General features: G+C 71.9%; 41 protein-coding genes (2 of these 41 running past the window's edge). 23 read left to right on the forward strand and 18 right to left on the reverse strand.

What is annotated here, in order from left to right; genetic code table 11:
• The 3 genes from Ate02nite_RS31415 to Ate02nite_RS31425 all read right to left on the reverse strand — a co-directional run.
• Positions 1-541, reverse strand: the 5' end (the start) of a protein-coding gene (locus Ate02nite_RS31415) for a DUF4062 domain-containing protein (RefSeq protein ID WP_239147864.1). The gene continues 3,914 nt to the left of window position 1, outside the view; the window shows 541 of its 4,455 coding nt (coding positions 1-541); its start codon is at positions 539-541; the stop codon falls past the left edge of the window.
• An 84-nt stretch (positions 542-625) separates the two neighbouring features.
• Positions 626-2,386, reverse strand: coding sequence for a M28 family peptidase (locus tag Ate02nite_RS31420; protein WP_203811471.1), 1,761 nt, complete (start codon positions 2,384-2,386; stop codon positions 626-628).
• A 118-nt stretch (positions 2,387-2,504) separates the two neighbouring features.
• On the reverse strand, positions 2,505-3,431 hold the full coding sequence (locus tag Ate02nite_RS31425) for a quinone oxidoreductase family protein (RefSeq protein ID WP_203811472.1): 927 nt from the start codon (positions 3,429-3,431) through the stop codon (positions 2,505-2,507).
• An 83-nt stretch (positions 3,432-3,514) separates the two neighbouring features.
• Between Ate02nite_RS31425 and Ate02nite_RS31430 the strand changes: the two genes are divergently transcribed.
• Entirely contained in the window at positions 3,515-3,955 is a 441-nt protein-coding gene (locus tag Ate02nite_RS31430; protein WP_203811473.1) for a MarR family winged helix-turn-helix transcriptional regulator, read from the forward strand.
• Positions 3,956-3,957: 2 nt separating this feature from the next.
• Here Ate02nite_RS31430 and Ate02nite_RS31435 read toward each other — a convergent pair whose 3' ends face one another.
• The gene (locus tag Ate02nite_RS31435; protein ID WP_203811474.1) at positions 3,958-4,509 is read right to left on the reverse strand and encodes a hypothetical protein; all 552 of its coding nucleotides are present in this window, start codon (positions 4,507-4,509) and stop codon (positions 3,958-3,960) included.
• A 128-nt stretch (positions 4,510-4,637) separates the two neighbouring features.
• On the opposite strand from Ate02nite_RS31435, the gene Ate02nite_RS31440 reads away from it, so the two are divergent.
• The 4 genes from Ate02nite_RS31440 to Ate02nite_RS31455 all read left to right on the forward strand — a co-directional run bounded on the left by Ate02nite_RS31440 (position 4,638) and on the right by Ate02nite_RS31455 (position 7,450).
• Entirely contained in the window at positions 4,638-5,021 is a 384-nt protein-coding gene (locus tag Ate02nite_RS31440) for a hypothetical protein (RefSeq protein WP_203811475.1), read from the forward strand.
• A gap of 111 nt (positions 5,022-5,132) precedes the next feature.
• A complete protein-coding gene (locus Ate02nite_RS31445) occupies positions 5,133-5,660 on the forward strand; it encodes a SigE family RNA polymerase sigma factor (protein ID WP_239147830.1) in 528 nt (175 codons plus the stop codon).
• Positions 5,657-6,130 carry a hypothetical protein gene (locus tag Ate02nite_RS31450; protein WP_203811477.1) on the forward strand — a complete coding sequence of 158 codons (474 nt, stop codon included), beginning with the start codon at positions 5,657-5,659 and terminating at the stop codon, positions 6,128-6,130. The genes Ate02nite_RS31445 and Ate02nite_RS31450 overlap by 4 nt, the downstream gene beginning before the upstream one ends.
• Positions 6,131-6,190: 60 nt before the next feature.
• Entirely contained in the window at positions 6,191-7,450 is a 1,260-nt protein-coding gene (locus Ate02nite_RS31455; protein WP_203811478.1) for a putative bifunctional diguanylate cyclase/phosphodiesterase, read from the forward strand.
• Here the strand turns inward: Ate02nite_RS31455 and Ate02nite_RS31460 are convergent.
• The 3 genes from Ate02nite_RS31460 to Ate02nite_RS31470 are packed head-to-tail and all read right to left on the reverse strand — an operon-like array spanning position 7,434 to position 10,401.
• The gene (locus tag Ate02nite_RS31460) at positions 7,434-8,621 is read right to left on the reverse strand and encodes an MFS transporter (protein WP_203811479.1); all 1,188 of its coding nucleotides are present in this window, start codon (positions 8,619-8,621) and stop codon (positions 7,434-7,436) included. The genes Ate02nite_RS31455 and Ate02nite_RS31460 overlap by 17 nt on opposite strands.
• 4 nt (positions 8,622-8,625) lie before the next feature.
• Positions 8,626-9,894, reverse strand: a complete 1,269-nt coding sequence (locus Ate02nite_RS31465; RefSeq protein ID WP_203811480.1) for an FAD-dependent oxidoreductase — start codon at positions 9,892-9,894, stop codon at positions 8,626-8,628.
• A gap of 9 nt (positions 9,895-9,903) precedes the next feature.
• A complete protein-coding gene (locus Ate02nite_RS31470) occupies positions 9,904-10,401 on the reverse strand; it encodes a GNAT family N-acetyltransferase (RefSeq protein ID WP_203811481.1) in 498 nt (165 codons plus the stop codon).
• Between the two features lie 98 nt (positions 10,402-10,499).
• Here Ate02nite_RS31470 and Ate02nite_RS31475 point away from each other — a divergent pair, with 98 nt between their 5' ends.
• The 4 genes from Ate02nite_RS31475 to Ate02nite_RS31490 are packed head-to-tail and all read left to right on the forward strand — an operon-like array spanning position 10,500 to position 12,713.
• Positions 10,500-10,865: an ArsR/SmtB family transcription factor gene (locus Ate02nite_RS31475; RefSeq protein ID WP_203811482.1), complete on the forward strand. Its 366-nt coding sequence runs from the start codon at positions 10,500-10,502 to the stop codon at positions 10,863-10,865.
• A gap of 32 nt (positions 10,866-10,897) precedes the next feature.
• Complete coding sequence (locus tag Ate02nite_RS31480; protein WP_203811483.1) at positions 10,898-11,566, forward strand: arsenate reductase/protein-tyrosine-phosphatase family protein; 669 nt, start codon at positions 10,898-10,900, stop codon at positions 11,564-11,566.
• A gap of 20 nt (positions 11,567-11,586) precedes the next feature.
• Positions 11,587-12,303: an aquaporin gene (locus tag Ate02nite_RS31485; RefSeq protein WP_203811484.1), complete on the forward strand. Its 717-nt coding sequence runs from the start codon at positions 11,587-11,589 to the stop codon at positions 12,301-12,303.
• The gene (locus Ate02nite_RS31490) at positions 12,300-12,713 is read left to right on the forward strand and encodes an arsenate reductase ArsC (protein WP_203811485.1); all 414 of its coding nucleotides are present in this window, start codon (positions 12,300-12,302) and stop codon (positions 12,711-12,713) included. The genes Ate02nite_RS31485 and Ate02nite_RS31490 overlap by 4 nt, the downstream gene beginning before the upstream one ends.
• A 30-nt stretch (positions 12,714-12,743) precedes the next feature.
• Here the strand turns inward: Ate02nite_RS31490 and Ate02nite_RS31495 are convergent, their stop codons facing one another.
• From Ate02nite_RS31495 to icmF, 3 genes are read right to left on the reverse strand one after another with little or no spacing between them, the layout of a single operon-like run.
• Entirely contained in the window at positions 12,744-13,202 is a 459-nt protein-coding gene (locus Ate02nite_RS31495) for a MerR family transcriptional regulator (RefSeq protein WP_203811486.1), read from the reverse strand.
• Positions 13,199-13,534: a hypothetical protein gene (locus tag Ate02nite_RS31500; RefSeq protein WP_203811487.1), complete on the reverse strand. Its 336-nt coding sequence runs from the start codon at positions 13,532-13,534 to the stop codon at positions 13,199-13,201. Before Ate02nite_RS31500 ends, Ate02nite_RS31495 begins: the two co-directional genes overlap by 4 nt.
• A gap of 49 nt (positions 13,535-13,583) precedes the next feature.
• Positions 13,584-16,778, reverse strand: coding sequence for a fused isobutyryl-CoA mutase/GTPase IcmF (gene icmF, locus Ate02nite_RS31505; protein WP_203811488.1), 3,195 nt, complete (start codon positions 16,776-16,778; stop codon positions 13,584-13,586).
• A 67-nt stretch (positions 16,779-16,845) separates the two neighbouring features.
• Between icmF and Ate02nite_RS31510 the strand changes: the two genes are divergently transcribed.
• Positions 16,846-17,349, forward strand: coding sequence for a MarR family winged helix-turn-helix transcriptional regulator (locus Ate02nite_RS31510; RefSeq protein ID WP_239147831.1), 504 nt, complete (start codon positions 16,846-16,848; stop codon positions 17,347-17,349).
• Here Ate02nite_RS31510 and Ate02nite_RS31515 read toward each other — a convergent pair whose 3' ends face one another.
• The gene (locus Ate02nite_RS31515) at positions 17,350-18,393 is read right to left on the reverse strand and encodes a sugar ABC transporter substrate-binding protein (RefSeq protein ID WP_203811490.1); all 1,044 of its coding nucleotides are present in this window, start codon (positions 18,391-18,393) and stop codon (positions 17,350-17,352) included. It lies immediately after the preceding gene.
• A gap of 71 nt (positions 18,394-18,464) precedes the next feature.
• On the opposite strand from Ate02nite_RS31515, the gene Ate02nite_RS31520 reads away from it, so the two are divergent.
• Genes Ate02nite_RS31520 through Ate02nite_RS31530 form a run of 3 tightly spaced genes read left to right on the forward strand, consistent with a single transcriptional unit; the run spans position 18,465 to position 22,084 of the window.
• Entirely contained in the window at positions 18,465-20,420 is a 1,956-nt protein-coding gene (locus Ate02nite_RS31520) for a putative bifunctional diguanylate cyclase/phosphodiesterase (RefSeq protein ID WP_203811491.1), read from the forward strand.
• A 21-nt stretch (positions 20,421-20,441) separates the two neighbouring features.
• Positions 20,442-21,143 carry an HAD family hydrolase gene (locus tag Ate02nite_RS31525; RefSeq protein WP_203811492.1) on the forward strand — a complete coding sequence of 234 codons (702 nt, stop codon included), beginning with the start codon at positions 20,442-20,444 and terminating at the stop codon, positions 21,141-21,143.
• Between the two features lie 59 nt (positions 21,144-21,202).
• The gene (locus Ate02nite_RS31530) at positions 21,203-22,084 is read left to right on the forward strand and encodes a hypothetical protein (RefSeq protein ID WP_203811493.1); all 882 of its coding nucleotides are present in this window, start codon (positions 21,203-21,205) and stop codon (positions 22,082-22,084) included.
• 30 nt (positions 22,085-22,114) lie between these two features.
• Here the strand turns inward: Ate02nite_RS31530 and Ate02nite_RS31535 are convergent, their stop codons facing one another.
• Positions 22,115-22,933: an aldo/keto reductase gene (locus Ate02nite_RS31535; RefSeq protein WP_203811494.1), complete on the reverse strand. Its 819-nt coding sequence runs from the start codon at positions 22,931-22,933 to the stop codon at positions 22,115-22,117.
• A gap of 102 nt (positions 22,934-23,035) precedes the next feature.
• On the opposite strand from Ate02nite_RS31535, the gene Ate02nite_RS31540 reads away from it, so the two are divergent.
• The gene (locus tag Ate02nite_RS31540; RefSeq protein ID WP_203811495.1) at positions 23,036-23,932 is read left to right on the forward strand and encodes a helix-turn-helix domain-containing protein; all 897 of its coding nucleotides are present in this window, start codon (positions 23,036-23,038) and stop codon (positions 23,930-23,932) included.
• A gap of 27 nt (positions 23,933-23,959) precedes the next feature.
• Positions 23,960-25,345 carry a thrombospondin type 3 repeat-containing protein gene (locus Ate02nite_RS31545; protein WP_203811496.1) on the forward strand — a complete coding sequence of 462 codons (1,386 nt, stop codon included), beginning with the start codon at positions 23,960-23,962 and terminating at the stop codon, positions 25,343-25,345.
• Here Ate02nite_RS31545 and Ate02nite_RS31550 read toward each other — a convergent pair.
• Positions 25,335-27,878, reverse strand: coding sequence for a helix-turn-helix transcriptional regulator (locus Ate02nite_RS31550; protein WP_239147832.1), 2,544 nt, complete (start codon positions 27,876-27,878; stop codon positions 25,335-25,337). The genes Ate02nite_RS31545 and Ate02nite_RS31550 overlap by 11 nt on opposite strands.
• Positions 27,879-27,936: 58 nt before the next feature.
• On the opposite strand from Ate02nite_RS31550, the gene Ate02nite_RS31555 reads away from it, so the two are divergent.
• On the forward strand, positions 27,937-29,964 hold the full coding sequence (locus tag Ate02nite_RS31555; protein ID WP_203811498.1) for an endo-beta-N-acetylglucosaminidase: 2,028 nt from the start codon (positions 27,937-27,939) through the stop codon (positions 29,962-29,964).
• Here Ate02nite_RS31555 and Ate02nite_RS31560 read toward each other — a convergent pair.
• Complete coding sequence (locus Ate02nite_RS31560) at positions 29,937-32,660, reverse strand: AfsR/SARP family transcriptional regulator (protein ID WP_203811499.1); 2,724 nt, start codon at positions 32,658-32,660, stop codon at positions 29,937-29,939. The two genes, Ate02nite_RS31555 and Ate02nite_RS31560, sit on opposite strands and share 28 nt — an antisense overlap.
• A gap of 97 nt (positions 32,661-32,757) precedes the next feature.
• Positions 32,758-36,369, reverse strand: coding sequence for an FG-GAP-like repeat-containing protein (locus Ate02nite_RS31565; protein ID WP_203811500.1), 3,612 nt, complete (start codon positions 36,367-36,369; stop codon positions 32,758-32,760).
• Positions 36,370-36,539: 170 nt separating this feature from the next.
• On the opposite strand from Ate02nite_RS31565, the gene Ate02nite_RS31570 reads away from it, so the two are divergent.
• From Ate02nite_RS31570 to Ate02nite_RS31590, 5 genes are all read left to right on the forward strand, one after another.
• Positions 36,540-37,958 carry an NB-ARC domain-containing protein gene (locus tag Ate02nite_RS31570; protein ID WP_203811501.1) on the forward strand — a complete coding sequence of 473 codons (1,419 nt, stop codon included), beginning with the start codon at positions 36,540-36,542 and terminating at the stop codon, positions 37,956-37,958.
• Positions 37,959-38,061: 103 nt separating this feature from the next.
• Entirely contained in the window at positions 38,062-41,703 is a 3,642-nt protein-coding gene (locus Ate02nite_RS31575) for an FG-GAP-like repeat-containing protein (RefSeq protein WP_203811502.1), read from the forward strand.
• 13 nt (positions 41,704-41,716) lie between these two features.
• On the forward strand, positions 41,717-48,070 hold the full coding sequence (locus tag Ate02nite_RS31580) for an RHS repeat-associated core domain-containing protein (RefSeq protein ID WP_203811503.1): 6,354 nt from the start codon (positions 41,717-41,719) through the stop codon (positions 48,068-48,070).
• Between the two features lie 13 nt (positions 48,071-48,083).
• Entirely contained in the window at positions 48,084-48,638 is a 555-nt protein-coding gene (locus Ate02nite_RS31585; RefSeq protein WP_203811504.1) for a hypothetical protein, read from the forward strand.
• A gap of 22 nt (positions 48,639-48,660) precedes the next feature.
• Positions 48,661-49,320, forward strand: a complete 660-nt coding sequence (locus Ate02nite_RS31590) for an MSMEG_1061 family FMN-dependent PPOX-type flavoprotein (protein ID WP_203811505.1) — start codon at positions 48,661-48,663, stop codon at positions 49,318-49,320.
• A 7-nt stretch (positions 49,321-49,327) separates the two neighbouring features.
• Here Ate02nite_RS31590 and Ate02nite_RS31595 read toward each other — a convergent pair whose 3' ends face one another.
• Positions 49,328-50,293 (reverse strand): helix-turn-helix domain-containing protein, encoded by a 966-nt coding sequence (locus tag Ate02nite_RS31595; RefSeq protein WP_203811506.1) that lies wholly within the window; start codon positions 50,291-50,293, stop codon positions 49,328-49,330.
• A 71-nt stretch (positions 50,294-50,364) separates the two neighbouring features.
• On the opposite strand from Ate02nite_RS31595, the gene Ate02nite_RS31600 reads away from it, so the two are divergent.
• A complete protein-coding gene (locus Ate02nite_RS31600; protein ID WP_239147833.1) occupies positions 50,365-51,672 on the forward strand; it encodes an APC family permease in 1,308 nt (435 codons plus the stop codon).
• On the opposite strand, the gene Ate02nite_RS31605 is transcribed toward Ate02nite_RS31600, so the two are convergent.
• Together Ate02nite_RS31605 and Ate02nite_RS31610 are read right to left on the reverse strand one after the other, a co-directional pair.
• Entirely contained in the window at positions 51,608-52,963 is a 1,356-nt protein-coding gene (locus tag Ate02nite_RS31605; protein WP_203811676.1) for a DHA2 family efflux MFS transporter permease subunit, read from the reverse strand. The genes Ate02nite_RS31600 and Ate02nite_RS31605 overlap by 65 nt on opposite strands.
• Positions 52,960-56,283 (reverse strand): AMP-binding protein, encoded by a 3,324-nt coding sequence (locus Ate02nite_RS31610; RefSeq protein WP_203811508.1) that lies wholly within the window; start codon positions 56,281-56,283, stop codon positions 52,960-52,962. The genes Ate02nite_RS31605 and Ate02nite_RS31610 overlap by 4 nt, the downstream gene beginning before the upstream one ends.
• 62 nt (positions 56,284-56,345) lie before the next feature.
• Between Ate02nite_RS31610 and Ate02nite_RS31615 the strand changes: the two genes are divergently transcribed.
• Positions 56,346-57,671: the 5' portion of a PfaD family polyunsaturated fatty acid/polyketide biosynthesis protein gene (locus Ate02nite_RS31615; RefSeq protein WP_239147834.1), read on the forward strand. Its footprint extends 192 nt past the window's final position; only the first 1,326 of its 1,518 coding nucleotides appear in the window; the start codon lies at positions 56,346-56,348; its stop codon lies off the right edge, out of view.

Here is a 57,671-nt window from a genome sequence, read left to right on the forward strand (position 1 = left end):
TCAGCGCACCGTCTTCGATCTCGCGCTCGGTGGCCGAGGTGAGGTAGCGCGCGGACCGGCCCGGCGGCCACCGCAGGCGGGCGACCGCATCCCGCAGCAGGCGAGCGAGCAGGGGTTCGGCGGCCCCACGTTGCAGCAGGTAATGCGGCGGAACCGCGTTGTCGTCGCGCCGATAGCAGGTGCGCAGGAACTCGCGGTCGGCCGGGTCAGCGATCGCGGCCTCGAGAACGGGGAAGTCCTCGATCGGGATGTCCGGCGGCAGCGGCCGCCAGCCGTAACGCTCGCCCGCCAGGATCAGGAAGTTCGGCCGGGGCGTCAGCTGCTGGCAGCGCCGCACCTCACGCAGGCAGATCGCCAGGGTCTGCTGATCGTCGCCGGCCTCCTGGCTGATGCCCCACCGCAGATCGACGGCCTGAAACCGGGCGCCTGCGGCCGCGCAGAGCTCACGCAGCCGCGGAAAGACGAACGTCTGCAGTGCATGCCGCTCGGCCTGCAGGTCAGCGAAGGTGGAGCTGACGAACAGCCGGAACACCCGCGACATGGGCACCAATGCAGTCTGGCACTCGACCGGAGAGCCGGCGAGATGCCGCAGGGCAGACCGCCCTGCGGCATCGTCCGGTGGCGATCAGCTGACGGTCAGGGCGGTGTCGTCGATGACGAAGGACGTCTTCAGCGACGAGTCCTCCACGCCGGTGAACTTCAGGGTGATGGTCTGGCCGGCGTACGCGGCCAGGTCGTACGAGCGCAGGGTGTACGCGCTGGCGTTGAGGTTGGAGAACACCTGCAACGTGGTGGTGCCGACCTGCACCGTCAGCTTGTCGTACTGGCTGGTGGTGGTCGTCTCGGAGGTGCTGATCTTCAGGTAGAAGGACAGCGCGTAGGAGGTGCAGCCGGTCGGCAGGGTCACTGCCTGGGACAGGGTGTCGGTGTGGGTCGAGCCGTAGCCGTCGAGCCACGCGTCGCGGGTGCCGGTTCGCGGCGCCCCGTCGCCGGTGTTCGCGCCGATGACGCCGCTCGAACCGGTCCACGAGGTGGTGGCGTTCTCGAAGCCGGGGTCGCCGAGCTTCTGGCCGGCGCTGGTGCACCCGCCGCCGGTGCCGTTGACGGTAAGCGTGTACGAGGCGGTGTGGGTCGCCGTGCCGGTTCCGGTCACCGTGATGGTGTACGAACCGGCCGCGGCGGCCGTGGTGGTCGCGATGGTCAGGGTCGACGATCCGCCGGAGGTGACCGACGTCGGGCTGAAGCTCACCGTCACCCCGGACGGGGCGCCGGAGCTGGTCAGCGCGACAGTCTGCGCGCTGCCGGAGGTGGTCGCGGTGCTCACCGTGGCGGTGGCCGACGAGCCGGGGGTCACCGCGCCGGTGCTCGGGCTCAGCGACACCGAGAAGTCGTTGGCCGTCGTCGTACCCGTGGTGAGGGTCCAGACGGAGTACAGCTCGGCGTTGGCCCAGCGGCCCAGCGAGGTGGCGTTGATGTTGGACGGATAGGAGTCGCAGGCCTTGTGGTAGCAGGGGTCGTAGGCCGCGCCGGCCGTGCCGCCCCACTTGGTCACCTGGGCGCTGGTCTTGGTGTAACTGGCCCCGGTGGAGTTGATCGACGACGGGATGCCGGCGGCGCGGAACGAGTCGTCGTCACTGCAGCACTCGGTCGACGTCTCGGTGGCCACGCTGATCGAGGTGAAGTACTCCCGCAGCTTCACGGCGACGGCGTCGGTGCCGGTCACGAAGTAGCCGCCGTTGGTGGAAGCGATCATGTCGAACGTACCGTAGGCCTTGATCGCGGTTTTTTGAGCGCTGGTAAGCGAGTTGACGTAGAACTTGGAGCCGATCAGACCCTGCTCCTCGCCGCCCCACCAGCCGAACCGGACGTGGTTGGTCATGGTCGGGTTGTTCGCGGCCAGAGTGAGCGCGGCCTCCAGGAGCGAGGCCGTGCCGGAGCCGTCGTCGTTGATGCCCGGCCCGGCCGACACGCTGTCGGAGTGGGCGCCGAACATGTAGGTGTTGCTGGTGTTGCCGCCCGGCCAGTCGGCGATGATGTTCTTCGCCGAGCCGCCGGTGCAGGTGGTGCAGGTCTGCACGGTGACGGTGAAGCCGGCCGCCTGCAGCTTCTGCTGCAGATAGGTCGTCGTCGCGGTGTGGCCGGCCGTGCCGGTCGCCCGGTTGCCATTGTTGGCGGTGGCGATGGTCTGCAGCTGCTGCAGGTGGGTTTGGACGTTGGCGAGGCTGACGGCCGGCGGAGCGGCCAGCAGGGCAGCGCTGAGAGCCGGCAGGGATGAGCCGGACGGCCGGACACCGGGCGAGGCCGCCGCCGGCAGGGCGCTGAGCGCCACCGTCACCGCGGCGAAAACAGCTACGGCAGGTCCTGCCGTCACCGTTCTGAGTCTCATGGGGGCTCCTAGGGTCGAGGCCGTTTCACGGGTGGCCGTTTCACGGCTGGCCGTAGGAGAACAGGAAGGTGCCTGCAGGCACAAGATATCGAAACATCTATATTAATTAGCCATCTAATCAAGGAACGAAGACCAGCCGGTCGCCGGTCTCGGTGCTCCACTCCTGGCCGATCCGGGCGAGGGGTACGGCGCGGGCCGGCACCTCGATCGTCCCGGAGGCCAGCGCCGCGGCCAGTTCCGGCAGCTCGGCCAGGAAATCGCGTGGCGTGACCGAGCCGATCCCGCTGCCGATGAGCTGCAGCCGGGCGGCGCGCAGGGCGATCGACGGGACGGCCGCGAGCTCCCCGGCGATCGATCCAATCTGGATCCAGGTCAGCGGGACGGCCCGGTCGGCGCGGGCGGTGAGCAGCGGGAGCATGGCCCGGGCGGACGGGTCGCCCCAGACGTAGTCGAGCACGACATCGACGTCGGCGGCCCGGTCGATCCGGTCGAAGGTGATCGTCTCGTCCGCGCCGAGAGCAGTCAGCGCGGCCAGCCGGGTGGCATCGCGCCCGGCGGCGATCACCCGGGCGGCGCCGAACAGCTTGGCGATCCGGATCGCCATCCGGCCCGCACTGCCGGTGGCGCCCAGGATCAGTACGCGCTGCCCGGCCCGGAAATCGATGCGCCGGCGCAGGGCGACCCAGGAGGACATCGCGGGGTTCATCCCGGCGGCGATCGTCACCGGGTCGGCCCCGTCGGGCAGCGGGATGCTGCGCCGCACGTCGATCACCGTGCGGTCGGCGAACGTGCCGAGGTTCGTGTCGTCGAGCGCGGCGTAGCGCAGATTGCCCGCCGGGTCACGGACCACGGCGTCGACGCCCGGGACGAGCGGGAAGGCGCCGGTGCTGCTGTAGTGCGTGCCGTTCGCCTTGGCCCGGGTGAGGTGGTGCAGGCCGGCGGCCAGCACGTCGACCACCACCTCATGGTCGGCGGTGGCGGCCGGCTCGGGGTGTTCGCGGTAGACCGGCGCGGTGTCGAACGAGGTGAGGACGGCGGCGTGCATGGGATACCTCCGAGGGATAGGTGGGATTACCAACTAAAACTAGAATGGTTGGGAATCCCACCTATGTCAACTAGGATGGCGGCATGACTTCCGACGCCGTGGTGGATGCGCTGGTCCGCAGCACTTTCCAGGTGATGGGCGTGCTGACCCGGATCGGCGCCGCCAACGACCTGTCGCTGACCCAGCTGCGGGTGCTCGGCATCCTGCGCGACCGCCGGGCCCGGGTGACCGACCTGGCGCTGTTCCTGGGCGTGGACAAGTCCTCGATGTCCGGCCTGATCGACCGCGCGGAGCGGCGCGGCCTGCTCGCCCGCGACAAGAACCCCGACGACCGCCGCGCGCTGGACGTCTTCCTGACCCCGGCCGGCCTCGAGCTGACCGAACGCCTTTACGCCGAGGCCCGCGAGGCGCTTGAGCCCGCGACCCGGCAGTTGGACTCGGAGCAGCAGCAGAACCTGGTCACCCTGCTCGAACCGATCCTGATCGGCTCCGCCGGCCCCGGCCCCCTGAAGCCGAGCCGGTGACGTCAGACGTGGGGGACGGCGCCGACGGCGAACGGGTTGAAGCCCCAGACCGGTGGGCCGGAGCGCGGGACGATGAAGGCGTACCAGTCGTCGCCCAGCGAATCGAAGACGGCGTCGCGGGCGGTGTCGCCCAGGCGGGGTGACGGCTTCACGCTCGGGGTGCAGTGCAGCAGGCCGGAGAACGAGGACATGCCGCTGTCGTCGGTCACGTAGGCGACGCAGCCGTCGTGGGTCCAGACGGCCGAGAAGTGATACAGGCCTACGCTTCCCGGCTGCCGCTCCAAAGCCGGACGGTACAGCGGAAACAGGAGCTTGCCGGGGACGCCCGAGCAGGCCAGCACCATCGTCACGACCGACACCGCCGGCAGGATCGACCGGACCAGCCAGGAGCGGCCGGTCAGGGACACCGCCCAAACCACGGCGGCCACCGTCCACAGCAGCATGGCCAGCCGCAACCAGGTCAGGTAGCCGCCCGGCAGCACCACCGCGTACAGCAGGGTGACCGCCGCCACCAGGGACAGGGCGATCGGCCACCAGGTGCGGGCTGGGCTCACGCCGACACGCTACAAAGACCGGGCAATGCCGCCGGGGTATGGCCTGGATCACAGCTGGGGAGCCAACCGGAACGGGTCTCGTGCGTCCCTCCATGCGACAGTGCTTCACCGACCGTCCTGGAGTTTTGATGCGTAAACCCATCCGTACCCTCGCGATCGTCGCCGGCGCCGTGGCCGTCGTTGCCATCGGTGGGGTGACCGCGGCGGCGGCCTTCGCCGACGACGCCACCCCCGCGCCGGTGCCGACCGCGACCGCGTCCCCGGCGCCGGCACCGAGCGGGTCGACGGCGCCGACCGCTACCGCCTCCGCCGCGCCCACTCCGAGCCGGTCGATGGAGCCGACCGCTACCGCCGCGCCGGTGCCGGCGCCGTCCTCGACGTCGTCCCCGAAACCCCGGCCCTCCGGCTCGAAGCCGGCACAAACCGCCGCGCCCGTGCCGACGCTCTCCGGCTCGAAGCCCGCGCCGACCGCTGCGCCGGTGCCGAGCCCCTCGGCCACTGCTGTTTCCTGAGTCCTCGGGTGCCGGCCGGGAACCCGCGGCCGGCACCCCGGCACTCCCACCCCTACTTCGAGGCGTTCCTTGAGCTTTGTGCTTCCCCTACCGATCACGCTGCCGCGCTGGATGCGGAGAGCAATCTCCGGGCCGGCCGCGGCGGTGCCGGCGGCCGCGCCCGCGATCAGTGAGCTGTACCGGCAACGCCGGCTGCCGCTGGTTCGGATGGCCGTGCTCATGGTTGACGACCCGCAGACGGCGGAGGACATCGTGCAGGACGTCTTCACCCGCTTCTACCGGCGGTATCGCGCCGACCTGAGCGCGGTGGCCGACCCGGACGCGTACCTGATCTCGGGGGTGATGAACGCGGCCCGGTCGGTGCTGCGCCGCCGGCAGATCGCCCGCGCCTACCTGCCGCCGCGGCGGGATCCGGTGCCGGCCGCCGAGGAACTGGCCCTGCTCGGGGCGGACAACCTCGAGGTGATCGGCGCGCTGGGGCGGCTGACCGCCCGGCAGCGGCAGATCGTCGTGCTGCGCTACTGGTCGGAGATGTCCGAGCGGGAGATCGCCGCCACCCTGCGCATCTCGGCCGGAACCGTCAAGTCGACCGCGCACCGCGCCCTGCGGGTGCTGCGCGCCCAGTTGGGGGAGAAATGAGCGACACCGACCTGGAACGGCGGCTGCGCCGGGCCCTCGCCGCCCGGTCGGCCGCGGTCACCGCCCAGGACCTGCGGCCCGCGGCCGATCCGGTCCGCGCCGAGCGCCGTGGGGTGGTCAGCCGCTGGTGGTTGCCGCTGGCGGCCGGTCTCGCCGCGGCGGCCGTGTCGATCGCCGCTTTCGTCCTGCTGCGCCCCACCGACTCGGTTCCGCCGCCGCTGCCGCCGGCCGCCTCGCCGAGCCCGGAACCGGAACCGACGGCGACGGCGACGGCGAGCCCGTCCCCCACCGCCACCTCGAGCCAGGCCGCTCCCATCCCCAGCAGTTCGACGAGGCCACCCTCCGGGAGTCCCACGACGACGGGACCGGCCTCCGGGAGCCCCACGACGACGGGACCGGTCTCCAGAGGTCCCACGACGGCCGGACCGGCCTCGGGAAGCCCCACGGCGGCCGGACCGGCCAGCCGCTAAGCGACCCGCGACGGGCGCCGATGGGTGAACGTAGGCGCGCGCGTAGGAGAGGGGACGCCGGTGGCTGACACCGACCCGCTGACCGGGGTGGCGGACCGGGCATCGTTCATCCGCCGGCTCGGCGAGGCCGCGAAAGGCTTCGAGCGTGGCCATCCACCCGCCGTGGTCGTCGTCGACCTGGACGACTTCGCGGGCATCAACGACGTGCTCGGCTACGAGGTCGGCGACCACATCCTGAACGCCGTGGCGGTCGCGCTGCGGGACGCTGTCCGCCCGCAGGACACCGTGGGCCGGCTCGGTGGCGACCAGTTCGCCGTGCTGGCGACCGACATCAGCCCCGACGACCTGGACGCCGTGGTGGAGCGGATCCGGGTCACGCTGGCCAGTCCGGTCCCGGCCAACGGCACCCCTGTCTCGGCGCGGGCCGGCATCGGGGTGGCGCACGGCTCCCCCGGGGATTCTGGCACGGGCCTGCTGAGCAAGGCCGATATCGCGCTGCGTACGGCCAAAGCGGCCGGACGCGCTCGCCCGGCGTACTTCCAATCGGGTATGCGGGTCCGGGCTCTGGACCAGGCCGCGCTGGTCGCCGGGCTGCACGAGGCGGTCGCCGGTGGCCAGATGGAGCTGGTCTACCAGCCGATCGTCCGGCTCGAGGACAACGGGCTGACCGGCCTGGAGGCGCTCGCCCGGTGGCGGCACCCGGAACGCGGCCCGATCATGCCGGGCGACTTCATCCCGGTCGCCGAGCGCAGCGGGCTCATCGTGCCGCTCGGCCGGTGGATGCTGGAGCAGGTCTGCCGCGAGCGGGATCCGGAATGGCCGGAGACGTACGTGAACATCTCCGCCCACCAGCTGCGCGAACCCGGCTTCGCGGCCACCGTGCGGTCGCTGGTCACCGAGCCCGAGCGGCTGATCGTCGAGGTCACCGAGGACGCCCTGACCGAGGAGAGCATCGTGCGCACCCTGCGGGAGGTGCGCGATCTCGGCGTACGCATCTCGCTTGACGACTTCGGCGCCGGACCGGCGTCCCTGCCCGCGCTGGCCACCGCGCCGTTCGACATCATCAAGCTGCACGGCTCGATGACCGAGCGCATCATCACGTCACCCCGGCAGGCCGCGGTGGCCCGGTCGGTGGCTCAGCTCGCCGACGAGCTCGGCGTGGTGGCGATCGCGAAAGCGGTGGAGAGCGAGGCCCAGGCCCGGATGCTGTACGAACTCGGCTACCAGCAGGGCATGGGGTTCCACTACGCGGTCCCCCAGCCCGCCACCGCCATCCCGCTCTTCCTCTCCGACGCGGCCCTGCTCACCCCACTGACCTGACCTCGGCGCGGGAGGTCCTCGGCACGGCGGCCAGGGCGGCGGCCGCGACCAGGCAGACGGCGGCGGTGGCCGCGAAGACGCTGCCGTATCCATGGGTCGCGGTGTGGATCGCGGCGGCGGCGAGGGGTGCGGTGGCTTTGGCGACGGTCATCGGGACGACGAGAACGGCCGCGATGGTGGCGTACCGGCGGGTGTCGTAGCGGTCGGCCAGCAGCACGGGTTTGGCGATGCTGCCGACACCGAAACCGATGCCGAAACCGATCACTCCGGCGATGGCGGGGACGGTGCCGCGGCCGGTCAGCGGCAGGGCGGCCGCGGCAACGCCCTGCACGGCGAAGATCGCCGCGACGACGGTCGTGGTGCGGAATCGGCGTTGCAGGCCGGTGGTGACCAGCCGGCCGGTGACCGACAGGACGCCGAATAGCCCCGCCGTGGTGGCGGCGAAGGCCGGCGAGTGGCCCCAGGTGATCAGCGCGGCGACCGTGTGGACGGCGACGACGGCGATGGCTGCGGTGTTGGCGGTGAAGGCGAGTGCGAGAAGCCAGAAACCGCGGTCGGCGAGCACTGCCCGTACCCGTACGGGGGCAGGGTTTTGCGGTTTGGGAAGGCGCGGCGCGCCGCGCAGGACCACCGCGTGCAGGGGAACGGTGACCAGCATCTGAAGGCCGGCCAGGACGAGCAGCGCGATGCGCCAGCCGTGCTGGTCGACGAGCCAGCCGGTGAGCGGCAGGAAGATGGTGCTGGCGAAGCCGGCGACGACGGTGAGAGCGAGCAGGGCGGACGGCCGGCGGGCCGGGGTGTGCCAGGCGATGATGACGGCGAAGGCGGCCTCGTAGAGGCAGGCCGCCGAGGCGATGCCGATGCCGATCTGTACGGCGTAGAGCTGCCACAGGCTGTCGATGCGCGACCAGGCGACGAGCAGGAGTGCGCCGGCGGCGGATCCGGCGGTCATCAGGGCCCGGCCGCCGTGCCGGTCAAGCCACCTTCCGACGGGTACGGCGAGGGCGGCGGAAGCGAGCACCGAGGCGGTGAAGCTGCCGGTGACCGCGGTGGTGGAGGCGTTCAGGTCCCGGGCAACCGGGATGAGGAAGACGGCGAAGGCGTAGTAGAGGGTCCCGTAGCCGACGGTTTGGGTGACGGCGAGCGCGGCCACGATCGCCGTGGCGCGCACCCCGTCAGCTGCCGCAGCAGCCGCCGGTGTTCTCGGCGGTGATGCTGTCCGCGTCGAGGGGCACGTTGCTGGAGCAGACGCCGGTTTCGGGCAGGTCGAGCTGGACGTCGCGAGCCGCCTCCCAGTCGCCGGCGAGGGCGGCGACGACCGAGCGGGCCTGTTCCGAGCCGGTGGCCATCAGGAAGGTCGGGGCGCGGCCGTAGGACTTGGCGCCGATGGCGTAGTAGCCGGGCTCGGGGTGGGTGAGCTCGTCGACGCCGTGCGGTGGGACAGTGCCGCAGGAGTGCTCGTTCGGGTCGATCAGCGGGGCCAGGGCGCGGGTCGAGCCCATGATCGGGTCGAGGTCCAGGCGCAGCTCGGACACGATGCCGTGGTCGGGCCGGAAGCCGGTGGCCGACACGATCCGGTCCACCGTGACGCTGCGGGTGCCGTCGGAGACCTCGACGCCGTCCGGGCCGGCCGTGACCGCCTGCACGCTGAAGCCGGTGAGCAGGGTGATCGCGCCGGATTCGACGTGTTCGCGCAGCCGGGTGCCGAGCAGGCCGCGGGCGGGCAGGGCATCAGCGCTCTCGCCGCCGTAGGTGCGTGCGGGTGCGGCGGCCCGGATGGCCCAGGTGACCGTGGTTCCGGGCAGGTCGGTGAGGTAGAGCAGGGTGTTGGCGGCCGAGTGACCGGCGCCGACCACCAGGACGCGCTGACCCTCGAACCGGTCGCGGTCTCGGCCGAGGACGTCGGGCAGGGCGCTCTCGACGTACGCCTGGGCCTCGGTTTCGCCATGGGCGGGGATGCCGGCGGCGCCGAGCACGTTGGGGTTGTCCCAGGTGCCGGAGGCGTCGATGACCGCGCAGGCCAGCAGGTCCTCGCCGGTGGTCAGGCGGAGGAGGAACGGGGCGTCGGCGCGGCCGGCGCTGCGCAGGCGGTCGAGGCCCTGTCTGGTCACGGCGGCGACCCGGGCGCCGTAGCGGATGTGCGGTTTGAGGGCGGGCAGGTCGGCGAGCGGCTGCAGGTAGTCGGCGGCGAGCTGGGTGCCGGTGGGCAGCTTGTCGTCATCGGGGCGCACCCAACCGGCGTCGGTGAGCAGCCGTGCGGCGGCCGGGTCGATGTTGTAGCGCCAGGGCGAGAAGAGCCGCACGTGTCCCCATCGCCGCACGGCGGAGGCCGGCTCGTCGCCGGCTTCCAGGACGATGAAGGCGATGCCGCGTTCGGCGAGGTGGGCGGCGGCGGCCAGGCCTACGGGGCCGGCTCCGATGACGGCGATGGGCAGCTGGGGCATGTGGGGCTCCTAGGTGATTTTCGGGCTGCGGCGTTCGATGAAGACGACGTCGCGCCAGCGGTTGCCTTGGGTGACGTGCCGGCCGACCCGCTCGCGGACGCCGATGGTGCGGAAGCCGGCGGCGTGGTGCAGGGCGAGGCTGGCGGTGTTCTCCGGGAAGATCCCGGATTGGATGGTCCAGACGCCGGCCGCCTCGGTGGCGGCGATCAGCACGTCGAGCAGGGCCCGGCCGACGCCCCGGCCCTGGGTGGCGGGATCGACGTAGACGGAGTGCTCGACCACCCCGGCGTAGACGGCGCGGGCGGACACCGCGGAGGCGGCCACCCAGCCGACCACGGCATCCGCGTCGTCGACGGCGACGAATCGGTGGCCCGGCAGCTTCCCGGCATCGAACGCCGGCCAGCTGGGCGCGGTGTGCTCGAAGCTCGCGTGCCCGCTGTCCAGCCCGGCCTGATAGATCGCCAGAACAGCGTCGGCGTCGGCGGCCTCCATCGGGCGGATGTTCATGGCACCTCCTCGGCGCGGCCGATTTCGACATGTGTCGAACTCGATCGGTGTCGAAGCCGACACTTGCACGCGGTTTCGACATCTGTCAACCTCGACGCATGTCGAAATCAGCCGCGCCGGGCGCCGTCGCCGACCCGAACACGGCGGCCTGCTGTGCGCCACTGGCGCAGAGCCGGATGCCCAAGGAGGCGGCGGGCAGCCTGTCGCAGGCCTTCAAGGCGCTCGGTGACCCGATCCGCCTGCAGCTGATGTCGATGATCGCCTCCGCCGAGGGCGGGGAGATCTGCGTCTGCGATCTGACGCCGGCGTTCGAGATCTCCGGGACGACGATCTCCCACCACCTGAAGGTGCTCAAGGAGTCCGGCCTGGTCACCGCCGAACGGCGGGCCAGCTGGGTCTACTACCGCGCCCGGCCGGACCTGATGCGCCGGCTGTCCGCACTGCTCGACCCCGACGCGGCTTGACGTCACGATAAAGCTCAGCGAGTATTGCCTCAATGAACGCTGAGGCTTCTTCCCTACAGGCTCGGGCGCGGGTCCATGCCGCGCTCGGTGACCCGGCGCGGCTCGCGATCGTCGACGCGCTCACCCTGGGCGACGCTTCGCCCGGCGAGATCGGCCAGGCGCTCGCGATGCCGACCAACCTGGTCGCGCACCACCTCAAGGTCCTGCAGGACGCCGGGCTCATCGTCCGCACCCGCTCCGAAGGCGACCGGCGCCGCACCTACCTGCGTCTGCAGCCGGAGGTGCTGGCCTCGCTGACCCCGCCACCGCTGCGCGACGCGGAACGCGTCGTGTTCGTCTGCACGCACAACTCCGCCCGCTCGCAGCTGGCAGCCGCCCTGTGGCGCGATCGGGTCGGCGGGACGGTCGCCTCGGCCGGCACCCATCCGGCCGATCGCGTCCACCCCCGCGCCATCAAGGTCGCCCACCGGCACGGCCTGGAACTCGACCCCACCGGCACCGCGAACGTCACCGACGTCGTGCACGCCGGAGATCTGGTGATCGCCGTCTGCGACAACGCGCACGAAGACCTCACCGGCCCGGTCCGGCCTCGCCTGCACTGGTCCGTGCCCGACCCGGCCCGGGTCGACACCGACGCCGCGTTCGAACGCGCCTACACCGACATAGCCGGCCGCATCGACCGCATTGCCTCATCCGTCTGAGCGACCGGAGTCACCGACCCATGCACCCCATCGCACTCTGGCGCCGCCTGCTGGCCGAGTTCGCCGGCACCGCGCTGCTCGTCACCGCCGTCGTCGGCTCCGGCATCATGGCGGCCACCCTCTCGCCGGACGACGTCGGCCTGCAGCTCCTGGAAAACTCGGTCGCCACCGCGTTCGCGCTCGGCGCACTCATCCTGACCTTCGGCCCGGTCTCCGGGGCACACTTCAACCCGGTCGTCTCGGCCGCCGACTGGTTCCTCGGCCGGCGCACCCGCACCGGGCTGACCGGCACCGACCTGGCCGGGTACGCCGCCGCGCAGACCGCCGGAGCGATCGCCGGTTCGATCCTGGCCAACCTGATGTTCGACCTGGCCCCGGTGACCTTCTCCACCAAGGAGCGCACCGCCGGGCACCTGTGGCTGGGCGAGGTCGTCGCCACCGCCGGGCTGCTTCTGCTGATCTTCGCGCTGGCCCGCTCCGGCCGGGCCGCGGTCGCGCCAGCCGCGGTCGGCGGCTACATCGGCGCCGCCTACTGGTTCACCTCGTCGACCAGCTTCGCGAACCCGGCCGTGACCGTCGGCCGCGCGTTCACCGACACCTTCGCCGGCATCGCGCCCGCCTCGGTCGCCGGCTTCGTCGTCGCGCAGGTCGTGGGCCTGTTCCTCGGGATCGGCCTGCTGCTCGCCCTCTATCCGACCGCCGTCCAGAGTGTGCCCACCGAAAGGCTCAGCTCATGAGTGACAAGCCCAGCGTCCTGTTCGTCTGCGTGCACAACGCCGGCCGCTCCCAGATGGCCGCCGGCTGGCTGCGCCACCTCGCCGGCGACCGGGTCGAGGTCCGCTCGGCCGGCTCCGCCCCCGGCAAGACCATCAACCCGGCCGCGGTCGAGGCGATGGCCGAGGTCGGCATCGACATCACCGACCAGACCCCGAAACTGCTCGAGTACGAGACGGCGCAGGACTCCGACGTCATCATCACCATGGGCTGCGGCGACGCCTGCCCGGTCTTCCCCGGCAAGCGCTACGAGGACTGGAAGCTCGACGACCCGGCCGGTAAAGGAGTCGAGGCCGTCCGCCCGATCCGCGACGAGATCAAAATCCGAATCGAAGCTCTGCTGTACGACCTGATCCCGGCCGGCAAGTCGTGAATCCCGGCCGGCGTCAGACGACGGGCGTGCTCAGCGAGGGCCGGCAGCGGGTGCTCCTTCGGCGATGAGCGGGTCGGTGGCGATGGTGGCGAACGGGATCGGGCAGCACGGTTCGCCGGCGCAGGTGACCAGGTCGTCGCAGCCGGCGGCGACCGCGGCGCGCAGGGTCGAGGCGATCACCTCGAGGTCGGCGATCTTCGTCTGCACCTCGGCGAGTTTGAGCCGGGCTCGTTCCCGCAGGCCGGAGTCATGGCCGTCGTGCCGGTGGCCGCCGGCCGCGAGCAGGTCCGCGACCTCGTCGAGGGTGAAGCCGAGCCGCTGCGCCGCCTTGATCACCCTCAGGATGGTGACCGCCTCGGCCGGGTAGAGCCGGTGACCGCCGAGACTGCGTTCCGGCTCCGCCAGCAGGCCGCGCCGCTCGTAGTAGCGCAGCGTCTGCAGGTTGACCCCGGCCGCGCCGGCCACCTGACTGCTGCGCAACCCGCTCACGAGCCGATCCCGGCCGCGGCCCGCCGGGCGAGAGCGTCGAGGACTTCGACGTGCGCGGCCGGCACCTCGACGTCCAGCCGCAGCGACTGGTCGCCCAGGTGGAAGCCGAAGGAGAAGAACGAGCAGCACTCACTTTCCCGGCTGGTCAGATCCCGGGCAACGGCCTCGGCCGCCGGGTCGAGATCCCAGCGCAAGGCCGTCGCCGACAGCCTCTGCTGCCCGCGTAGAGCGGTGGCGAACAGGTCATCGAACTCCGCCAGCCGCAGCGGCCGCTCGACGGTCGGCAGGGTGCACGCCTCGGGCGCCCACCCGAAGCCTCCGGTGGTGGTCATGCCAGGACGGTAACCCTGTACCCAGGTACCGGATGCAAGCCCAAACGGGCTAGACGTTGCGGCGGTACTGGCCGCCTACCTCGAAGAAGGCGTCGGTTATCTGGCCCAGGGTGCAGTGGCGGACGGTGTCCATCAGGGCTTCGAAGACGTTGCAGCCCGTGCTGGCCGCCTGCTTCAGACGGTCGAGGGCGGCTGGGGCCTCGGTGGCGTGGCGGGCCTTGAAGTCGGCCAGGCGGTCCAGTTGGGACTGCTTTTCGGGCTCGGTCGCTCGGGCCAGCTCCATGCCCTCCGCGGGGCCGGCGGAGCCGGCGTCGGTGTCGTTGCGGAAGGTGTTGACGCCGATGATGGGCAGCGTGCCGTCGTGTTTGCGCTGTTCGTAGAGCATTGACTCGTCCTGGATGCGGCCTCGCTGGTAGCCGGTCTCCATCGCGCCCAGCACGCCGCCTCGGTCGGAGATGCGGTCGAACTCGTCCAGGACGGCCTGTTCGACCAGGTCGGTCAGCTGGTCGACGATGTAGGAGCCCTGCAGCGCGTTCTCGGTGGCGGCCAGGCCCCACTCGGCGTCGATGATCATCTGGATGGCGAGGGCACGGCGTACCGACTGCGGGGTGGGGGTGGTTACCGCCTCGTCGTACGCGTTGGTGTGCAGGCTGTTGGCGTTGTCGTAGATGGCGCAGAGCGCCTGCAGGGTGGTCCGGATGTCGTTGAAGTCCATCTCCTGGGCGTGCAGCGACCGGCCGGAGGTCTGCACGTGGTACTTCAGCTTCTGGGAGCGTTCGTCGGCGCCGTAGAGCTCGCGCATCGCGATCGCCCAGATCCGGCGGGCGACCCGGCCGATGACGGTGTATTCGGCGTCCATGCCGTTGGAGAAGAAGAACGACAGGTTGGGCGCGAAGTCGTTCACGTCCATGCCGCGGGCGCGGTACGCCTCCACATACGTCAAACCGTTCGCCAGCGTGAACGCCAGCTGGCTGATCGGGTTGGCCCCGGCCTCGGCGATGTGGTAGCCGCTGATGCTGACCGAGTAGAAGTTGCGGACCCGGTGGGCGATGAACCATTCCTGGATGTCGGCCATGCAGCGCAGCGCGAACTCGGTGGAGAAGATGCAGGTGTTCTGGCCCTGATCCTCCTTGAGGATGTCGGCCTGCACGGTGCCGCGCACGGTGGACAGCGTGCGGGCGACGACCTTCTCGCGGGGCTCGTCGGGGTTGGCCGCGAGCTGCTGGTCGATGGCGGCGTTGAGGAACATGGCGAGGATCGTCGGGGCCGGCCCGTTGATCGTCATGGAGACCGAGGTCTTCGGGTCGCAGAGGTCGAAACCCGCGTACAGCTCGCGCATGTCGTCCAGGGTCGCGATCGACACGCCCGAGGTGCCGACCTTGCCGTAGACGTCCGGCCGGGGGTCGGGATCGCGCCCGTACAGCGTCACCGAGTCGAACGCGGTGGACAGGCGGGTGGCCGGCTGGCCGGCGCTGAGCAGGTGGAAGCGCCGGTTGGTGCGGAACGCGTCGCCCTCGCCCGCGAACATCCGCGCGGGAGCCTCGCCGGTGCGCTTGAGTGGGAAGACCCCGGCCGCGAACGGGAACAGGCCGGGCAGGTTTTCCGCGCGCAGGAAGCGGACCAGTTCGCCGTCGTCGCCGTCGCGCGGCAGGGCCACCCGCGGGATGACGCTGCCGGACAGGGTCTGCCGGGTCAGCGGGGTGCGAATCTCGTTGTCCCGGACCCGGTAGACCAGCTCGGTGCCGGAATAGGCCTCGCGAGTGGCCGGCCACCCGGCGAGCAGTTCGCGGACCTCGCCGGACAGCTCCCCCTCGGTCGCCGCCAGCAGCTGCGCGACGGCCTCGTCGTCCGGCAGCAGTTCGTGAGTGGTCGCCAGGTGCTGCCGGCGCCGGGCCAGGGCCACCTGCTCCGCCGTGGTGGCGTGGTAGCGCCGGACCGTGTCGGCCACCTCGGACAGATAACGCTCACGGCCCCGAGGCAGCACCGACGTCAGCCCGGTCGAGACCCGCCCGGAAACCAACGGCAGAACACCAGGAAAAGGCTCCATCCCGTACGCGTACAAAAGGTCCTTGATCTGGTGGTAAAGGCTTGTCACGCCATCGTCCGCGAAGCGGGCGGCGCTGGTGCCGAAGACCGGCATGTCCTCCCACGGGGTGCCGAACTGTTCGCGGTTGCGCACCAACTGCCGGGCGACGTCGCGGCGGGCGTCCTCACCACCGCGGCGCTCGAACTTGTTGATCGCGACGACGTCGGCCAGCTCCAGCATGTCGATCTTCTCGAGCTGGCTGGCCGAGCCGAACTCCGGGGTCATCACGTAGAGCGACACCGCCGAGTAGGACGTGATGGCCGCGTCGCCCTGGCCGATGCCGGGCGTCTCGACGATCACCAGGTCGTTTCCGGCGGCCTTGCAGGCGGCGATGACGTCACCGAGGTGCTCGGGCACCGTGCCGTCCCGCCGCCGGGTGGCGAGCGAGCGGAAGTAGACGACGCCGGGGGCGATGCTGTTCATCCGGATGCGGTCGCCGAGCAGCGCGCCGTTGCCGCGCCGCCGGGTCGGGTCGATCGCGATCACCGCCACCCGCAGCTTGTCCTCGCAGTCGCGGCGCAGCCGCCGGATGAGCTCGTCGGTGAGCGACGACTTACCCGAACCGCCGGTGCCGGTGATGCCGAGCACCGGCACGTTGCGGCCGGCGGCGGCCTCGCCCACCGCGGCGGCCAGGGCCGAGCTGCCGCCGGCCTGCAGGACCGTGATCGCCCGGGCCAGCGCGGTCTCGTCGCCGGCCAGCAGCGCCGGCACGTCGACCGGCTGGCGCGACACGTCGACGTCGCACTCGCGGATCAAGACGTTGATCATCGCGGGCAGGCCGAGCTGCTGGCCGTCCTGCGGGCTGAAGATGCGCACGCCGCGCTCGGCCAGGGCGGCGATCTCGCCCGGCACGATGGTGCCACCCCCGCCGCCGTAGACCCGCACGTGCCCGGCACCGCGCTCGGCCAGGCGGTCGACCAGATAGCCGAAGTATTCGACGTGGCCGCCCTGGTAGGACGAGAGGGCGACGCCCTGCGCGTCCTCCTGGACGACGGCGGTGACGACGTCTTCGACGCTGCGGTCGTGGCCGAGGTGCACGACCTCGGCACCCTGGGCCTGCAGCAGCCGCCGCATGACGTTGATGGCGGCGTCGTGGCCGTCGAAGAGGCTCGCCGCCGTCACGAAGCGGACGGGCCGGGCCGGCACGTGGAGCGTCATGGCGAAAATACTAGGACGTCCGACTATCGGACGTCCATCTATTCGGCGTGCCGTTACGATGACCTGCGTGCCGACCGCCGACCGCCGACCCGACCCGATCGCGGAAGCGCGCCGGCTCTGGTCCGAGCACGGCTGGGAGCACGCCGCCGACGGGATGGCCGCGATCACCTCGCTCATGCGCGCCCAGCGGATCGCGCTGGCCCGGGTCGAGGCCGTGCTCAAGCCGCACGCGATCACCTTTGCCCGCTACGAGCTGCTGATGCTGCTGTACTTCAGTCGTCGCGGCTCGCTGCCGATGGCCCTGATCAGCGAACGCCTCCAGGTGCACCCCACCAGCGTCACCAACGCGGTCGACCGGCTGCAGGCGGCCGGCCTGGTGCAGCGGTTGATGCACCCCGAGGACCGGCGCGCGACCATCATCGAGCTGCTCCCGCCCGGCCGCAAGCTCGCCGAGGCTGCCACCGCCGACCTCAACAGCCAGGTGTTCGGCGCGCCCTGGATCACTCCCGCGGCGGTCACCACCCTGGTCGACGTGATCACCGAGATCCGGCACGACACCGGCGACTTCTGATCAGCTGACGTCGGACATCTGGCGGAGGTAGGAACCGTCGCTGAAGATCTTGTCGACCGTGGCCGCGACCGCGGTGGCGGTGGCGTCGGTGCTGGCCTGGCGGGTCAGGACGGCGTCGATGTTGGCCTGGTTGACCGCCAGGCCGGGGATGTAATACCAGCCCTTCGGCAGGTCCTTGCCGTCCTTCGCGTGCTGCGCCTGCAGCCGGCCGGCGACCTCGCCCTTCACGAAGTGCTCCGGTGACACCAGCGCCAGCTCGCCGGCCTTCACCGCGGCCAGCGACTTCGGGTCCAGGTCGAAGGCCCCGGCCACCCAGGTGGCCTTGGCCTTGCGCTTGATCGCGGCCAGGTTCCAGCCGTCGGCGTCGCCGGTGCCCAGGAAGGCGATCGCGTCCTTGTTCACCGTGGTGAGCGTCTGCCAGGCGGCCAGGTTGGCGGAGGTCTCCTGCTTGGTGTCGAACGGGCCGACCACCGTCACCCCGGGCAGCTTCGCGGTCAGTTCGTCCCGGATGCCCTTGGCCCGGCGGTCGAGCACCTTCACGCCGGGCGCGGACGTACCGAGGATGATTTTGCCTTTGGCGTTGGCGGGAAGCTTCGCGATCGCCTCGCCGGCCAGCATCTTGCCGAGCTGGTAGTTGTCGTTGCCGACGTACAGCTTGACGTTCGACGCGGCCAGCGGCGGGTTGTCCACCACGATCAGCGGGATGTCGTCGCCGACTGCCTCGGCCATCGGCTGGGTGAAGATCTCCGGGGACAGCGTGAAGACCGAGATGCCGTCCTTCACCCGGGCCCGGAGGTCCTGGAACATCTTCAGCTCGCCCTGGCCGTCGACGATGTCCGGGCCGACCACCTCGCTGGTGACTCCGCCGACCCGGGCCACCCCGGCGGTGAAGCCGGCGCCCATCTGGATCGAGAAGCTCAGCTGGGTATTGGCCACCACGAACGCCACATGGGGTGCGTCGCTGCCGGCCGCGCTCTTCGCGCAACCGCCCTGCGAGATGGCGAGGAGCAGGACGGTAATGGCGCAGATAATCCGAAATTTCATGTCAGCCTGATTATGAATGGCTCAAGCTACTACCGAACGTGAATCCTCATTCCAGCCGGGGGGACGCCGGAGTGATCGCCAAGGCAGTCCGGAGCAAGGTGATGGCCCGCGCCGCCGTCATCGGACTCACCCTCGGCGTCACCGCCCTCGCCGCGCTGGCCGGCTACAGCATCAACGGCAACGTCGAAACCACCCGGCACGTACGGGAAACCGGCATGCAGAGCGACCAGTGGGGCGCCCTCACCCTGAACGTCAGCATCGAGTACGAGATGCTCGGCGACTACCTGCGGGCCAGCAGCGACGTCGGCCGCCAGCCCCTGCTGTCGGCGATGGGCTCGGCCACCGGCAACGTCAACTGGCTGGCCGAGAACGGCGACGAGACCGACCGGGAGGAAGCCGCCGACGTCGCCGACTCGTACGCCGCCTACACCGAGACCCTGCACGAACTGGTGGCGGCCGACGGCCGGGGCGACCTGGCGACCGTGGACGCCCTCGCCCAGCAGGCCAACTTGGCCGCGTCGACGCTGCGCAAGACCACCATCGCCCAGGTCGCCCGCAAGCGCCTGGACATGGACCAGTACCTGCTGGACGTGGACGAGCGCAACAACAAGGCGCTGGTGGCCGCCGGTGCGATCGTCGCCGTCGACATGATGCTGCTGGTGCTGTGCGCCTTCGTGATGATCGGCCACCAGCGGCGGATCGAACGGCAGGCGCAGGAGAGCCGGTACCGCGCCGGGCACGACGGGCTCACCGGGCTCGCCAACCGCTCGCTGCTGGCCGAGCACGTCGAGCGGACGCTGAAACAGGCCGCGCGCCAGAACGCCCCGGTCGGTCTGCTGCTGCTCGACCTCAACAAGTTCAAGGAGGTCAACGACACCCTCGGCCACCACGCCGGCGACCTGCTGCTCACCGAGGTGGCAAGCCGGCTTTCCAGCGCGGTCCGGGAGTCGGACATCGTGGCCCGGCTGGGCGGCGACGAGTTCGCCGTGCTGCTGCCCAGCGTCGGCTCGGCCGAGGGCTGCCTGGAACTGGCCCGGCGGGTGCTGGACGCGGTGCAGGGACCGGCTGAGCTGGACGGGGTGCGGGTCGACATCAGCGGCAGCATCGGCGCCGCCGTCTACCCGCTGCACAGCGCGAACTCGGCCGAGCTGCTGCAGCACGCCGACATCGCGATGTACACCGCCAAACGGAGCCGCTCGGGCACCGCGATCTACGACGCTGAGACGGACAGCCACCGCTCGGAACAGCTCGGCGTGATCGGCGAGCTGAACCGGGCCATCGCCGAGGACGAGCTGGTGCTGCACTATCAGCCCAAGGTCGCGACCGGCACCGGCGAGCTCGTCGGGGTCGAGGCCCTGGTGCGCTGGCAGCACCCGGACCGCGGCCTGCTGCCGCCGAGCGAGTTCATCCCGCAGGCCGAGGACGACGAGATCATCGTGGCGCTCACCGACGCCGTCCTGGAGATGGCGCTGGTCCAGCACCGGAGCTGGCGGGAGGCCGGCGCCGAACTACCGGTGGCGGTCAACATCGCGGCCGGCGGCCTCTACGACAATGCGTTCCCGGACCGGGTGGCGGCGGCGCTGGCCCGCCACGCCGTACCGGGGGCCATGCTCACCCTGGAGATCACCGAGACGTCGATCATCAGCGACCCGGCCGAGGTCCAGGCGATCCTGGACCGCCTGCGGGACCTGGGCGTGAAGCTGTCGATCGACGACTTCGGCACCGGTTACTCGTCGATGGCGTACCTGCAGACCATGCCGCTGACCGAGTTGAAGATCGACCGCCGGTTCATCCGCAGCGTGCACGAGTCGGCCAGCGACGAGGCGATCGTGCGGGCGATCCTGCAGCTGGCCGCCGCGCTGAACCTCAAGGTCGTCGCCGAGGGCGTGGAGAGCGCGGCCGCCCTGGCCGTTCTGGAGACCATGGGCTGCTCGTACGCGCAGGGCTACCACATGTCCCGGCCGATGCCGGCCGACGAGGTACTCCCCTGGGCGGCCGGCCGGATCCGGGTGCCGGTGGGTTCCTGACCAGGCCTGCACAATGGCCGGATGAGCCAACCCGATTCCTTCGACGCCGTACTGTTCGACTGCGACGGGGTCCTGGTCGACTCCGAGAGCATCACGAACGGGGTTCTCCGGTCGATGCTGCACGAACTCGGCTGGCAGATCAGCGCGGACGACTGCTTCCGCCTGTTCGTCGGCCGGGCGCTGCGCGACGAGACCGCGATCATCACCGCGCACACCGGCTTCGTGGTCACCGACGACTGGCTGCTCGACTTCCGGGACCGCCGCAACGCGGCCCTGACCGCCTCGCTGGAGCCGATCCCCGGCGCGGTGGCCGCGGTCCACGAGATCAACGCCCGGCTGGCCGGCATGATCGCCTGCGCCAGCGGCGCCGACCTCGGCAAGGTGCGGTTGCAGCTGCACAAGGTCGGCCTGGACCAGGTCTTCGCCGGCAAGATGTTCAGCGGCATGGACCAGCCGCACAGCAAGCCGGCCCCCGATGTCTACCTGGCCGCGGCGGCACACCTGGGCATCGACCCGGCCCGGGCGGCCGTGGTCGAGGACACCGTTCCGGGCGTGACCGCGGGCGTGGCGGCCGGCGCGACCGTCTTCGGCTTCTGCCCGCCCGGCAGCCCCGCCCACCACCCGCCGAAGGCGCTGCTGGACGCCGGCGCCACCCATATATTCAGGTCGATGCACGACCTGCCCACATTTTTCCGATTTAAACCAGTTGGTCCAACTTTGTGAGAGGGTCAGGCCGGACGCGTCCAGCCGAGGACGCGACATCGGGCCGTGGAGGCACCGCCATGACACTCGACTCCGTTCTCTCCCGCCGCGCTCTGCTGATCGGCGCCGGGCTCACCGCCGGCGCCGGGGCCGGCCTGCTGAGGTCCGCTCCCGCGCTGGCCAAGGCTCCCGTGTTCAGCGCCTACCACGGGGTCTCCGGCGCGACCCACCAGCAGCGCTTCGACAGCCTGAGCCAGCAGGGCTACCGGATGGTCTCGGTCAGCGTCTACGGCGACCGGTTCAATCCGCTCTACGCCGCGGTCTGGGTGCAGCGCGGCGGACCGGCCTGGGCCGCCCTGCACGGCCTCGACGCCGCCGGGTACCAGGCGAGGTTCAACCAGCTCGCCGCGGACGGATACGTCGCGATCCGGGTGAGCGCCACCGGCAGCCGGGCCAACCCGGTGTTCGCCGCCATCTTCGAGAAGCGCCCGCCGGGCACCTGGAAGGCCCGGCACGGCCTGACCGACGGCCCCGCCACCACCCCGGGGACGCTGGCCAACCTGATGAGCTGGGCCCGCAGCAACAACTGCATCCCCACCTCGCTGACGATCTACGGCGGCCCGGCCGACCGCTCCTATGCCGCCACCTGCGTGCCGAACCCGGCTCAGGTCGGCTGGCGGGCACACGCGATGGGCAACTCCGGCGATTACCAGGGTTGGTTCGACCGCTACAACGGGCTGGGGATGCGGCCCACGGTGGTCGACGCGTCCGACGACCTGCAGTACGCGGCGATCTTCACCAACGACAACATCGGCGCCTGGGTGGCCCGGCACGACCAGACGTCCGCGCAGTACCAGGCCGAGTTCGACACCCAGGCGGGCCAAGGCCGCTACCCGATCTCGGTGCAGGGTGGCGGCCTCGGCGCGGGCATCCGGTACGCATCGGTCTTCGCCGGCGTCTGAGGCCCCTCAGAGCCGGGCTCAGAGCCGGGCTCAGAGCCGGGCGAACTCCTCCGAAGTCAGCTCGATGTCGCCGGCCGCCAGGTTCTCCTCCAGATGGGCCACCGACGAGGTGCCCGGGATGGGCAGGATCACCGGGGAGCGGTGCAGCAGCCACGCCAGCGCGAGCTGGTTGACCGACACGCCGTGCCGGGCCGCCGACGCGGCCAGGGCGGTGTCGGCCATCCCGGTGCCGGCCAGCGGGAACCACGGGAGGAAGGCGATCTTCTCCTGCTCCGCGTAGGCGAGCACGTCGTCCGCCGTACGATTGGTGAGGTTGTAAAGATTTTGAATTGAAGCGATCGGGGTCACCGCCTGAGCGGCCCGGATCTGCTCGACGGTGACCTCGGACAGGCCGATGTGCCGCACCTTGCCCTCGCGCCGCAGGTCGGCCAGCGTGCCGACCTGGTCCTCGATCGGCACCTGCGGGTCGACGCGGTGCAGCTGGAGCAGGTCGATGCGCTCCAGGCCGAGCGTGCGCAGGCTCAGCTCGGTCTGCTGGCGCAGGTACTCCGGGCGGCCGACCGGCACCCACTCGCCCGGGCGGGGACGGGTCAGGCCGACCTTGGTGGCGATCACCAGGTTCTCCGGATAGGGGTGCAGGGCACGGCGGATCAGGTCGTCGGTGACGAGTGGCCCGTACGCGTCTGCGGTGTCGATGAGCGTGACGCCGCGCTCGACCGCCCGGCGCAGCACGGCGATCGCGTTGTCCGGGTCGGCCGGGAATCCGAAGACGCCGGGGCCGGTGAGCTGCATGACGCCGTAGCCGAGACGGCCGACGGTCAGGTCGCCGCCGATGGTGAAGGTTGACATGCGTCCCACCGTGCGTCCGGGGCATGCCGGTCGCCCAGACCCGGCTTTTGGTACCCCTGGCAGGGTCAGGAAACCCGCCCGATGGCGACGCATACTTGCCTCATGACGACGCCGAAGATCGCCGGCACCCTCGGCGAGTTCCTGCAGTGGCACCGCGCCCGGGTCACCCCCGAACAGGCCGGCCTTCACCTGTACGGGGATCGGCGCCGCGTCGACGGCCTGCGGCGCGAGGAACTGGCGATGCTGGCCGGGGTCAGCTCGTCCTACTACACCCGGCTCGAACAGGGGCAGTCCCGCAACGCGTCCCCGCAGGTGCTCGACGCGCTGGCCGCGGCGCTGCGGCTGGACGAGACCGCGCGGATGCACCTGCACCGCCTCGGCACCGACGGCGCCGGCCCGCGTCGTGTCCGGCGGCCCGCGGTCGAGAAGCCCGAGCCCGGGTTGCTGGAGCTGCTGAACGCGCTGGCGACGGTGCCGGCGATGGTGGTCGGCGCCCGTAAGGACGTACTCGCCTGGAATCCGCTCGGGCACGCCCTGTTCGCCGGGCACCTCCCGGCCGACGCCCCGGCGTCGCCGGCGGCCCGGCCGAACATCGCCAAGCTGGTCTTCCTCGACCCGGAGACGCGCGAGCTGTTCGCCGACTGGGACGCCAAGGCCCGCGCCGACGTCGGCTGCCTGCGGCTGTTCGCCGGCCAGTTCCCGGACGACCCGGCCCTGGCCGAACTGGTCGGCGCCCTGGCGGTGGCGAGCCCGGAGTTCGCCGCGCTGTGGGCCGACCACCGGGTGACCGCCTGCACCTCGTCGATCCTCGAGCTGCGGCACCCGCTGGTGGGCCGGATCACCGTCACCGAACAGGGCCTGAGCACCGCCGACCCGATCGGCCAGCGCCTGGTGACATACACGGCCCCGGCCGGCTCCCCCTCCGCCGAGGCCCTGACTCTGCTGGCCCAACTGGTCGGCGACGCCGCGAGGATTGAGTACTCACCACTCAGGACATGAGGGTGGGGGTTGCTTAGGTTCGCCGGCATGACGTTATCTCGGGCCGCGCTGGCGGCCCTGACCTGCGGTGGCCTTCTGCTCTCGACCGTCCTCGCGGCGCCGGCCCGGGCCGATGACGGGCGGCGCTACGAACTGTCCGATCTGCGGGTGTGTGACCTGTCCGCCTGCTACCTCGCGCTGGCCGTGGTGGACTCCGACGGTGACGGCACGGCCGACGCCGATGAGATCGCGCTCGGCACCGATCCGCTCGACGCGAGCAGCCGGCCGCCGCTGAAGCTGGTGCTGGACGCGACCCTCGACGGGAAGCTGCCCACCTACGAGCTCGGGTTCGGCACCTGGGGTGTGTTCCCGGAGGAGTTCGTCAAGGGCCTGGAGAAGAAGTGGTACGCGGGTGGCGGGTCGGGGCTGCCGTCCGAGGTCTTCGGGATCCCCACCCGCAAGGACACCTTCGCGCTGGCCGGGATCGACGCGGGGCTGCTCAAGGACGCCGGCATCGACCTGCCGTGGATCAACGGGCTGTCCTTCGGCCTGGCCGACCTCACCGGGTCCGGCAAGGATATGAAGATCGACCTCGGCCGGTTCAACCCCAGCTGGTACGGCGCATACGAGAACCCGACCGCGCTGTGGGAATCCGACCACGGCGGCGTGGTGGATTCGGACTCCGACGAAACGAGAACGGCCAACAAGTACGTCGACGGAACCTACTCGATCACCAAGCCTGACTCGGCTGGGTGCGAGGACACCTGCATCAGCAGAACAACCACCGAGTACTACGACCCGGAACTGAACACGATCGGGTCGTCGACCGACGAGACATACATCGGCCTGGACATGAAAAAACACCACGTCCAGACGCTGCGGGACAAGGACGGGACCATCCTGAAGCAGGTCGAGCTGCAGGAGCACGACGGCGCGTCCCGCAATGACGTCACCGATACCAGGGCCACCGGGAAGTCGAAGGAACACACGGATACGACGTCCGGCAAGGACGGCCAGGACACCTCGAGCACCACCCGGCAGAAGTGCGACGCCAACGGCGAGAACTGCACCGACGGGATGACCACCGGTGACGACTACACCGGTCCGGCGCTTCCGGGCACGGCCTGGCTCTCGCACAAGGAGGCCGCCGCCGCGATGGCCAAGCTGCTCACCGCGAAGGGCACGACGGTCACCCCGGTCCAGTTCGCCCCGTCCGTGATCGGCGTGCTGACCGACGACGACGTCAACGACCTCCTGCGCCGCCGGGACCTGATCTCGCTGTTCTCGGGCGACGACCTCAGCGCCAACGTCGGAGCGATAGTCATCGGGGGCGGCTGGAACGAAGCCGACCCGGAGACCCGCCCCGACCTGCCCAACCCGCTCGACGGCGCGACCGGCAGCGGCGCCTGCACCTCCGACGGCGTCAAATGCTGAGCTCACTCCGCGAGGTGATCCCGAGCTTCGCGTAGGCGCGGGACAGATGGTTCTCCACCGTCCGTACTGACAGGACCAGCCGCGCGGCGATCTCGGCGTTGTTCGCCCCGCCCGCCGCGAGCTCGGCGACGAGGCGTTCGCGGGCAGTCAGCGGATCGGTGGGTGTGGGTGCCCCGGCCAGTGGCGGCGTGGCCGGGTCACCCACCTCGTGCGCGAACTCCGCGGCCCGGCGCCGGGCCGCGGCCGCGACCCGGCCGGAGGCGCACCGGGCGGCCATCGCGGCGGCCTCGGCCGCGTACAGCGGCGAGCCGGCGGCCCGGAACGCGGCCGCGGCTTCCAGCAGAATCTCGGAACTGGCCCGGTCCAGCCCGGTGGCCAGGGACAGCCGCGCCACCCCGATCGGCGAGTCCACGGCGAGCGCGGTCAGCCGGGCGAGCACCCCGGCGCCGTCGTGCATCCGCAGGCGCTCGTGCAGGATCCAGGACTCGGCCGCCACCGCCCGTTCCCGCGCGGCCTGGGCCTGACCCTGCCGCAGCGCGTCGCGGGCCTCGGCGTGCCGGCCCTCGGCGTACGCGGCCCAGCCCAGGGCGATCGGCACGGTGTGCCGCAGGAACCCCAGACCCGCCTCCGGCGACCGCAGGTGCGCCACCCACGCCGGATCCGGGGCCAGGCCGCGGCAGCCGTACGACACGGCCAGCACGCTCAGGCTGACCCGGGTGCAGTCGGTCATCCCGGCGGCCGCCGCCGTCACCAGGCTGCGCCGGGCCCAGCGAGCCGCGTCGTCCAGGTGCCCGGCCTGCAGGCGAGCCGCGCCGACGCAGACGGCGGCCCAGGCCCGCTCGAAGACGACCCCGTCGGCCCGGGCGCCCTCGTAGGCCCGTTCGGCCGCGCGGGCCGCGTCGTCGAGCCGGCCGTGCTCGCGCAGCGCGTGGCTCGCGTACACCAGAAGTTTGTCGCGGGTGCCGGCATCGGCCTCCGGGCCGGCGCCGGTGACCCGGTCGAGCAGTTCCTCGACGACGGCGACCGCCTCGCCGGTCCGGCCGATGTGGGCCAGCGCATTGCTGCGGCTGGTCGCCAGCATGGCCCGGACCGGCAGCGGCAGCCGGGCGCCGTCGCCGATCACCGCGGCGATGGCGAGGGCCTCGTCCGGGAACCCGGCGTAGGCCAGGGCGTCCGCCTCGGCCACCGCGAACAGGGCGCCGACCGGTGCCCCGGCCGGATACCGGGCGGACTGCTGCCGCAGCACCTCCCGGGCGGCCGGCAGGTCGTAGCGGCCCCAGAGGACCACCTTGTGCAGGGTCACCGCGAGCAGGGCGGAGTCCGGGCCGGGCGGGGTGCGGTCCAGCGCGTCACGCAGGACGGTCACCGCCTCGTCGGCCCGCCCGGTCTCCCAGAGGGTGACCGCGAGAACCAGGGCGGCACCCGGAATGGCCCCGAGACACGCCCGGGCCAGCCGTTCCGCGATGTCGGTGGCACCGCCGGCCGCCGCGACCCGGGCCGCCGCCAGCAGCCGCTCCGGTTCCACGGCTTCACCGGCGTCCAGGCTCAGCACGGTGCACCGGACGTGGTCGTGCGGGGCGAGCGTGCGGGCGACCGCGAGGTGCTCGCGGAGCACCGCCCGCCGCCGGGCCGGCGACAGCCCGTCCCACAGCACCTCGGCGAAGAGCGGGTGCACGAACCGCGCGGTCTCCCCCGCCCAGACCGCGATCCCGTGGGCGACCAGGCGCTCGGTTCCGGCGTGGTGCCCGGCCAGCTCGACCTCGCCGTCGGTGGCCCGGCCGGTGGCGGCCAGGAAGCGGGCGGCGGCGACCGCGTCGTCGGGCAGGCCTTCCAGCCGGGTCGGCAGGAGGCTGCGCAGCCCGGTCGGGACCGGCAGCGGCCCGGCGGCGTGCCAGCCGACCGCCGAGCGATGCAGCGCGCCGGAACGCCGCGCGCCGTCCAGCAGCTGGGTGACGAACAGGGCGTTGCCGCCGGTGCGGCGCCACACGTCGTCGACCACCCCGGCGTCGACCGGGCCGTCCAGCAGGGCGTCGACCAGTTCCTCGGTGGACGCCCGGTCGAACGCCGCGACCGGCAGGAGCACGGTGCTGGGCGAGGCCGCGAGCTCGGCCACCGCCGGCGGCACCCGGCCGTCGACGGTCCGCACGGTGCCGACCAGGGTGCGTCCGGCGTCGCGGGCGACCCGGACCGCGACGGCCAGCGAGACCTCGTCGCACCCGTCCAGGTCGTCGACCGCGAGCACCGCGCCGGCCGGGACCGCGTCGAGCACCTGGGCGACCATCTTGGCCAGTGACGTCGTGGCCGGGTCGAGCAGGTGGGCCAGGGCGGCCAGCGGGACGTGCGCCAGGCCCCGGGTGCCCCAGGCGCGGACGGCCGGCAGCGCGGTGGACACGGCGTCGAGCAGGCGGGTCTTGCCCACCCCGGCCTCGCCGGTCACCAGGACCACATCCGTCCGTGGATCGCGCACCGCGGCGAGGACGTCGCCGAACTCCCGCGTCCGGCCGATCATCGTCATGCCGGGATCATCTCGCATCGGGGCCGCTCCATCGCGGTACGCCCCAAGACATTGACGGATGTGAAATGGTTTGATCATGCGGACGTTCCTGTGTGGACTCGTTACTGCGGTCCTGGTCGCGACGAACCCGGTCCCCGCCGTCGCGGCGGCGGGAAAGCAGCCCGCCGCGGCGGCAGCGGCGGGGAATCAGCCGTACGCCTCGTATTGGCACCCGAACGGCATCCTGTCCTGGGACCCGGCCACCGACCCGGACGCCCGCTTCAACCGCTCCCGGGTTCCGCTTGCCGCCCGTACCTCTGATCCGGCCCTTAAAGCCAACGCCGGCGCCCGGGCCGGCGAAGGCCGGATCGCCTCCCTGGTCTCCTTCGCGCCGACGTCGAACAATCCGTCGCAGGGTGCGCTCGACCCGAACTACTACGCGTTCCCCTACTGGCAGTACATCGACTCGCTGGTCTTCTGGGGTGGCTCGGCCGGCGAGGGCCTGATCCTGGCCCCGAACCCGACCGTCATCGACGCCGCGCACCGCAACGGGGTGCGGGTGTACGGCACGGTGTTCTTCCCGCCGACCGCCTACGGCGGCCAGATCCAGTGGGTGCGCGACTTCGTCCAGAAGTCCGGCAGCACCTATCCGGTGGCCGACAAACTCGTGCAGGTCGCGCGGTACTACGGCTTCGAGGGCTGGTTCATCAACCAGGAATCCGCCGGCGGCAACACCGAACTCGCCACCGAAGTACGCAACGCCATGACGTACGCGCGGGGCCAAGGCCCGGTCGAGTTCATGTGGTACGACGCGATGACCGAGAGCGGCTCAGTGTCCTGGCAGGACGGCCTGAACACGGCCAACGACGCCTTCCTGCAGGACGGCTCGACCCGGGTCGCCGACTCGATGTTCCTCGACTTCGGCTGGAGCGCAGCGAAGCAGAACACCTCGCGCAGCACCGCCCGCGGGCTCGGCCGCAGCGAGTACGACCTGTACGCCGGGATCGACACCGAGGCCAACGGATACAACACCGCGGTCGGCTGGAGCTCCGTCTTCCCGGCCGGCCAGCCGCACGTCACCGGGCTCGGCCTCTACCGTCCGGAATGGACATACAAGTCGGCCACCTCGCGCGCCGATTTCTACGCCCGCGACGCCCGCTACTGGGTAGGTGCCAACAGTGACCCGTCCGACACCACCACGACGTCGGCGTGGAAAGGGCTGGCCAGTTACGTCGCCGAGTCCACCCCGGTGACCACCAAGCCGTTCGTGACCAGCTTCAACGCCGGCCACGGCGACCTCTACGCGATCGACGGAACCGTCCTGGGCAACACCGGCTGGAACAACCTGTCGCTGCAGGACGTGCCGCCCACGTACCGCTGGATCGTGCAGTCGGCCGGTACCAGGCTGACGCCGAGCATCGATTTCGCCGACGCCTACGAGGGTGGTAGCTCGCTGAAGCTGGCCGGCCGGCTGGACGCCGCCAACACCGTGCGGCTCTACCAGACCCGGCTGCCGGTGGCCGCCGACACCCGGCTGTCGGTCGTCGTCAAGAATCCGGCGCCCGGCCCGACGAACCTGTCGGCCGCGGTGTCCTTCGCCGACGATCCCACCGCGTTCACCTATCTCGATCTGGGCGCCACCAGCGGCACGGGCTGGGAAACCAAAACCCTAGACCTCTCCGGGTACGCCGGACGCACGGTCACGCAGCTCGGGTTGCACGCGGAGGCCCCGGAACCGGTCGACTCCTACGCCGTGCGGGTCGGCCGGCTCGCCCTGTACGACGGTGAGGTGGACACCGTCGCCGCTCCTTCCGAGCTGACCGTGCTCGGCGCGACCGGCGTGTCGCTGCGCCTCGGTTGGATCGCAGCCGCCGGCCCGATACACCACTACGACGTCTTCGCCCGGCACAGCGACGGCACCCGCACCTATCTAGGCGGCACCACCAACGACGCGTACTTCGTACCCCGCTTGGACCGCACCGGCTCCGAATCCAGCACCACCGTCGAGGTCGAAGCGGTCGGCGCCGAAGGCGGCCGTTCCGCGGTCGCCAGCACCGAGGTGCCGTGGACCGACGAGCCCGTCCCGTCGAACCGGATCTACGAATTCGAGGCCTGGGGCATCTGAGCGCCCAGGCCCGCGAGGCGGCGGCGGAGGGTGGCGGCGGCGGACTCGTCGATCGCCGCCAGCAGCTCGATGGCCGGCCGCCAGGCCGCCCCGGCCGCCTTCCGGTCGCCGGCCGCGACGCAGGTGTCGCCGAGGTGGGTCAGCAGGGTGGCCTCGGCGAAGCGGTCCTCGGCCCGGCGGGCCATCGCGACCGCCGTGCGGTAGGCGTCCGCGGCCCGGTCGTACTCGCCGAGATGGTGGTGGGCGTAGCCGATGCTGTCCCAGGTCTCGCCCAGGCTGCGGTGGTCGGCCGGGTCGATCAGGGCCAGCGCCCGCCGGCAGTAGGTGAGCGCCCGGGCATGGTCGCCGAGCCGGCCGTGGCACCAGCCCACGGCGTTGAGCGCGGTGGCCAGCTCCGCGGTGTCGCCGGCCTGTTCCGAGCAGGCCAGGGCCAGCTCGGAGTGGTGCAGCGCCCGTTCGACGTCGTCGCGGGTGTCGTACATGTAGGACAGCGAATGGTGGGTGACGGCCTGGCCGGTCAGGTCGCCCGCCTGCTCGTACAGTCGCAGCACCTCCTGCAACTGGGCCTCGGCCTCGGCGTCCCGGCCCAGCAGGGTGAAGCCGTGGGCGAGCCGGCGGTGGGCGTACGCCCGCGCGGCGGTGTCCGGGGCGACGCGTAGCGCCCGTTCCCACGAGCTGACCAGGTCGTGCCAGTGGCCGAGCCGTTCCAGAGCGGTGTCGGCGGCCCAGGCCAGCTGCCACGCCGCCCGGCCCTGGCCGGTCTCGGCGGCCCGGCCCAGGACGGCGAGCAGGTTGGCTCGTTCGACGGCGAACCAGGCGGCCGGGTCGGCCGGATCGTCCGTGCTCGTGCCGTGGGCCGGCGCGGTGATCGGGAGGACGCTGGCCCGGCGCAGCGGGTTCAGCAGCCGGTCGGCGGCGGCTGCGGAGTGCAGGTAGTGGTCGGCGAGCCGGGCGAACGCCTCCTCCGGCCGGTCGGCCGAAGTCATCAGCTCCATCGCGTACGCCCGGAGCAGGTCGTGCAGGGCGTACCGGCCGGGGCGGTACTCGACCAGCAGGGACGCCCGGGTCAGTTCGGCCAGGCCGGCCCGGACGTCGGTGCCGGCCAGGCTCTCGGCCGCACGTCGGCCGAAGTCGGGTCCGGGGTGCAGGCCGAGAAGGCGGAACAGGTGAGCGCCGGCTGCGGTGAGGGCCTGATAGGACCAGGAGAACACGGCCCGCACCTCGGTCCGCGAGTCGCCGGCGTCGAGCGAGTCCAGTTGCCGTCCGCCCCGGACCAGCTCGTCGGCGAGCGCCGCGAAGCTCGACTCCTGGGCGCGAGCGGCGACGATCGCCAGGGCGAGCGGCAGTCCGGCGCACAGGGTGACGACCCGGTCGGGGACCCGCTCGGCCCCGAGGCGCCGCTGCAGCAGCTCGCGCGACTCGGCCGGGGACAGCACGTCGAGGGCTAGGGGCCGCGCGCCGTCCACGGCGACCAGCCCGGTCAGCCGGTTGCGGCTGGTCACCAGGACGACGACGGACGAGGTGCCGGGCAGCAGCGGCCGGACCTGGTCGGCGTCGCGCGCGTTGTCGAGCACGACCAGCATCCGGCGGCCGCTGATCAGGCTCCGGTACCGGGCCGCCTGCGCTTCCAGGCCCTGGGGCACGCCGGCGGCCGGCACGCCCAGCGCGTCGAGGAACCGGCGGACCGCGTCGACCGGCTCCGTGGTGCGGCCGCCCGGGTCGAACCCGCGCAGATTGACGTAGAGCTGCCCGTCCGGGAAACGGGCCGCCACCCGGTGCGCCCAGTGGACGGCCAGCGTGGTCTTGCCGACCCCGGGCGGCCCGGTGATCAGGCCGATCGGTACGGCGGTGGGCTGCTCGGCGCTGCCGGCGAGGACCTCGTCCAGCCGGGCCAGCTGCGGTTCCCGGCCGGTGAACCCCCACGCGTCGGACGGCAGCAGGGCCGGTCCGCGGCGGGCGGCCGGAACCGGCAGCGGCTCCTCACTCAGCAGTTCCCGGTGGACCTGCCGGAGCGCGGCACCCGGCTCGGTGCCGAGGTCGTCGACGAACCGGGCGCGCACCGTCCGGTAATGCTCCAGTGCCCGGGCCCGCTGCCCGCCGGCGGCGAGGGTGTGCATCAGCTCGGCCGCGACCGCCTCGTCGTACGGATGGTCGGCGGACAGCCGCAGCAGTGCCTCGACCGCGCCGTCCAGGTCGCCGCCCTGCCGTTTCGCGGCGGCCCACGACAGGATCGCCTCGACGTAGCGCCGCTGCCACGCCTCCCGTTCCCGCTCGGCCCACTCGCCCGCCAGGCCACTCAGCGGTTCGCCCCGCCACAGCGCGATCGCCTCGCCGAGCAGTCGCACCCGGTCGGCCGGAGCAACGCCGGCCCGGGCCACCAGATCGCGGAAGCGGCCGGTGTCGGTCGCCCCGGGCGGCAGGTCCAGCACGTAACCGCCCGAGCGCCGGACCACCGCGGCGGGCGCTCCGGCGGCCGCGCAGAGCTGCCGGATGCGCGAGATGTAGACGTGCAGGCTGTGCCGCACCCGCTGGGGCGGGTCGGCGCCCCAGACCCGTTCGAGCAGCACGCCCGGCGAGACCGGCCGCCCGGCCTCGATCGCGAGCACGGCCAGCACCGCGCGTTGCCGGGACGCTCCGGCGTCGACCGGGGAGCCCGCCACGCACACCTCGATCGGTCCGAGGACTCGAACCTCCATGCCACCATCCCCCGCGCCGGTGGGCCAACCGCGCGGATGATGCTATTCGGCCGGGTGTGTACAAGCTACGCAGCGTCGGGTTTTCGATAACGCGGCGTTATCCGGCGGCGACCGGCCGCAGGAACCAGGACTGGGCAATTCCGCCGTTGCAGCCGTACTCCCAGATGGTCGTGCCCGGCGTCGCCCGGGCGTTGTCGAGGTCGAAGCACTTGCCGGACAGCGGGGTGGTCAACCGCACCGCCGGCGCCGACGGCGGCCCGGAGAGGTACTCGACCGTCCAGTACTGCGCGAGCATGTACAGCTGGGTCGCGACACCGTGGCAGGTGATCGGGCCGATCGGGGTCTGGTCGGCACTGTTGGCGTAATTGATGTCGTAGCAGGCCGCCGGGTTGTCCTTCGGATGGATCGACACGTACTGCGCGCCGCGCCGCTCGACCGTCACCAGTTGGTGCGTGGTCGGCGCGCACGGCTGCCCGACCAGGAGACCGGTCGTATCGTCGGCGCAGGTCCCGGCGCTCGCGTTGACGACCTGGTAGGTCGTCTGCCCGGTACCGAGCCGGGTGTCGAGGTCGACCGACGCCGCCCCGACCGGGCCCAGCCCACCGGCGGCGACCTCGACCGGGGCGGCGAACCCGGGGCCGGTGGACAGGGCCGTCCAGGCCTGCGCCTGATAGGGGCCGCAGCAGCGGTACACGAGTCCGATGTCGACGTTGCCGTCCCCGTTGAAGTCACCCGGCTGCGGCGTCACCGCCGCGGTGCACCAGGCGTTCGGTCCCGAGTCCCAGGCGGTGACCGGCGCACCGAGCGTCGACGCGTCGGCCGTCGTCCACCGCCACAGCTGCGTCTGGCAGACGGTGCGGTCCACGGTCGCGGCCAGGTCGGCCCGGCCGTCGTGGTTGAAGTCGCCGGCGACGAACTTGGCCGGACCCCAGCACAGCGTGTTCGCGCCCGAGCTGTAGCGCAGCTGGCCCCAGCCCGAGGTGAGGGTGGCCGACGTCTGGTGGAACCGCATCTCGGTGCCGCAACTCCCGGCGTCGGAGATCTCGTAGACGTCGGCACGCTGGTCGCCGTCGAAGTCGCCCACCGCCACCGCGATCGTCGACCAGCCGAAGGCGCCGCCGGTGAAGCTCAGCGGGGCGGCGAACGCCGGTGCCTCCGGCCCGCCCGTGGCCACGAACAGGTAGCCGAGCCAGCCGTTGCCGTTGTCGTACGCGGCGAGCACGTCGTCCTTGCCGTCGGCGTTGAAGTCGCCGGCCGCCGCCTTGATCTTCCCGGCCTGCCAGCCCGCCATCCGCCGCAGTTCCGGGCTGCTGAGCAACTGGTTGCCGTCCGATCGTTGCACCGACAGCAGGGCGTCCGAGCCGGACTGGGTGAAGGTCGCCACGTCGGACCGGCCGTCGCCGTCGAAGTCGCCCGGGGTGGCCGCGAACTGGCCGTTGACGTAGATGCCGGCATTGCCCTGCGGCGCCTGGGCCGGGCCGAAGACGGCGGGGGCCGCGGTCGAACCCCACCGCCACAGCGTGCTGCGACCGCCGCCCACGTCCCCGGCCACGGTGAGGTCGGCCCGGCCGTCACCGGTGGCGTCGCCCGGCACGTGCGGCGTGCCGGTCGCCGGGTCGGCCCGGAAGCGGGCGGTGGTGGCGGTGCCGATCGTGCCGTCGGCCTTGACCGAGGCGACCGACAGGCTCGCGTAGGCCAGCGCCGGAGGCGGCACCACGGTCGCCGTCGCGGTGCCGCCGAGCCCGGCCGGCACCCACTGGCCGAGGGCCGCGTCGGCGTCGGCGGCGACGCCGTACCGGTAGCCGACGATCCGGCCCGCGTCGGCACCGGCCGGGGCGAACGTCACCGCGGCGCTCTGCCCGGCGATCGAGTGTGGGCCGACCGGGGGCGGGATGCCGAGGCCGATCCGCAGGATCAGATCGGTGCTGCTGAGCGCGGGTGGCTGCGGGGCCACGTTGTCCACCACCAGATAGCAGCTCGGGCTGGGCGCGCCGGCCATCCCGCTGTCGGTGTCCAGGCCCTGCACCTGCCAGGAGACCGCGGCGCCGTCGGCGAACGCCGCCGCCGGGATCGTGGTGGCGTGCGCCGAACCCGAGGTCAGGCCGGCCGCCTCGTCCAGCGGGGCGTACTGCGGCGCGACGCCGGTCACCGACCAGCGGGCTCGCACCAGGTCACCGAGGCCGGCATCGGCGTCGGTCAGCACGGCCGACAGCTTGAGGCCGTTTGTGGTGTTGACGTGGGTGGCGCTCGCGGCCGACGCGCCGCAGACCGTCTCGGCCGACGGCCCGACCCGCAGGTCGCCGAGCGACGGCTGGGCCGGTGCGTGGTCGTAGCGGATGCGCAGGACCGCCGTCCCGGAGTCGAACCGCTTCCACTGCAGGTTGGTGCCCTCGTTGACCGCGCGCAGGCCGAGAGTCAGGTCGGACCAGCCCTGACTGAAGCCGTACTGCACCAGGCCGGTCGCATCGAAGCTCACCGTGCCCGGTCCGGCGCAGCCGTTGGCGTTGCCGACGGCGTGATTGCCGGCCGCCTCCGCGGTATGGCCGTCCCAGAAGGGCTGGGAGTTCCAGGTGGTCGTGGACGAGATGCCGCCGGTGATCCACAGCTTCGCGTTGGAGGCGGTGTTGCAGGTCCACGACCACTTCTGGGTGATCTCGAAGTTCGAGCTGAGAACGGTCGCCCCGGCCGCGCCGTAGGTCTCCATCCGGAACAGCGAGCGGACCACGTACGGCGTGCTGTTGCAGGTGTTGCCGGTGTAGCTGTCGCAGGTCAGGCCGGCGCCCGCGTCGCCGTAGGTCGCGGCGTTGCTCATGAACGTCCGCTGCCAGAACGCCGAGCCGGCCAGGTCGGAGCGGCTGGCCACGACCGACCAGGCGTTGCCCGACTTACCGCCGGTGAAGATCGGGTCGATCGACACCGGATAGCGCGTCGCCGGGTCGGCCAGAAAACCCTTGTCCGGTACGACGTGCAGGTTCGCGCCGTCGAGACGCTCCCCCATCGCGCGCATCCTCGGCGGCGCGCCGGTGAGCGCGTTACCGCTCGCGTCCCACATCATCGCCCGAGGCGAGGTGAACACTTCCGCACCGGACCCGTCGACCGCCCGCACGCCCCCGTCGGCCGCCGCGGACAGCTTCACCCCGTTCGCCGAGGTCCCGAATGTCACCGTCGACAGCTTCGGGTTGGCCGCCGCGGCCGCCGATTTCACCACCAGCACCTCGGAGAACCCCTGGGCCAGCGCGGTGACCTTCAGGTCGACCCCGGGCAGCACCTCGGGGTAGGTCGCCGACGGTCCGGCGACGACCGGTTCCGGGAGTGGGGCGGGCCAGGTCAGCGCCACGCTGCGGGTGCCGGACGCGATGGTGGCGAACGGCCCCGAACCGCCGGCCGAGAACGTCACCGGCAGCAGCGTGGCCACCGGGGTCAGGGTGTCGCCGGTGCGCCGCAGGGTCGTGTCGAGCCCGGTCCACGACCCGTCGGCCCGGCGCACCCAGCGCGGCGTGACGTAGTTCTCGGTCGTCGCGGTCCCGTCCCGCTCGATCACCGTCCGGGACGCCTCGGTACGCCGGTCGAGCGCCTCGACGCCCCCGCCGCACGACTTGGCCACCGCCGCGGCCGCCCCCGCGTCGGCCGCCGCGTCGGGACAGGAGGAGGGCGCCGCGTGCGCCGGCCGGGCCGGGACGAACGGCAGGGTGAGGGCCGCGAGCGTCACGGCGAGAACGAGCGCACGTCCTGATCGAAACGTCTGAGTCAGCACCGGCACAGCATCGGCCGCACCCCTCACGGCACTGTCAACAGAACCTCAATTGCCTGGTCAGAGGGCCGACTCGGGATCGGCGACGAGACTATTGTGGACGGTCAGCAGGGGAAGGCCGGTGGACGATGACACTGGTGGCGGACGAGATGGCGCGGTCGGCGCGCCGGCACCTGAGCCTGCCCGATCCGGGGCGGGCCACCACCCTCGACGATCTGGTGCAGAGGCTGCGGGCCCTGAAGGTCTGGGCCGGCGATCCGTCGTTCGAGACCATCAAGGAGCGGGTCAACGCCCGCTGGGCCGCCGCCGGGCGCCCGGAGCGCGAGATGGCGGCCAAGACCACGGTGGTGGACTGCTTCCGGCCCGGCCGGCGGCGGGTCAACACCGATCTCGTGCTGGCGCTGGTGGAGGCGCTGCACACCGATCCGGGCTATGTGGCGCAATGGCGCCAGGCGCTGCAGGTCGTGGGCGGCGAGCGCAGTGCCGCGGCCCAGGTCCGGGTGCAGGACTGCGCACCATCGGGGGCGGCCGGGTTCACCGGCCGGGCGGCCGAGCTCGACCGCCTGCGCGGGCTGCTGACCGGTACGGGCGGGCTGGCCGCGGTCGAGGGCATGGCCGGGGTCGGCAAGACCCAGCTGGCCCGGCAGGCCGGGTACGCCCTGCATCGCGACCGGGTGTTCGACCGCGTCCTCACCGTCGACCTGCGCGGCTTCCACCCCGACCCGGCCCAGCCGCCGGCCGACCCGGCCGCCGTCCTCGACGGGTTCCTCCGGGTGCTCGGCACGCCGGGCCGGAAGCTGCCGTACGACGTGGCCGGCCGCGCCCGCGACTACCGCTCGTTGCTGACCGGCACCCGGACGCTTGTCGTGCTCGACAACGCCGCCGATGACGCCCAGGTCCGGTTGCTGCTGCCGCGCACCGCCGGTTGTGCCGCGCTGATCACCAGCCGCCGGACGCTGACCGGGCCCCCGCCGGCGGCCCACCTCCCGCTCGGCGTGTTCACCCCGGCCGAGGCCCGGCGGTTCCTCACCCGGGCCGCGCCGGAGGTCGAGACCGGTGCCGACCCGGCGGCCGGCACCCGGATAGCCGACCGCTGCGGCCACCTCCCGCTGGCACTCGGCCTGGTCGCCGGCCACCTGCGGGCCAAGCCCGGCTGGACGCTGACCGACCACGCCGACTGGCTGGACGAGCGGCACGCGGGCGGCCGGCTGGAGACCGGCATCGAGCTTGCGATCGACCTGTCCTATCAGCACCTGACCACGGTCCGGCGGCGGGTGCTGCGGCTGCTGGCCCTGCATGCCGGGCCCGGCCTGGACGTCCCGGCGGCGGCCGCGCTGACCGGGCTCGGCCTCGCCGCCGCCGAGGCGCACCTGCGCGAGCTGGCCGGCGACCACCTGCTGCAGGCCGGTTCGCCGGGACGCTGGTCGTTGCACGGTCTGGTTCGCACGTACGCGCTCAACCGCGCTCTCGACGAGGACCGCCGGCCCGAGCGGGAGGCGGCGCTGGCCCGGCTGGCCGCCGCCGGACTGAACGTCGTCGATTTCTGACCGTTCGGATTCGGTCGGGATTTCGCGGCCGTCCGTGCTCGGCTGCCAACTTGATATTGCTCGCGGCGACTGGGGACCGCGGCGTTTCACGGGGGAACCAAATATGGCTGACACGACGAAAAGTCGTGCGCGCACGGTGCTGCGCGCACTGCTCACTCTCTCTCTGGCCGCCGCCGCGGCCCCGTTCGCCGGTGCGGCCGCGGCGCCGGCGGCCTGTCCCGCGTCGCGGGCGATCACCGCCGGCGCGGTCGCCGCCGCCCGCACCTGCGGTGGCCCGGTGGAGGCGCTCGACCGGCGCACCAACTCGTCCCGCACGGTGATCGCGGCCGACGGTTCGGCCACCGTCGAGCAGTTCGCGGCGCCGCGCTGGGTGCAACGGGCCGACGGGTCGTGGACCGATCTGGACACCGGCCTGCACTTCGCCGGCGACACCGTGGTGCCCGGCGCGACGCTGCTTCCGGTCGCCTTCTCCGCCGGCGGGAGCACGGAGCCGCTGGCCACGCTGGCCGACGGGGACCGGAGCGTGGCGTTGTCCTGGCCCGCCGCGCTGCCCGAGCCGGTGCTCGCCGGCGCCACCGCGACCTATCCGGAGGTGCTGCCGGACGTCGACCTCCAGGTGACCGCGCTCGCCGACGGCTTCTCCGAGGTGCTGGTGGTCAAGAACGCACAGGCCGCGGCCAACCCGGCGCTGACCGAGCTGGGCTTCGGCATGACGACCACCGGCGTACAGCTCAAGAGCGCCGCGGACGGCGGCGTGACCGCCACCGACAGCTCGGGAAACGAGGTCTTCACCTCCCCCCGGGCGCTGATGTGGGACTCGGCGCAGCGGACCCCGCGGGTGCGGAAGATGGGCGAGCGGATCGCCGGCCGGAAGCTGCACGTCGCGCCGGACCGGAACTTCCTGACCGACCCGGCGACCAAGTACCCGGTCTACCTCGACCCGACCTTCACCGGCGGCAAGTCGGGCAACGCCTGGTCGGTCGTGGCCAGCCGCTCCGACCTGGCCGGCTCGGCGTTCTGGCAGCGGACGTTCATGAACAACTCGGCCACCTACGGTGACGCCGGGGCCGGCGCGACCTGCGACAGCTACAGCGGGAACACCTGCACCAGCGCGCTCTACAAGGTCCGTTCGATGTTCCGGATGGAGACCTACGGCGCGGCCGGGGCGACCGTTCTCAGCTCGAACTTCGAGATCACCCAGAAGTGGTCGTGGACCTGCAACACCGCCTCCAACGCGAAACTCTGGGTCATCGCCGGCGCCATCTCGTCCGGCACCACCTGGAACAACCAGCCGGCCTGGGACGGCGGGCACACCGCGCAGGCGGCCGGCAACCACGCCGTCGGCAACGCCAACGGCTGCGCCGGACCGGGCACGGTCAGCTTCGACACGACCGGAATGGTGCAGTACGCGTACAGCCAGGGCTGGGGTGACCTGACGCTCGGCCTGCAGGCCGTCAACGAGGGCACCAACCAGCAGTGGAAGCGGTTCGACTCGGCCACCGCGGTGCTGCACATCCGCTACGACCACGCGCCGGACACTCCCGCGCTGGCCGACCTCAAGGTCGGTCCGGCCGCCCAGACCAGCTGCGGCCTCTCGGCGGCGAGCCCGACCCGGGTCAGCACCGCCAACGGCCTCAAACTCAGCGCGGTGCTCACCGACGCCGACGCGGGCGCCGGTGACCTGGTCAAAGCGGAGTGGTCGGTGACCGGTATCCCGGCCGGGTACGCCCCCGCCCCGGAGACCGCGGGGATGACCTCCGGATCGGTGCACCAGACCACCATTCCGGCCGTCGCCTTCGCCGACGGCGCCGCGGTGTCCTGGCAGGTCCGGGGCGTCGACAACGACAGCAACATGGCCGGCGGCTTGAGCCCGGCCTGCTACCTGCTGGTCGACAACACCGCCCCGCTGCCACCCGGCCTCACCAGCACCGACCTGGCGCTGCGGATCGGGCCGGGCATCCCGCCGCCACCCGCCGCCACCGCGATCGCCGGGCAGACCGCCCGGGTGACCCTCACGCCCGATCCGGCCGACGCCGGCCGGGTGGTCGGGTACCGGTACGGCGTCACTCCCGACGCCGACGCCCAGCCGACCAGCTGGGTGGCGGCCGGACCGGACGGCACGGCCACCGCCGCGATCGTCCCGCCGGCCGGGTCGATCTCCTACGACGGCATCGTGGCCCAGGCCGTGAAGGCCGACGGCACGGCCGGCGCCACCACCGCCGCCCGGTTCCTGGCGAACGCCGGCACGGCGCCGCCGAAGGTCACCGGGGACGCGACCGGGGACGGCCGGGCCGACCTGACCGTCGCCTCCGATGTGGGCGGTGGCCGCAGCGCGTTCTGGCGGTGGGACTCCACCCCGTCCGGTGCGCTGGCCGGAGCGATCGCCCCGCAGCTCAACGACGGCGCCTTCGCCAACGGCAGCTTCCAGACCGCCCACGGGGACTTCGACGGCGACGGCCTGTCCGACGTCGCGACCCTCACCCAGTCCGGCTCGAACGTGCTGCTCGGCGTCCAGCGGTCGGACGGCAACGCGCTGCTGAGCTCGGTCGTGCTGCGGACGCTGCCGGGCTGGTCGCTGGCGAACATCAAGATGGTCGCCGGGGACTTCGACGGCAACGGCCGGGCCGACGTCGCCGCCCTCTACAACCTCGGCAACGCCGCCTGGGAGTACCGGGTGATGCTGTCCGCCTCGGCCGGGCTCGCCTTCGGGGAGCCGTCGGTGTGGCACGCGGCGGCGCCCGGGCAGTCCGACTGGAACCGCATCAAGATCGTCGCCGGGGACATGAACGGCGACCGGCTGGCCGACGTGGCCGAGTTCTACGACTACGGCAGCGAGCAGACCAAGCTCTGGATGCACTACTCGACCGGTTTCATCCTGACCACCGGGGCGATGCAGTGGGACTCCACCGCGGGCGGGTTCGCCTGGAGCCACGCCAAGTTCGTGGCCGGCGACTTCACCGGTGACGGCAAGAGCGACGTGGCCGCGTTCTACGACTACAACAGCTCCAACGTCAGCCTGCTGGTGTTCACCGCCAAGGCCGACGGCACGATGAACGGCTGGTCGTCCTGGTGGAACGGCGGCGGCGCCTGGTCGTGGAACTGGCCGGCGACCGAGCCGGCGGCCGGTGACTACAACGGTGACGGCCGGGCCGACGTCGGGCTGGTCTATCACTGCTGCGGCGCGTACCAGACCCGGGCCTGGACGGTTTCCTCGACCGGCGCCGCGTTCGGCGCCGCGGTCACCCACTGGTCCGGCGCCACCGGACCGGTCGGCGCCGGTTCCCTGCCACCCGACAACCCCGATCAGAAGTACGAGATCAGGGCGCTGCACTCGGGCCGGTGCCTGGACGTGTTCAGCGCCGGCACCGGCGAGAACGTACGGGTCCAGCAGTGGGGTTGCTCGGGCGTGGCCCAGCAGCGGTTCACCCTGCACGTCAACGGCGGCGGCCAGGCCTGGATCGAGCCGGCGCACACCACCGGCAAGTGCCTCGGCGTGCCCGGCGGCCCGCTCACCAACGGCGCCCAGGTCGACTCCAACTCGTGCGGCCCGCAGTGGCAGAACCTGCAGCTCTGGTACCAGTCCGGCGGGCAGCCGGGCGTCGACGCGGTGGTCAGCATCCGCCCGATGTACAGCGGCTCCTGCTTCGACGTGATCGGGGCCGGCACCGCCGACGGGGTGTTCGTCCAGCAGTGGGCCTGCACCGGCGTCAACCAGCAGCTCTTCACCCTCCACCCGGTCGCCTGACAGGAGAGGTCCGATGAAGAAGATCGCACTCGTGGTGGCCCTGGCCATCACGGCGAACGCCCTCTCGGCACCGGCCTACGCCGCCGTGCCCAAGACCATCGCCAAACCCAAGGCGGTGCCGTCGGCGCCGGGAAAGTACGTGAAGCCCGGCGCCGCGGTCACCGACCCGACCGCCGACCGGAACATGCGCGCGGCGCCCGCGGTCACCTGGCCGTCGACCGTGAGCAAGGCCGCCGCGTCCATCAAGGTTTCGTCGGCGGACGTGCGGACGGAGGTCGTCGACCGGTCGAAGACCGCCGGACGGCCACTGGTCGTCAAGCTGTCCCGCACGGACAGCGCCAAGGCGGCCGCCGGCGGCTCGGCCCGGGTCACCATCGACACGTCCGGCTTCCGGGACGCCTACGGCGGCGACTGGGCCGGCCGGCTGCGGCTGGTCAGCCTGCCCGAGTGCGCGCTGACCACCCCGGACGCGGCCGGGTGCGCGCAGACCGACCTGGCCACCACCCGGGACGCGAGCGGCGCGGCGCTGAGCGCGACCGTCCCGCTCGCGGCCGGCTCGATGGTGGCCCTGGCGTCCGGGCCGCAGTCGACCGGCGGTGGTGGCGACTACTCGGCCACCGCGCTCTCGCCGACCAGCACCTGGAGCGCGGGCGGGCAGTCGGGCGACTTCAGCTGGTCCTACCCGATGGCCACACCGAACGCGTTCGGCGGCCCCTCGCCCTCGGTCGGACTGTCCTATTCCGCGCAATCGCTGGACGGAAAGACCGCGGCGTCCAACAGCCAGCCGTCCTGGATCGGGGACGGCTTCGACTACTCCTCCGGGGCGATCAGCCGCACCTATCCGGCCTGCGCCGACGACGGCAAGACCGGGATCGGCGACCTCTGCTGGGGCACCGACAACGCGGCCATCTCGTTGCCGGGACACTCCGGCGAGCTGATCCAGGTCTCCACCAGCCCGGACGTGTGGAAGCTGAAGAACGACGACGGGACCCGGGTCGAGCGCCTGACCGGGGCGAGCAACGGCGCCCGCAACGGCGAGCACTGGAAGGTCTCCACCACCGACGGCTGGGAGTACTGGTTCGGTCTCAACCAGCTCCCCGGCTGGAGCACCGGCAAGGCCACCACCCAGTCCGTCTACACCGTGCCGGTGTTCGGCAACAACGCGGGCGAGCCGTGCTATAACGCCACCTTCGCCAGCGCCTGGTGCACCCAGGCGTACAGCTGGAATTTGGACTATGTCGTTGATCCGCACAACAACAGCGAGAGCTTCTGGTACGCCCCCGAGACCAACAATTACGCCCGCAACGTCACCGCTTCCTCGGTGTCGACGTACACCCGGGGCGGCCACCTGGACCGCATCGAGTACGGCACCCGGCGCGAGGGTGGGGTGGACAGCACCTACTCGGTCGGCGCCGCTCCGGCCCGGGTGCTGTTCGGCGTGCAGGACCGATGTGTGACCCAGGGTTCGACCTGCACCTCGTCGACCCCGTCGAACTGGCCGGACGTGCCGTGGGACATGCAGTGCACGTCGGCCACGTCCTGCTCGACCGTGTTCGCGCCGGGCTTCTTCACCCAGAAGATGCTGGCCACGGTGACCACCCAGGTCTGGAGCGGCACCGGCACCGACTACCGGGACGTGCAGCGCTGGACGCTCGACCACGTCTTCAAGGACCCCGGTGACGGGCGGGCCAAGACCCTCTGGCTCAACGGCGTCGGCGTCACCGGCCTGAACGGAACGCCGGTCAGCACCCCGGGGGTGACCTTCACCGGCGTGCAGCTCGGCAACCGGGTCGACAAGGCCGCGACCAAGGACCCGATCATCCGGTTCCGGATCTCCTCGGTGGTCAACGAGGCCGGCGGCGTGGTGGCGGTGACCTACTCGCAGCCGGAGTGCGTGCTCGGCTCGAACATGCCGGCCGCCGCCGACACCAACACCAAACGCTGCTATCCGGTCTGGTGGACGCCGTACGGCGGCACGGCCGCCACGTTCGACTGGTTCCACAAGTACGTGGTGACCGGCGTGACCGTGGCCGACCCGACCGGGCACAACGCGACCCAGGTCACCACCTACAGCTACGACAGTCCGGCCTGGCACGCCGACGACAGCGAGCTGGTGCCGGCCAACCACCGCTCGTGGGGACAGTGGCGCGGTTACTCCCGGGTGCGGACGGTGACCGGCGCCGCCGACAGCAACCGGCAACAGGCCGACACCATCTACTTCCGCGGCATGCACGGCGACAAGACCAGCTCCGGCACCCGGACGGTCACCATCCCGGCCGACCCGGACTTCGGCGGCGATGCGGTCAACGACGAGAACTGGCTCTACGGCCAGAGCCGGGAGACCATCGTCTACAACGGCGTCGGGGACACCGCCCCGGTCCTGTCCAAGACGCTGACCACGCCGTGGGCGCACGGGCCCACCGCGACCCGCACCCGCAACGGCATCACCACCAGCGCGTACGTGGTGAACACCAAGTCGTCCACCACCAAGATGGCGCTCGACGCGGCCCGCGGCTGGCTCACCAGCTCGACCAGCAACACGTTCGACTTCGACGCCGGTACGGCCGATCCGATCGGCCGGATCGTCCGGACCGAGGACCTCAACGACGTCTCGACCGCCGACGACGACCGGTGCACCACGACGACGTACGCCACCGACCCGGCCGGGCGGATCCGGAACGCCGTGGCCGAGCAACGCAAGGTCGCGGTGAACTGCTCCACCACCCCGAACCTGGCCACCGACGTTGTCTCGGACACCCGCACCATTTACGACCAAGCCACCACCTTCGACCAGAAGGTCACCCTCGGCGAAGTCGCCCAGAGTGAACAGTTGGCCGACGTCACTGGCGGCACGCCGCGCTACCTGGCCAAGAACAAGGCCACCTACGACAAGTACGGCCGGGTGCTCACCTCGAAGGACACCCTCGGCTACCAGACCACCACCGAGTACACGCCCAAGGCCGGTTCGCTGCCCACCGGCGTGCTCACCACCAACGCGAAGGGCTGGGTCAGTTCGACCACGCTCGATCCCGCATACGGAAACCCGGTCTCCAAGCTCGACCCGAACGGGGCCCGGACCGATCTCGAGTACGACGCGCTCGGCCGGCTCGTCCGGGTGTGGGAGCCCGGGCGGGACCGGGCGACGCAGAGCCCGAGCGCGCAGTACGCGTACGTGCTGGGCGGCACCACCTCCGCCTCCTCGGTCGCCACCGCGACGCTGAACACCGACGGCACCGGCTACAACACCACCTACCAGGTGTACGACGGGCAGCTGCGGCCGCGCCAGACGCAGACGCCAGCGCCCGGCGGTGGCGTGATCCTGACCGACACCCTGTACGACTCGCGCGGACTCGCGGTGCAGGCGAACGCGGCCTACTTCCAGGCCGGGATCTCCTGGGGGCAGCTGTTCGTCCCCAGCTCACCGACGCCAGGACGGACGATCACCGGGTACGACAACGCGGGCCGTGCCACCGACGTGGTCTTCCAGGCCAACGGCGTGGAGAAGTATCGAACCACCACGAGGTTCGGCGGTGACCACACCGACGCCTCGGCCCCACCGGGCGGCACCGCTACGACCACCTGGATGAACGCGATCGGGCAGGTCACCAAGCACGTCCAGTACCACTCGAACGTGCCGGCCGGGGACCAGGCCGTCACCCGGTACGAGTTCGACAAGCGCGGGAACAGCTCGAAGATCACCGACCCGATGGGGAGCGTCTGGACCTTCGAGTACGACCAGCGCGGCCGGTTGACCGCGACCGACGACCCGGACCGTGGCGCCACCACGTACACCTACGACGACGCCGACCAGCAGCTCACCGTGACCGATGCGCGGCACATCACCCGCACGAACGTCTACGACGAGCTGGGCCGGGTGGCCGACCGCTGGCAGGGCCCGGCGGGCACCGGAACACTGCTGTCCCGGACCACCTTCGACACGCTGCGCAAAGGACTGCAGACCGCCAGCACGAGGTACGCCGACGACGGCTCGCAGTACACGTCCTCGATCGGCGGGTACGACGCCGCCGGCCAGGTGACCAGCGCGTCGGTCACCATCCCGGCCACCGAGGGACTACTGGCCGGCACGTACACCACCACGACCCGGTACAACGCGGACGGTTCGGTGAAGTCGGCGACACTGCCACGGATCGGCGGCAACGCGGTCGCCGCGCTTCCCGAGGAGACGATCCAGTACGGCTACAACAGCCTGGGCCTGCCGACCACGCTGTCCGGCCTGAACACGTACGTGACCGGGACTGCGTACGACAGCTTCGGCCGGCTCAGCACCACCGTCTACTCCGACGGCGGCGGCAAGGAACTGGCCCAGCTCTACGCCTACGACCCGGCCACCGGCCGGCTGGCCGAGCACGGCGTCTTCAACAACAAGACCGGGGCCGTCTTCCAGGACGAGTACCCGGAGTACGACGCGGCCGGCAACGTGCTGTCGATCAAGGACAAGACCGCGCAGTACGGCGCCGGCCCGGACGACAACCAGTGCTTCCAGTACGACTACTACAGTCGGCTCACCCAGGCGTGGACTCCGGCCGACGGCAACTGTGGCACGGCCGAACCGGTCAACCCGGTCCTCGGTGGCCCGGCCCCGTACTGGCAGACCTGGAAGTACTACGAGAACGGCGACCGCCTCTCGCAGACCGACCACGTGAGCGGCGGCACCACCACCGCCACGTCGGCCTATCCGGCGGCGACCGCGGACAGGCCGCACGCGCAGACCCGGGTCGACTACACCGGCGTCGGCGGGACGAAGACCAACACCTACGCCTACGACGAGGCCGGCAATCTGGTCGGCCGCAACGTCGCCGGGACGCCGGCGCAGGCGCTGACCTGGGATGCCGAGGGCCATCTGGCCAAGGTCAAGGACACCAACGGCACCACCTCCTACGTGTACGACGCCGGCGGCTCCCGGCTGATCGCCCACGACTCCACCGGGGCGACGCTCTACCTGGGCAGTCAGCAGCTGCACGTGTCACTGGGCAACCAGGTGGCAGCCACCCGGTTCTACGGCTCCGGGGCGGTCCGCACCTCGACCGACGGGCTGTGCTGGCTGACCTCGGACCACCACGGCACCAACAATCTGACGTTCCAGGCGGCGACGCTGGCGAAGTCCCAGCGGCGCTCGACGCCGTTCGGCTCGTCCCGGGACGCCACCACCAGCTGGGTCACCGATCGGGGCTTCGTCGGCGGCTACACCGATCCGACCGGGCTCACCCAGCTCGGGGCGCGGCCGTATGACACGTCGCTGGGCCGGTTCGTCTCGGTCGACCCGGTGTTCGACTCGGGTGACCCGCAGAGCTTCAACGGGTACGCCTACTCGCACAACAACCCGGTGACCAACTCCGACCCGAGCGGTCTGATGGACACGTTCTTCGTCTATCTGGGCAGCAGCTTCGGAAGCTTCACCAGCGGCGGCTACCGCTACTACTACGAGAAGGACTACTACGCGCTCTGCCGTTCGGACGGCGCCTGCCTGTACTCCGGCGACCGGCTGGTCGTCTTCGTCGACTTCTACCTGCTGTTCCGGGTCAAGATCCCGGTGAAGATGACGTACGGGCCGCTCGCCGCGCCCAAACCGGTCATCCCGCTCGACCGCTGCATCACCCCGCCGCCCCCGCCCCCGCCGCCGCCGAGCTGCGGGTTCTGGGACTTCAAGTGCGGCGTGAAGCATCCCGGCTGGTGGTGGAGCGGTAACAAGGGCTGGGTTCAGGGTGCCGTCGCCGTGGCGGGCGTCGGGGTGTGCGTCTTCACGGCCGGGGCGGGCTGCGTGATCGCCGGCGCGGTCGGGGCGGGCATCTCGATGGCCGACCGCACCTACGACTTCGTCCACAACAAGAAATACAACGACGGCGCCGCGGCCTGGGGCGGGTTCGCCCTGGGTATGGGAGTCGACACGCTCGGCATGGTGCCGGCCGTCCGAGGGCTGGGCGCTTACGCCGGGCGGATCAAGAATCCGGCGCTCGCGGCGCTCGTCAAGGAAGGCGACGAGGCGATCGACGTCGGGAGCAACGCGCACCTGGCTCTGGGAGTCGACGACTACCTCGACGATTTCGCCCGGGAGGTCGGCGGGAAGACCTGGAAGCAGTCGCCGTTCAGCAAGTTCTGGAAAGGCGGAGCCAGCGTCGACCCGGAGAACCTCAAGCCGATGATCGATTCGGTGGTCCGGTCCAAGGGCGGCAAGATGAGCTTCAACATGCAGGGCATGGATGACGTCGAGGGCATCGTGGCCGGAACGTCCAACCTCGGGTACAAGATGACCAGCAAGGAGCTCCAGCACATCTGTGGAAGCTCCGCCGCGCTGGCAATCACCACGTTCTACGCCAACAAAACCACTCTCGCGTCCGCACCCTGTTAACGAGGCCGACCAGATGACCGACGTCCGTTCCGAGCCGGATCCGTTCTCCTTCGAGTCCGTTGTCCGGCGCCGGCCCACCGACCGCGAATATGTGCCTCTGCACATCATCATGGCCGCGGCGCGGGAGCCCGGGACGGTCGTCGGCTTCTCCTTGGCCGATTTCACCGAGATCATGCGGAAGGCCGGCATGCTCGGCCTGCGCGACGCCAACCGGTTCATCGGCGACTTCGTCTTCGGGTTCTTCCCGGCCAAGGCGCCCCGCACCTACCTCACCTGGCCGGCACCGTTCCTGCTGGTGCCGGCCAGCCTCGGTGTCGATGTCGGCGCGACCGTGGCGGCCATCCGCCGGCAGTCGGCGGGCCGCCGGCTGGAGCTGAAACCCGGTGTGACCGCCGAGCTGCGGATCGGCGCCGGAGTGGCCGACTTCGACGGTGTCCACGACGACGCGGTCGTCGACGCGATCGAGCGGTTGAACGAGGACCTGCGCCGGCTCGACCCCGACAGCCCGGCGATCCTTCCCGAGCCCGACGACTGGCGACCCTTCTTTCCGGCCGACCGCACGCCGTGATTCTCCGGTTAGGGTCGAGGGCATGACGCCAGCCGTTACCGCCAGCGCCTTCGACTCGCTGCGCCTCGACGCCGTGACCGACCAGGAGGCGCTGCGCCAGGCCTACGCCCTGCCCAGCGACGCGGCCGTGCGCAAGCAGATGATCGAGCTCACCGCGCAGACCCGGCAGCTGATCGCCTGCTCATCGCTGGTCCTGGTGGCCAGCGTCGACGCCGCGGGCAACTGTGACGTCTCCCCGCGTGGCGGCCCGGCCGGGTTCGTCGCCGTCCTGGACGACCGGACGCTGGCGATCCCGGACGCGACCGGCAACAAGCGCCTGGACACCCTGCAGAACGTCCTCGCCACCGGGCGGGCGGGGCTGCTGTTCATCATCCCGGGGCGCACCACGACGCTCCGGGTGAACGGCCGGGCCTGCGTCTCCACCCGCCCCGACCTGCTGTCCCAGCTGACCGCGGTGGGCAAGCCGCCGGCCAGCGCGCTGGTGGTGGGGATCGAGGAGGCCTATCCGCACTGCCCGAAGGCGCTGCTGCGCGGCGGGGTATGGAAACCGGAGCAGTGGTTGCCGGCCGACGCCCAGCCGACCTCGGCCGAGGTGACGCTGGCCCAGTTGCGGATGCCGGGGCTGACCATCGCCGACATCGAGCAGAACGAGGCGGACGCGCTGAAGTACCGGTACGAGTAGCGAACGCTCAGCGCGCCCGGCTGGTGCGGAAGACGTGCCGGTAGGTCTGCGGAGAGAGCGCCACCGACCGCTGAAAATGCATCCGCAGCGCCCCGGACGACCCGAATCCGGCCCGCTGCGCGACGGATTCGATCGTGTCATCGGTCGACTCCAGCAGTTCCTGGGCGCAGCGGATGCGCTGCTGGAGCAGCCAGCGCAGCGGGCTGACCCCGGTCGCCTCGGCGAACCGGCGGGCGAAGGTGCGCCGGCTCATGCCGGCCTGCCGCGCCAGGTCGGACACGGTGAGTTGCTCGGCCAGGTGGCGCCGGGCCCAGTCCAGCACCGGGCTCAGGTCGGACCGGCGGGCGAGGCCGGCCGGCGGCTCGACGTACTGCGCCTGGGCGCCGTCGCGCTGCGGTGGCACCACCATCCGCCGGGCCACCGCGTCGGCCACCGTCGCGCCGTGGTCCGACGCGACAAGGTGCAGGCAGGCGTCCACGGCGGCGCCGGTGCCGGCCGAGGTGAGCACGTCGCCCTCGTCGACGAAGAGCACCCCGCCGTCGACCCGGACCCGCGGGAAGCGGTGCGCGAAGTCGACGACGTTCATCCAGTGCGTGGTGGCCCGCCGGCCGTCGAGCAGGCCAGCCGCGGCCAGCAGATAGGCGCCGGTGCAGATCGAGACCAGGCGGGCGCCGCGCCGGTGCGCCCGGCGCAGCCCGTCGAGCAGGTGACCGGGCGGGTCCAGCTGGGTCGGCCGGGCGCAGGCGGGGACGATGACCGTGTCCGCTGTCTCGAGCGCGTCCAGGTCGTACGGAACGTCGATGCTCATCCCGGCCGCGCTGCGCAACCGGCCCGGGGAAGCGGCGCACAGGCGCAGTTCGTACCACGGGTCGGCGAGGTCGGAGCGATCGATGCCGAAGACCTCGCAGGGCACCGCGAGCTCGAAGAGGGGCATCTGATCGGTCACCGGGATCGCCACGATGTGCGCGGGCATGGCCAAAACCTAGCGCCCTTTGGCCGCCCGGCGGCTGTCGGCGATCGGTCCGGCCCGCGAGGGTGATGGTCATGCCGCCACCCGCACGAGGACTCACCTTCCCCCAGGGCACCGCCCTGTACGTGGGCGCGGTGCTGGGCAGCGGCGCGATCGCGCTGCCGGCCCTGGCCGCCCGGGCCGCCGGACCGGCCTCGCTGCTGGCCTGGCTCGGGCTGGTGCTCATGTCGATCCCGCTGGCCGCCACGTTCGCCGCGCTCGGCTCCCGCTTCCCGGACTCCGGTGGCGTGTCGACGTACGTGCGGCGGGCCTTCGGGGCGAACTGGGCCGGTCTGGTGGGGTGGTGCTTCTACCTGACGGTCCCGCCCGCGATGGCCGCCGCGGCCATCTTCGCCGGCTCGTATGTGGCCGCCGCGGCGGGCGGCGGCACCGGCACCGTCCTGGGCACCGCCACCGCCCTGATCGCGACCGTCACCGTCGCGAACGTCTTCGGCCTGCGCGTCTCCGGCCGGCTCGCCCTCGGCCTCACCGTGGTGCTGGCATTGCTGCTGCTCACGGCGACGCTGACCGCGCTGCCGCACGCCGACGCCGACAACCTGCGCCCGTTCGCGCCGCACGGCTGGGCCGCCATCGGTTCGGCCGCCGCCCTGCTGGTCTGGAGCTTCTCCGGCTGGGAGGCGATGACGCACCTGTCGGGCGACTTCCGCCGGCCGGAGCGCGACATCGCCCGCACCACGAGCGCGGCCGTCGTCATCGTCGGCACGCTCTACCTGGCCGTCGCGACCGCGAGCATCCTGGTCCTCGGCCCGGCCGCGGGTGAGTCCGCCGCTCCCCTGGCGGACCTGCTGGCCCGGGGCATCGGCGGGGCCGGCAACACCCTCGGCGCGATCCTGGCCGTGCTTCTCACCCTGGGCGTGATGAACACCTACCAGGCCGGCGCGGCCAAGCTCGGCGCGGCCCTCGGCCGGGACGCCGCCCTGCCTCGGTGGCTCGCCCCCGGCAGCGCGCCGGGCGACGTCCCGGTGCGCAGCGTGCTCGTCCTGGCCACCCTGGCCGGCCTGGCCCTGCTGGCGGTGGCCGTCTTCCACCACGCCGACCCGGAACCGCTTGTCCTGCTCACCACCGGCGCGTTCACCACGGTGTACGTCCTCGGCTCGGCCGCCGCCGTCCGGCTGCTGCCCCGGCGCTCGCCCGGCCGGCTGGCCGCGGTCATCTCGCTGATCGCGTCGCTGGCCCTGCTGACCACCACCGGCCGTTACCTGCTCTGGCCCCTGCTGCTCGCCGCCGCCTGCCTGCTCTACCTGCGACGAACGGCAGCTACCGAGAACGGGCGCGGAAACCGGGAAGCAACCCGGTCAGCGCCGCTCCCGCCGCGACGATGACCGACGCGGTGAACAGCGCCGGGTTCAGCCCGTCGACGAACGTCGCCGGGGTGTAGCCGCCCTGGGTGGCGAAGATCGAGACAAGCATCGCCACGCCGACAGCCACGCCCAGCTCGCGGGCGGTGTTGTTGACGCCCGCCGCGACCGCCCGTTCGCCCTCCGGGACCGCCTCCAGGGCGATCGCGCTGATCGGCGGATAGCTCAGCCCCAGCCCGATGCCGGCCAGCAGGAACGGCCCGAACAGCCAGCCGAAGGCGACCTCGGCGGAGAAGGCCGAGGCCATCCAGACCAGCGAGACCGCCACCATCACCTGCCCGGCCAGGACCAGCCGGGCAGCACCCCACCGGGCCATCAGCAGGCCGGTGGCCGGCCCGACGAACAGCGGAACCAACGAGCAGGGAAGCGTACGCAGACCGGCCTGCAACGGGCTGGCCCCCTGTACGACCTGGAAGAACTGGGCGAGCAGGAAGATGCTGCCGTACACCCCGATGTTGAGGCTGAACGACAGGGTGTTGATGACGCTGAACACCCGCGAGCGGAACAGGCGCAGCGGCAGCATCGGGTCCTTGCCGCGCGCCTGCCAGCCGAGGAACAGCGCGAAGATCGCCGCGCCGCCGGCCAGGGTGAGCAGGACCCGCGGCGAACTCCACCCGTGGGTCGGCGCCTCCACCACGCCCCAGACCAGCACGAAGATGGACCCGGTCAGCAGAGCGATCCCGGCCAGGTCGATCCGCCGCGCGGCGCCCCGGGACTCGCTCAGCAACCGCCCCGCGAGGACCATCGCGACCAGGCCGACCGGGACGTTGAGCCAGAAGATCCAGGTCCAGTGCAGGCCCTCCACCACGGCCCCGCCGAGCACCGGCCCGATCGCGACACCCAGGCCGGTGAAGCCGCTCCAGAGGGCGATGGCGAGGGGCCGCCGCCCGGCCGGCACCGCGGCGGCCAGCAGGGCCAGCGACAACGTCATGACGAACGCACCCGAGGCGCCCTGCACGGCCCGGGCCACCTTCAGCTCACCGACCGTGCCGGCCAGCGCACACCCGGCCGAGGCGAGCGTGAAGACACCGATCGCGGCGATGAAGATCAGCCGCCGGCCGAACCGGTCGCCGAGGGCCGCCGCGGTGAGCAGCAGGGCGGCGTACGGCAGGGTGTACGCGTCGACGATCCACTGCAGGTCGCTGGTGGAGGCGTCGAACGCGGTCCGCATCGCCGGCAACGCCGTCGTGACCACCAGGTTGTCCAGCGAAACCATGAACGCGGGCAGCCCCACCGCGGCGATGGCCGCCTTCACGACCGGTCGGTCATCAGGCCGCGCAACTCGCCGGAGAACCGGGCCGTCCACTCGTCGATCTCCGTTCCCGACCAGCCCAGATGGCCGGGCGAGTAGTACCAGTCGAGGCGCGTGGCTCCATCCACGATGGAGCATTCGAGGTAGAGCGGCGGCTGCTTCTCGCCGGCCTCGGGATCCCACATGTCGCCGAGCGATCCCTCGCGCGGCGAGAACAGGCCGCTCCGGCTCCGCGCCGGCGCCTCACCCTGAAAGTTGAACCACACCGTCGGCATCGGCGCGTCCGCCAGGCCGCTCGGCTCATCGCCAAGAAAGAGCAAAGGCTCAAAGGACAACCCCGCCGAGGGTACGGAGGTGAGCCGTTCCGCCACCGCGGTCAGCGTCTCGCCCGGGCTCTGGGTGGAACTGTCCGCGAAGGCGAGCGGGAACGTGCAGTGCATGTTGCCGGCCGTCCGGGACAGGTCGAGGCCGTGCACCGCGGTCTGCCGTCCTGAGCTGGAGAGCCGGACCGCGAGCGGTCCGCAGTCCCACTGCCGCTGGGCGGTCCGGACCAGGGCGGTCAGCAACGTGGTGGCGATCGGCGCCCGGCGCCCCGGCGGACCGTCCATGCGCACGGTACGCAGTTCGCGCGTCTCGTCGGGACGTAGCAGTCGCCGTACGGTGCGAAGGTCTTTTTCTTTGAGGCCCGGATGCTCGCGGGAGTCGTAGCCGGTCGGCGGTGGAACGTCGAGCTGCGCCCGCCAGAAGCCGAGATCGGCGGCCGCGTCCCCGCGCGCGAAGTCGTGCATCCAGCGGGTGAACTCGTCGAACCGGGCCGAGGTGCGCGCCAGCACCAGCGGCTCGCCGCGCTCGTCGAGCCGGCAGAGCTGGTCCAGGTCGTCGACCAGGATGCCGAGCGTGACGCCGTCCATGACAAGGTGGTTGACGGTGAGGAAGAGCCGCTGCTCCATCTGCAGCAACCGCAGCACCGGGCCGTGCTCCAGGCTGAGGCGGCGATGCTGGTCGGTCAGGAGCTCTTCACCGGTTGCGGCCGTCTCGATGGCGAAGCTGCTCTCGAAGTCCCCGTAGTACTGGGCAAACCGGCCGTCCTCCCGGCGGACCCGCAGCCGCAGCGCGTCGTGCTGGCTGACCAGCGCGGACACGGCCCGGCGAAGCCGCTCCACCGGGAGCGGCCGGTGCACGTCGAGCAGGACAGCGCGGTTCCACCAGTCCCACTGCCCCAGCCGCAGCGCGTCCACCTGAGCGGCGCTGAACGGCACGTCGCCGGTGACCGCTTCCCCGCGCGGCCCGGCCGGCGCCGGTTCGAGGCTGCTCGCCAGGTCACGCAGGGTGGAGCCGTCCGAGACGGTGGCCGGCGACAGGTGGGTGCCGGTCCGGTCCTCGATGCGTTTGGCCAGATCCATCAGGCCGAGCGAGTCCAGTCCGGCGTCGCGCAGCGGCAGGTCCACCGGCACCTCGCCGGGATCGGCCAGCTGCAACAGGGCGGCGACCTCGGCCTGGAGGAGCTGGAGCAGGGTGACGTCCTCGGCCTTCGGTCCGTCCGGTCCGGCCAGGGCGGCCGAGCGCAGCGAGCCACTGACCCACAGTTCCCGGCACTCGCCGCGCCGCAGCTTGCCGCTCGTCGTCTTGGGCAGACGGCCGGGCCGGGTGAGCACGACCTCGTGACACTGCACGCCGCTGTGCGCGGCCACCGCGGCCCGGATCGCGGCCACCGCCCGGCCGAGCGGCAGCGATTCCCCGCCTTCCAAGGCCTTCTTACGCACCTCGGCCGCCACCACCACCCGCTCGACGCCGCCGACCCGCACCCCGAAGGCGACCGCGCTGCCCGGCCGCAGAATCGGATCGGCCGCCACCACCGCCGCCTCCAGGTCCTGCGGGTGGATGTTGCGGCCGCCGACGATGATCAGGTCTTTGCGGCGGCCGCAGATGAACACCTCGCCGTCCGCGCCGATCACCCCGAGGTCACCGGTGCGCAGGAAGCGCCGCTCGTCCCCGTCCGCCAGCCGCGCGGCGAAGACGGCCGCGTTCTCCTCGTCGCCGCGCCCCCAGTAGCCGCTGGACACGCTGTCGCTCGACACCCAGAGTTCGCCGACGACGTGCGGTGGCTGCGGCTGCCGCGTTTCCGGGTCGACGGCCAGCACCGACACGCCCAGCTCCGCGTCGGGGACGCCGCTGCCCACCAGCGTCACCTCCGGCGCGCCGGGCGCGGCCGGGACGATCACGCCGTCCCGGTCCAGCACGACCCGGTCGCCGCGCAGCAGGGTCGGCTTCCGGCCGACCGGGCCGCTGATGAACAGAACCGCCTCGGCCATGCCGTAGACGTTGACGAACGACGCCGGATCGAAGCCCATCCGGGCGGTCTCGGCGGCGAAGCGTTCCATCGTGGCCGGGAGCATCGGCTCGCCGCCCTGCAGGGTCGCCCGCAGCGAGGAGAGATCGAACGCGTCACCGTCGCGCAGCCCTCGCAGTACGTACTCGTAGCCGAAGTTCGGGCCGGCGATGTGCGTTCCGCGATAGCGGTCGATCGCCTCGAGCCAGAGGCGCGGCGCGGTCAGGAAGGTCAGCGGGGAGAACACCACGCACCGCGCCCCGGTGTACATCGCGTTCAGAATGCCGCCGGCCAGCCCCATGTCGTGGAACAGCGGCACCCAGCCGACAAGCACCGAGTCGCCGTCGACCCGGGTGTTGCGGGCGATGAGCTCCAGGTTGTGCACGAGGTTCCGATGCCGCACCATGACGCCCTTGGGGGCCGACGTCGAACCGGACGTGTATTGCAGGTAGACGATGTCGTCGGGGCCGAACCGGCTCGCCGCGGCGGTCAGCAGTGCGGCGGCCGCCGGCAGATCGGCGCGCTTGATGCGATGCGACAGCAGCCAGGAGAGCTTGGGCCAGCTCGGGGCGTCGCGGCCACGCAGCCGGTTCGCCACCGACGCGAGCCGCGCGAGGGCCCGGTATTTCGGGTGGGTGAGCGCGAACCGGGCGCCGCTGTCCTCGACGACGTGCCGGAGCTTCGGCAGTTCCCGGTCGAGATGCCGCGGATCGGGGCTGGCCACCGGCACCGCGATCGCGCCGAGCAGCATGCACCCGAAGAAGCCGGCGACGAACTCCAGGCCGTCGTCGGGCGGGAAGACCAGCAGGACGCGGTCGCCCGGCTCGACCCCGGCGGCCCGGAGCAGGTCAGCGGCGCCGGCGGCGAGGCGCACGACCTCGGCGCAGTCGGCCGCGGCCGTCTGTTTGCCGTGCCGATCGAGGAACGAGTAGAGCGGCGTGTGCGGAGCGACGTCGAGGCGCTCGACCATCCTGGTGAGCAGGCTCGAGATCACTACACCATCTTAAATGGACTTCGGCTAACGTAAGACCCGCCTACCGGGGGGAGGTGGTGCTGGTGATTCTCGACGGGGTTCGCCGCTTTCGCGAGCCCGTGCACATCGTGCGCGACCGGCCCGGCCAGGAACCCGGGATCGGGTTCGGCGATCACCCACACGCCGAGATGCTCGGCACGCTGCCGCCGCTCTATCCCGAGTGGCTCGGCGAGCGGTCCTTCAATCAAACCCACAACGTCCGCTTTCCGTACGTCGCTGGGGAGATGGCCAACGGCATCGCGACCGTCGCGTCGGTGGTGGCGATGGCCCGCGCGCGGATGCTCGGATTCTTCGGCGCCGCCGGGCTTGCCCTGCCGGCCATCGAGCGGGCCGTGACCGAGTTGCGCGCCGCCCTGCCCGGCCGGGACAACTGGGGTGTCAACCTCATCCACTCGCCGTCCGAGCCCGGTCACGAGGAACACCTGGTCGATCTGCTGATCCGCGCCGCCGTACCCAAGGTCTCGGCTTCTGCCTTTTTGGAATTGACCCCGGCCGTGGTCCGCTGCGCGGTGGCCGGGCTGCGGCCGGAGGGCCGGGCCCGGCAGCTGTTCGCCAAGGTCTCCCGGCCCGAGGTGGCCGCGCGGTTCCTCTCCCCCGCGCCGCCCGAGATCCTGCGCCGGCTGGTCGAACGCGGGCAGATCACCCGGGACGAGGCCGACCTGGCGGCGCGGATGCCACTGGCCGAGGACGTCACGGTCGAGGCGGACAGCGGCGGCCACACCGACAACCGGCCGCTCGCCGTCGTGCTCCCGGTGATCATGGCGCTACGCGACGAACTGACCCGGCGGTACGGATACGCCCGGCCGATCCGGGTCGGGGCGGCCGGCGGGCTCGGCGACCCGGCCGGGGTGGCGGCCGCGTTCGCCGCCGGGGCCGCCTACGTCGTGACCGGCACCATCAACCAGCTCGCCCGCGAGGCCGGGCTGTCCGACGCGGCGAAGGACCTGCTCGCGCGGGCCGACCTGGCCGACGTCGCGATGGCGCCGGCCGCCGACATGTTCGAGTACGGCATCAAGGTGCAGGTGCTGCGGCGCGGCACCATGTTCGCGGCGCGGGCCGGCCAGCTCTACGAGACCTACCTGGCCTACGGGTCCCTCGACGAGGTGCCCGACGCGACCCGCGAGCGGATCGAGAAGGACGTCCTGCGCGGCACGTTCGAGGACTGCTGGCAGCAGACCCGGCAGTTCTGGCTCGGCCGGGACCCGCGCGAGGTCGACCGGGCCGAGCGGGACCCGCGCCACCGGATGGCCCTGGTGTTCCGCTCCTACCTGGGGTTGTCGAGCCAGTGGGCGATCACCGGGGAGCCGACCCGGGTGACCGATTACCAGATCTGGTGCGGACCGGCGATC

Source organism: Paractinoplanes tereljensis (genome assembly GCF_016862435.1).
Taxonomy (GTDB): Bacteria; Actinomycetota; Actinomycetes; order Mycobacteriales; family Micromonosporaceae; genus Actinoplanes; species Actinoplanes tereljensis.

Bases quoted from the DNA above. Each gene is read 5' to 3' on its own strand.
- Ate02nite_RS31420 (WP_203811471.1), bottom strand. From the start codon at position 2,386: ATGAGACTCAGAACGGTGACGGCAGGACCTGCCGTAGCTGTTTTCGCC.
- Ate02nite_RS31425 (WP_203811472.1), bottom strand. From the start codon at position 3,431: ATGCACGCCGCCGTCCTCACCTCGTTCGACACCGCGCCGGTCTACCGC.
- Ate02nite_RS31430 (WP_203811473.1), top strand. From the start codon at position 3,515: ATGACTTCCGACGCCGTGGTGGATGCGCTGGTCCGCAGCACTTTCCAG.
- Ate02nite_RS31440 (WP_203811475.1), top strand. From the start codon at position 4,638: ATGCGTAAACCCATCCGTACCCTCGCGATCGTCGCCGGCGCCGTGGCC.
- Ate02nite_RS31445 (WP_239147830.1), top strand. From the start codon at position 5,133: ATGCGGAGAGCAATCTCCGGGCCGGCCGCGGCGGTGCCGGCGGCCGCG.
- Ate02nite_RS31450 (WP_203811477.1), top strand. From the start codon at position 5,657: ATGAGCGACACCGACCTGGAACGGCGGCTGCGCCGGGCCCTCGCCGCC.
- Ate02nite_RS31465 (WP_203811480.1), bottom strand. From the start codon at position 9,894: ATGCCCCAGCTGCCCATCGCCGTCATCGGAGCCGGCCCCGTAGGCCTG.
- Ate02nite_RS31470 (WP_203811481.1), bottom strand. From the start codon at position 10,401: ATGAACATCCGCCCGATGGAGGCCGCCGACGCCGACGCTGTTCTGGCG.
- Ate02nite_RS31475 (WP_203811482.1), top strand. From the start codon at position 10,500: ATGTCGAAATCAGCCGCGCCGGGCGCCGTCGCCGACCCGAACACGGCG.
- Ate02nite_RS31480 (WP_203811483.1), top strand. From the start codon at position 10,898: ATGAACGCTGAGGCTTCTTCCCTACAGGCTCGGGCGCGGGTCCATGCC.
- Ate02nite_RS31485 (WP_203811484.1), top strand. From the start codon at position 11,587: ATGCACCCCATCGCACTCTGGCGCCGCCTGCTGGCCGAGTTCGCCGGC.
- Ate02nite_RS31490 (WP_203811485.1), top strand. From the start codon at position 12,300: ATGAGTGACAAGCCCAGCGTCCTGTTCGTCTGCGTGCACAACGCCGGC.
- Ate02nite_RS31500 (WP_203811487.1), bottom strand. From the start codon at position 13,534: ATGACCACCACCGGAGGCTTCGGGTGGGCGCCCGAGGCGTGCACCCTG.
- icmF (WP_203811488.1), bottom strand. From the start codon at position 16,778: ATGACGCTCCACGTGCCGGCCCGGCCCGTCCGCTTCGTGACGGCGGCG.
- Ate02nite_RS31515 (WP_203811490.1), bottom strand. From the start codon at position 18,393: ATGAAATTTCGGATTATCTGCGCCATTACCGTCCTGCTCCTCGCCATC.
- Ate02nite_RS31525 (WP_203811492.1), top strand. From the start codon at position 20,442: ATGAGCCAACCCGATTCCTTCGACGCCGTACTGTTCGACTGCGACGGG.
- Ate02nite_RS31530 (WP_203811493.1), top strand. From the start codon at position 21,203: ATGACACTCGACTCCGTTCTCTCCCGCCGCGCTCTGCTGATCGGCGCC.
- Ate02nite_RS31535 (WP_203811494.1), bottom strand. From the start codon at position 22,933: ATGTCAACCTTCACCATCGGCGGCGACCTGACCGTCGGCCGTCTCGGC.
- Ate02nite_RS31540 (WP_203811495.1), top strand. From the start codon at position 23,036: ATGACGACGCCGAAGATCGCCGGCACCCTCGGCGAGTTCCTGCAGTGG.
- Ate02nite_RS31545 (WP_203811496.1), top strand. From the start codon at position 23,960: ATGACGTTATCTCGGGCCGCGCTGGCGGCCCTGACCTGCGGTGGCCTT.
- Ate02nite_RS31550 (WP_239147832.1), bottom strand. From the start codon at position 27,878: ATGCGAGATGATCCCGGCATGACGATGATCGGCCGGACGCGGGAGTTC.
- Ate02nite_RS31555 (WP_203811498.1), top strand. From the start codon at position 27,937: ATGCGGACGTTCCTGTGTGGACTCGTTACTGCGGTCCTGGTCGCGACG.
- Ate02nite_RS31560 (WP_203811499.1), bottom strand. From the start codon at position 32,660: ATGGAGGTTCGAGTCCTCGGACCGATCGAGGTGTGCGTGGCGGGCTCC.
- Ate02nite_RS31570 (WP_203811501.1), top strand. From the start codon at position 36,540: ATGACACTGGTGGCGGACGAGATGGCGCGGTCGGCGCGCCGGCACCTG.
- Ate02nite_RS31575 (WP_203811502.1), top strand. From the start codon at position 38,062: ATGGCTGACACGACGAAAAGTCGTGCGCGCACGGTGCTGCGCGCACTG.
- Ate02nite_RS31580 (WP_203811503.1), top strand. From the start codon at position 41,717: ATGAAGAAGATCGCACTCGTGGTGGCCCTGGCCATCACGGCGAACGCC.
- Ate02nite_RS31585 (WP_203811504.1), top strand. From the start codon at position 48,084: ATGACCGACGTCCGTTCCGAGCCGGATCCGTTCTCCTTCGAGTCCGTT.
- Ate02nite_RS31590 (WP_203811505.1), top strand. From the start codon at position 48,661: ATGACGCCAGCCGTTACCGCCAGCGCCTTCGACTCGCTGCGCCTCGAC.
- Ate02nite_RS31595 (WP_203811506.1), bottom strand. From the start codon at position 50,293: ATGCCCGCGCACATCGTGGCGATCCCGGTGACCGATCAGATGCCCCTC.
- Ate02nite_RS31600 (WP_239147833.1), top strand. From the start codon at position 50,365: ATGCCGCCACCCGCACGAGGACTCACCTTCCCCCAGGGCACCGCCCTG.